40 protein-coding genes, 4 pseudogenes and 2 other annotated features are annotated in these 40485 nt (G+C 40.5%); of the genes and pseudogenes, 23 read left to right on the top strand and 21 right to left on the bottom strand.

Annotated features, from left to right (window positions below):
- Positions 1-239, bottom strand: a 239-nt coding sequence (locus H9564_RS06605; protein ID WP_191684728.1) for a helix-turn-helix domain-containing protein, incomplete at its 3' end; no start/stop codon positions are given.
- 357 nt (positions 240-596) lie between these two features.
- Here H9564_RS06605 and H9564_RS06610 point away from each other — a divergent pair.
- Entirely contained in the window at positions 597-1721 is a 1125-nt protein-coding gene (locus H9564_RS06610; RefSeq protein WP_225209587.1) for a GGDEF domain-containing protein, read from the top strand.
- A 40-nt stretch (positions 1722-1761) separates the two neighbouring features.
- Complete coding sequence (locus H9564_RS06615) at positions 1762-2463, top strand: EAL domain-containing protein (protein WP_191684729.1); 702 nt, start codon at positions 1762-1764, stop codon at positions 2461-2463.
- A gap of 67 nt (positions 2464-2530) precedes the next feature.
- On the opposite strand, the gene H9564_RS06620 is transcribed toward H9564_RS06615, so the two are convergent.
- The 11 genes and pseudogenes from H9564_RS06620 to H9564_RS06665 all read right to left on the bottom strand — a co-directional run bounded on the left by H9564_RS06620 (position 2531) and on the right by H9564_RS06665 (position 14448).
- Complete coding sequence (locus H9564_RS06620) at positions 2531-3325, bottom strand: Cof-type HAD-IIB family hydrolase (RefSeq protein ID WP_191684730.1); 795 nt, start codon at positions 3323-3325, stop codon at positions 2531-2533.
- Between the two features lie 106 nt (positions 3326-3431).
- On the bottom strand, positions 3432-4730 hold the full coding sequence (gene asnS, locus H9564_RS06625) for an asparagine--tRNA ligase (RefSeq protein ID WP_191684731.1): 1299 nt from the start codon (positions 4728-4730) through the stop codon (positions 3432-3434).
- 29 nt (positions 4731-4759) lie between these two features.
- Entirely contained in the window at positions 4760-5770 is a 1011-nt protein-coding gene (gene asnA, locus H9564_RS06630; RefSeq protein ID WP_191684732.1) for an aspartate--ammonia ligase, read from the bottom strand.
- Positions 5771-5834: 64 nt separating this feature from the next.
- Positions 5835-6090, bottom strand: a binding site (T-box leader).
- A gap of 40 nt (positions 6091-6130) precedes the next feature.
- Positions 6131-6643: a DUF1440 domain-containing protein gene (locus tag H9564_RS06635; protein WP_191684733.1), complete on the bottom strand. Its 513-nt coding sequence runs from the start codon at positions 6641-6643 to the stop codon at positions 6131-6133.
- A 6-nt stretch (positions 6644-6649) separates the two neighbouring features.
- Positions 6650-8086, bottom strand: a complete 1437-nt coding sequence (locus H9564_RS06640) for a PTS galactitol transporter subunit IIC (RefSeq protein ID WP_191684734.1) — start codon at positions 8084-8086, stop codon at positions 6650-6652.
- A 142-nt stretch (positions 8087-8228) separates the two neighbouring features.
- Positions 8229-9410: an acetyl-CoA C-acetyltransferase gene (locus H9564_RS06645; protein ID WP_191684735.1), complete on the bottom strand. Its 1182-nt coding sequence runs from the start codon at positions 9408-9410 to the stop codon at positions 8229-8231.
- A 97-nt stretch (positions 9411-9507) separates the two neighbouring features.
- A pseudogene (locus tag H9564_RS06650) lies at positions 9508-10062 on the bottom strand (sugar O-acetyltransferase).
- Between the two features lie 71 nt (positions 10063-10133).
- A pseudogene (locus tag H9564_RS06655) lies at positions 10134-11362 on the bottom strand (MFS transporter).
- Between the two features lie 116 nt (positions 11363-11478).
- A complete protein-coding gene (locus H9564_RS09165; protein WP_225209588.1) occupies positions 11479-11766 on the bottom strand; it encodes a hypothetical protein in 288 nt (95 codons plus the stop codon).
- Between the two features lie 212 nt (positions 11767-11978).
- Positions 11979-13232: a glycoside hydrolase family 2 protein gene (locus H9564_RS06660; protein WP_318241081.1), complete on the bottom strand. Its 1254-nt coding sequence runs from the start codon at positions 13230-13232 to the stop codon at positions 11979-11981.
- Positions 13233-13767: 535 nt separating this feature from the next.
- Positions 13768-14448 (bottom strand): NAD(P)H-binding protein, encoded by a 681-nt coding sequence (locus tag H9564_RS06665; RefSeq protein ID WP_191684736.1) that lies wholly within the window; start codon positions 14446-14448, stop codon positions 13768-13770.
- A 162-nt stretch (positions 14449-14610) separates the two neighbouring features.
- Here H9564_RS06665 and H9564_RS06670 point away from each other — a divergent pair, with 162 nt between their 5' ends.
- Positions 14611-15933: a C1 family peptidase gene (locus H9564_RS06670; RefSeq protein ID WP_191684737.1), complete on the top strand. Its 1323-nt coding sequence runs from the start codon at positions 14611-14613 to the stop codon at positions 15931-15933.
- 268 nt (positions 15934-16201) lie between these two features.
- Here H9564_RS06670 and H9564_RS06675 read toward each other — a convergent pair whose 3' ends face one another.
- Positions 16202-16633: a TetR/AcrR family transcriptional regulator gene (locus H9564_RS06675; protein WP_191684738.1), complete on the bottom strand. Its 432-nt coding sequence runs from the start codon at positions 16631-16633 to the stop codon at positions 16202-16204.
- Between the two features lie 114 nt (positions 16634-16747).
- On the opposite strand from H9564_RS06675, the gene H9564_RS09170 reads away from it, so the two are divergent.
- The 5 genes from H9564_RS09170 (at position 16748) to H9564_RS06695 (ending at position 20307) form a co-directional block, all read left to right on the top strand.
- Complete coding sequence (locus H9564_RS09170) at positions 16748-16981, top strand: MBL fold metallo-hydrolase (protein WP_225209589.1); 234 nt, start codon at positions 16748-16750, stop codon at positions 16979-16981.
- 112 nt (positions 16982-17093) lie between these two features.
- Positions 17094-17579 carry an MBL fold metallo-hydrolase gene (locus H9564_RS09175; protein ID WP_225209590.1) on the top strand — a complete coding sequence of 162 codons (486 nt, stop codon included), beginning with the start codon at positions 17094-17096 and terminating at the stop codon, positions 17577-17579.
- A 76-nt stretch (positions 17580-17655) separates the two neighbouring features.
- Positions 17656-18837, top strand: coding sequence for an MFS transporter (locus H9564_RS06685; protein WP_191684739.1), 1182 nt, complete (start codon positions 17656-17658; stop codon positions 18835-18837).
- Positions 18838-19069: 232 nt separating this feature from the next.
- Positions 19070-19558, top strand: coding sequence for a hypothetical protein (locus tag H9564_RS06690; protein ID WP_191684740.1), 489 nt, complete (start codon positions 19070-19072; stop codon positions 19556-19558).
- Between the two features lie 50 nt (positions 19559-19608).
- On the top strand, positions 19609-20307 hold the full coding sequence (locus H9564_RS06695; protein WP_191684741.1) for a dihydrofolate reductase family protein: 699 nt from the start codon (positions 19609-19611) through the stop codon (positions 20305-20307).
- Between the two features lie 76 nt (positions 20308-20383).
- Here the strand turns inward: H9564_RS06695 and H9564_RS06700 are convergent, their stop codons facing one another.
- Entirely contained in the window at positions 20384-21436 is a 1053-nt protein-coding gene (locus tag H9564_RS06700) for an LCP family protein (protein ID WP_191684742.1), read from the bottom strand.
- A 130-nt stretch (positions 21437-21566) separates the two neighbouring features.
- Here H9564_RS06700 and H9564_RS09180 point away from each other — a divergent pair, with 130 nt between their 5' ends.
- Together H9564_RS09180 and H9564_RS06705 are read left to right on the top strand one after the other, a co-directional pair.
- A complete protein-coding gene (locus tag H9564_RS09180) occupies positions 21567-21731 on the top strand; it encodes a helix-turn-helix domain-containing protein (RefSeq protein ID WP_225209591.1) in 165 nt (54 codons plus the stop codon).
- A gap of 101 nt (positions 21732-21832) precedes the next feature.
- A complete protein-coding gene (locus H9564_RS06705; RefSeq protein ID WP_225209592.1) occupies positions 21833-22417 on the top strand; it encodes a LysR family transcriptional regulator substrate-binding protein in 585 nt (194 codons plus the stop codon).
- Positions 22418-22425: 8 nt separating this feature from the next.
- Here the strand turns inward: H9564_RS06705 and H9564_RS06710 are convergent, their stop codons facing one another.
- Complete coding sequence (locus H9564_RS06710; protein ID WP_225209593.1) at positions 22426-22848, bottom strand: winged helix-turn-helix transcriptional regulator; 423 nt, start codon at positions 22846-22848, stop codon at positions 22426-22428.
- Between the two features lie 60 nt (positions 22849-22908).
- A complete protein-coding gene (locus H9564_RS06715; protein ID WP_191684744.1) occupies positions 22909-23511 on the bottom strand; it encodes a nitroreductase family protein in 603 nt (200 codons plus the stop codon).
- 121 nt (positions 23512-23632) lie between these two features.
- On the opposite strand from H9564_RS06715, the gene H9564_RS06720 reads away from it, so the two are divergent.
- Together H9564_RS06720 and H9564_RS06725 are read left to right on the top strand one after the other, a co-directional pair.
- Positions 23633-23938, top strand: coding sequence for a winged helix-turn-helix transcriptional regulator (locus H9564_RS06720; protein ID WP_191684745.1), 306 nt, complete (start codon positions 23633-23635; stop codon positions 23936-23938).
- 156 nt (positions 23939-24094) lie between these two features.
- A complete protein-coding gene (locus H9564_RS06725; RefSeq protein WP_191684746.1) occupies positions 24095-24751 on the top strand; it encodes an NAD(P)H-binding protein in 657 nt (218 codons plus the stop codon).
- Between the two features lie 129 nt (positions 24752-24880).
- Here H9564_RS06725 and H9564_RS06730 read toward each other — a convergent pair whose 3' ends face one another.
- The gene (locus H9564_RS06730) at positions 24881-25396 is read right to left on the bottom strand and encodes a hypothetical protein (protein ID WP_191684747.1); all 516 of its coding nucleotides are present in this window, start codon (positions 25394-25396) and stop codon (positions 24881-24883) included.
- Positions 25397-25553: 157 nt separating this feature from the next.
- Here H9564_RS06730 and H9564_RS06735 point away from each other — a divergent pair, with 157 nt between their 5' ends.
- Positions 25554-25790: a cytochrome b5 domain-containing protein gene (locus tag H9564_RS06735; RefSeq protein ID WP_191684748.1), complete on the top strand. Its 237-nt coding sequence runs from the start codon at positions 25554-25556 to the stop codon at positions 25788-25790.
- Positions 25791-25862: 72 nt separating this feature from the next.
- On the opposite strand, the gene H9564_RS06740 is transcribed toward H9564_RS06735, so the two are convergent.
- The gene (locus H9564_RS06740; protein WP_191684749.1) at positions 25863-26999 is read right to left on the bottom strand and encodes a 5-methyltetrahydropteroyltriglutamate--homocysteine S-methyltransferase; all 1137 of its coding nucleotides are present in this window, start codon (positions 26997-26999) and stop codon (positions 25863-25865) included.
- 545 nt (positions 27000-27544) lie between these two features.
- Positions 27545-27783, top strand: a binding site (T-box leader).
- Between the two features lie 89 nt (positions 27784-27872).
- Between H9564_RS06740 and H9564_RS06745 the strand changes: the two genes are divergently transcribed.
- Both H9564_RS06745 and H9564_RS06750 read left to right on the top strand, forming a co-directional pair.
- Positions 27873-28820, top strand: a complete 948-nt coding sequence (locus H9564_RS06745; RefSeq protein WP_191684750.1) for a ketopantoate reductase family protein — start codon at positions 27873-27875, stop codon at positions 28818-28820.
- A gap of 67 nt (positions 28821-28887) precedes the next feature.
- Positions 28888-29364 (top strand): pyridoxamine 5'-phosphate oxidase family protein, encoded by a 477-nt coding sequence (locus H9564_RS06750; RefSeq protein WP_191684751.1) that lies wholly within the window; start codon positions 28888-28890, stop codon positions 29362-29364.
- A gap of 53 nt (positions 29365-29417) precedes the next feature.
- Here H9564_RS06750 and H9564_RS06755 read toward each other — a convergent pair whose 3' ends face one another.
- Positions 29418-30848: a C69 family dipeptidase gene (locus H9564_RS06755; RefSeq protein ID WP_191684752.1), complete on the bottom strand. Its 1431-nt coding sequence runs from the start codon at positions 30846-30848 to the stop codon at positions 29418-29420.
- Positions 30849-30931: 83 nt separating this feature from the next.
- Positions 30932-31645 carry a winged helix-turn-helix transcriptional regulator gene (locus H9564_RS06760; RefSeq protein ID WP_191684753.1) on the bottom strand — a complete coding sequence of 238 codons (714 nt, stop codon included), beginning with the start codon at positions 31643-31645 and terminating at the stop codon, positions 30932-30934.
- A 114-nt stretch (positions 31646-31759) separates the two neighbouring features.
- On the opposite strand from H9564_RS06760, the gene H9564_RS06765 reads away from it, so the two are divergent.
- From H9564_RS06765 to phoU, 5 genes are read left to right on the top strand one after another with little or no spacing between them, the layout of a single operon-like run.
- Positions 31760-32632 carry a phosphate ABC transporter substrate-binding protein gene (locus tag H9564_RS06765; RefSeq protein ID WP_191684754.1) on the top strand — a complete coding sequence of 291 codons (873 nt, stop codon included), beginning with the start codon at positions 31760-31762 and terminating at the stop codon, positions 32630-32632.
- A 3-nt stretch (positions 32633-32635) separates the two neighbouring features.
- Positions 32636-33535, top strand: a complete 900-nt coding sequence (gene pstC, locus H9564_RS06770) for a phosphate ABC transporter permease subunit PstC (RefSeq protein ID WP_191684755.1) — start codon at positions 32636-32638, stop codon at positions 33533-33535.
- Entirely contained in the window at positions 33536-34417 is an 882-nt protein-coding gene (pstA, locus tag H9564_RS06775; RefSeq protein ID WP_191684756.1) for a phosphate ABC transporter permease PstA, read from the top strand. It abuts the gene before it with no gap.
- 10 nt (positions 34418-34427) lie between these two features.
- Positions 34428-35183: a phosphate ABC transporter ATP-binding protein PstB gene (gene pstB / locus H9564_RS06780; protein ID WP_191684757.1), complete on the top strand. Its 756-nt coding sequence runs from the start codon at positions 34428-34430 to the stop codon at positions 35181-35183.
- 12 nt (positions 35184-35195) lie between these two features.
- Complete coding sequence (gene phoU / locus H9564_RS06785; protein WP_191684758.1) at positions 35196-35894, top strand: phosphate signaling complex protein PhoU; 699 nt, start codon at positions 35196-35198, stop codon at positions 35892-35894.
- 38 nt (positions 35895-35932) lie between these two features.
- On the opposite strand, the gene H9564_RS06790 is transcribed toward phoU, so the two are convergent.
- Positions 35933-37294: an APC family permease gene (locus H9564_RS06790; protein WP_191684759.1), complete on the bottom strand. Its 1362-nt coding sequence runs from the start codon at positions 37292-37294 to the stop codon at positions 35933-35935.
- 212 nt (positions 37295-37506) lie between these two features.
- On the opposite strand from H9564_RS06790, the pseudogene H9564_RS06795 reads away from it, so the two are divergent.
- From H9564_RS06795 to H9564_RS06805, 3 genes and pseudogenes are all read left to right on the top strand, one after another.
- Positions 37507-38804 (top strand): annotated as a pseudogene (locus tag H9564_RS06795) (alkaline phosphatase family protein).
- A gap of 4 nt (positions 38805-38808) precedes the next feature.
- Positions 38809-40062: pseudogene (locus tag H9564_RS06800) on the top strand (MFS transporter).
- A gap of 1 nt (position 40063) precedes the next feature.
- A complete protein-coding gene (locus H9564_RS06805) occupies positions 40064-40378 on the top strand; it encodes an MGMT family protein (RefSeq protein ID WP_191684760.1) in 315 nt (104 codons plus the stop codon).
- Positions 40379-40485: the final 107 nt, after the last annotated feature.

Raw genomic sequence — 40485 nt, forward strand, 5'->3', positions numbered from 1 at the left:
TCGATCAAGTGTTTAAGGTTTTTAGTGAGCGAAGACTTCCGCCCCCGTTGACTAACCTTGCGTTCAAAGTCAGTTTGCGCTAATTCAGCTTGATACTCACCGTTGAGCCGGTGAAGTTCGTTAAAGACTGTGGTTTTACTAAAGCCTAAGTAATTAGCGATGTATCGTAAGGAACGTCCTTCATTATGAAGCGTTTCAATGACAACGCGGTTCTGGAATGATAAAATAGTGGTGCCCATTAAGGTCCTTCTTTCTAATGGAATGTTGTGGTAACACCATTAAAGACCTTGATGGGTTTTTCTGTCCACTTAAATGTTCAACTTAAATTTTACAATCTGCCTTTATTAATAATTAGGTAATTATGTTTAGACTATTACCACTATTCTCCTTTGAACGTTTAAAAATATATTAAAATTATATCACAAAAAAATTTGCATAAATTATTTAATGTTCACGAAAACTTAAAATAGGCATTAATTAAAAATTTGTTTAGCTTGAAATCCAGTCCTGTCTATAAAAAGAGCTGGATTATAGAAAATAATAGCAGTAAAATTTGAGAACCCTTACAATTTTTTGAAAAGGTGAAAACTTTGATTATGAAAATTTTGAGTGCGGTTATCTACCTGCCAATAATCGTTAATTGTATGATTATTGGTCAAATTTACTTTGAACACTATTGGGGTTCGAATAGGGATAACCGCTTAGCTAATATTGCCTTAACAATAGTAATAACGACTACCTATTTTTTTCAGGAATTTTGCTTACTCCAGCTATCGATTCTTAATATTAAAGAAGTAGCATTCATGCAAGTATTATCGATAACGATGGTATTTCAAAACGATAAAAACTGGTTATGGTGGTTTTTACTAGTACTGACGCCACCATTTGCTAATATGGTAGAAGTCATTATGGGACTGGAGTCGTGGAGTTCATGGGGGAGCTGGCTCGGCGAGTCATTAATTTTCTTCCTTCTTTGTGTCGTAATGGTTAATATGAAGAAGATTACATTACAATCTCGTTATAACTTGGCGATTATTGCTCTTGGATTGATTGAACTAGTTACTTTGATGGTTGAAAAGCAATTTACTCTTGTTAAGTTCCTTGCCCCAACTGCGGGTCTGCTAGTTATTTTACTAATTGAAGGCCAACTTTACCGAAGTGAGATCAGGAATAACCAGAAGATCAAGTTACTCCGGAAGAAAAGCGAACGGGATGATCTTACCGGCCTGCTTAACTATCGTGCATTGGGACGAAAAATTAAGTCTTTAACTGAAAATAAGGAAATCCATGATATTGTGATCGGTGGCCTTGATATTGATCACTTTAAAAACATTAATGATACATATGGTCATTTTGTTGGGAATGAAGTTCTTAATTATTTTTCGACTGTTTTACGTGAGAAAATCCATCGGGCATTTCCGAAGCATGGTTACGTCTATCGGTTCGGTGGAGAAGAATTTAGTATTGTTGTTTCCAACCATTCAATTGATGAAGTGTATAAGTTGTTACAATCGATTGAAGAATTTTTTGGTGATCATCCAATTGTCACTAAGGAAGGAATAAAGATTACCCTTAGTTTCTCCTGTAGTTTAACTAATAATTTGAAAGGTGAACTGCTAGATCTAACCTTGAAGCGCGCTGATAAAATGTTGTATAGTGTAAAAAACGATGGTCGAGGGTGGATTATAACCGATCAACAATATAAATCAATGAAAAAGTAATTTTTATTTATCAAAAGAGTAATGTTGGGGGAGCGAATAGGTGACACAGATAAAAATTAAAAGTGATAAGTTACATAATATTTTTCAGCCAATTTTACGGGTAGATAGTAAGCTGAATACCGAGATAAATGCATACGAAATGTTGATGCGGGATTCGTCGGGAGCATTTCCCGGAATGAGATTCTTGGAAGGATTAACGACCCAATTAGGAAACGAGCAGTGGATCGCGATCAGTAAAAAGTCGCTAGTAGCGGTTTTGGAAGATCATCCTCAGCGTAAGGTTTACATCAACCTTGAGCCGTGCCAGATGGAATTCGAATGTGTTTGGCAGTTTTTAACGGAGGTTCATCAACAGTACGGTTCCCAAGTTGCCATTGAAATTACGGAACGGCGGGAAACTATCCATAGCCTAGACTACTTAGACGGGGAAATTCACCGGTTGAAGCAGATTGGGTTTGAACTAGCGATTGACGATGTATGTGCGGGAAGTAATAGCTATGCCTTTATCGTCCGTCAATTAGGCGCCATTCAACGGATTAAGTTGTCATTACTTGTATTTAAAGATGAGGACAGTGAGACTAAGCGGGAATTCGTTAATGCCTGGTTAACTTTTGCGACTAAGCACCACCTTGACTTTGTGATTGAGGGAATTGCAGATAAGAAGTTGGCTAAAGAGTTTGCCGGAAACTCAACGATTCTCCAGCAGGGCTTTTATTGGGAAAAAGGTTCGGCTGAGATTTAGAAAATTAGAGAATATAAAGAGGCTCCAGGGATCAGTCATTGCTGAATCCTGGGACCTCTTTATATTTCTAAATAACTAATTTTGCAATTTGGTGGAGAACGGCTTGTTCCTCGTTTGTCCCAATGACCTTACTTGCGGCTTGCTTAACATTTTTAGGGGCATTTTCCATGGCATAACTTGTTTTGGCAAGGTTAAACATTTCGAGGTCGTTTTCACCATTCCCAAAGACTACTAATTGCTCTGGAGTAAGGTGCCAACGGTCTAACAACTTGTGCAATCCATAAGATTTATCGCGACCAGGAATAATGAGGTCAACGGCGCCGTAACCACTGGCCGTTGCGTGGATGATTCCCTCAAAGCGATAATTAATTGTTGCTTGGATCTCGCGCATTTTAACTGGAGGGACACTCATGGCAAATTTAAAAATTGGATCATCAGTTACCTGGTTAATATCCGCAACTTCCTTAATCTTAGTATAAAAATTTGGGATTAATTTTTTGAATTCTAGAGAGGCATCGTGACGTACATAAGCTGCTTTTTTCCCGCTTGCGCAGTAAGCAACACCTTCTAAAGAATCGAGAAAATGAGTAATTGCGGAAACATTTTCAGTGCTTAAGTGATCAAAAGCAATTTCCATATTGTGGTCAATTGTGAGGACACCATTTTCGGCGACATAGGCTAAGTGATCAGCTTCATCAGGGAAAAGGGAACGGAGGAAGTCATATTGGTCACCACTCGCAATGATGAAGCGGATCCCTTGCGCTTGCATTGTTGTGTAAACCTTTTTAAAAAGCTCCTGATCATAAGTCCTATCAGAACGCAGAAAGGTGCCGTCAATATCTGTAGCGATTGCCCGAATCATTTGATCAATCCTTTCAATTAATTCAAAAAGAGAGTGGGGTACGAACATAGGCCTTTAACGACTTCTGTTACGGACTTCACTCTCTCTTAATTTATTTTAGATAGTATTATGGGCGCAAACGGTTAAGCATCCGTGGGAATGGAATGTTTTGACGAATGTGATCTTGAAGGGTAATCCATGAAAGGAATCGTTCAAGTCCCATCCCGAATCCAGAGTGAGGAACAGAACCGTACTTCCGGAGATCGTCGTACCAACCGTAGTCCTTCTTGCTTAAACCATTCTCTTCCAATTTGTTGGTGATGTATTCGTAGTCGTATGAACGTTCAGAACCACCAATGATTTCACCATAACCTTCTGGAGCTAACAAGTCAGCACAGATAACTTGACGGTCATCTTCAGGATCAGTAGGCATGTAGAAGGCCTTGATTGCCCGTGGATAGTTCATGATGAAGACAGGCTTGTTAAATTGATCAGCCAAGTAGGTTTCTTCTGGAGAACCAAAGTCATCACCGTACTTGGAGTCGAAGCCACCTTCTTGCAACATTTCGATGGCCTTCTTGTAAGTGATCCGTGGGTATGGCAATTCAGTAAATGGCTTCAAACTTTCAACGGAACGACCAACCATTTCAAGTTCGGTTGCACAGTGGTCAATTAAGTCTTGCACAAGGTAAGCAACGTATTGTTCTTGAATCTTCAAACTTTCATCTTGGTGCATCCAAGCCATTTCTGGTTCGATCATCCAAAATTCAGTCATGTGACGACGAGTCTTTGACTTTTCAGCCCGGAAAGTTGGCCCCATTGTGTAAATCCGGTTTAATGCCATGGCACCAGCTTCACCATAAAGCTGACCTGATTGAGATAGGTAAGCATCTTCATCAAAGTACTTAACATCGAATAATTCGGTAGTACCTTCTGGGGCACTGGCAGTTAATTCTGGAGCATCAAATTGAACAAAACCATGCTTGTCAAAGAATTCCATTGTCGCTAACTTTACCCGACTCCGGATCCGCATTAATGCCCAAGGCTTACGGGAACGCAACCATAAATGACGGTGATCAAGTAAGAAGTCAATCCCGTGTTCCTTGTTACCGATTGGGTAATCTTCGCTTTCGCCAACGATTTCAAAGTCTTTAATATGGATTTCATAGCCAAACTTGGACCGCTTATCTTCAGCGATTTCACCAGTTACTACAAAACTAGTTTCTTGGTGCAAATCGTGCTTTGCCATATCAAACTTTTCTTCAGGAACATCATTTTTTCGGATAATTCCTTGGAAAAAGCCAGTTCCGTCACGTAATTGTAAGAAAGCGATCTTCCCACTAGACCGCTTATCGGTTAACCAAACGCCAATCTTAACGGTTTCCCCAACGTGTTGAGGAGCTTCACTAATCTTAATTGTTCCCACTGTGTTTAACTCTCCCTTAATCAGTTATTTTATAGAATTTGAATGTGTGCTGCTTGACACTTTTTCAACATCTCATCTGGCCAGATGCTTGCTTGGACTTCACCAACATGGGCCTTGCCAAGAAGGAGCATACATAGCCGAGATTGACCAATTCCTCCACCAATTGTATATGGTAATTCGCCATTGAGCAACATCTTATGGAATGGTAATTTCTCCCGATCAGTTGCACCGGCTTGTTCGAGTTGGTACTTCATTGATTCTGGACTAACCCGGATCCCCATGCTAGAGATTTCAAGCTTCTTTTGAAGGGGTTCATACCAGAAAATAATGTCACCGTTAAGGCTCCAGTCATCGTAGTCGGGTGCCCGACCATCGTGAGGTTTACCGGACCGCTTTAGCTTGTCACCAATCTTCATTACAAAGACTGCCCCCATTTCCTTAGCGATCTTATCTTCACGTTCCATTGGTGTAAGGTCTGGCCAACGATCTTCAAGCTCTTGGGTTGTAACGAAGTGAATATCGTCTGGTAAGTGGTAAACCGCTTGAGGATACTTGTACCAAACTTCATCTTCCATGTGCTTGATTACCTTAAAGATTTGACGAACGGTATCCTTAAGGGTTTCTTCAGTCCGTTCTTCTTTACTAATCACTTTTTCCCAATCCCATTGGTCGACGTAAATTGAGTGGAAGTTATCCAAATCTTCGTCTTTCCGAATGGCGTTCATGTTAGTGTAAAGACCTTCGTGAAGACCAAATCCGTACTTCTTTAGTGCCATCCGCTTCCACTTTGCAAGGGAATGGACAATTTCGATTGTTTCGCCAGGCATGTCCTTCATTTCAAATGAAACTGGCTTTTCAATCCCGTTCAGGTTATCGTTCAACCCGGTACTCTTTTCAACAAACATTGGTGCAGACATCCGTTGCAAGTTTAGTTGCTTACCAAATTCATCTTGGAAAGTTTCCCGAATGTAACGAATAGCAGCTTCGGTTTCGCGAATAGACAATTTTGGATCGTAGTCCTTTGGAATAATTAAGTTCATAATTAGCAACTCCTTAATATGTTTAGAATCGGAGATAAATAAAAAAGCCCTTCATCCCCAACATCTAAGGGACGAAAGGCTTTTGTTCCGCGGTACCACCCAAATTGTCTAAAATAATTTTAGACCATCTTATCGAGCACAAGAATACTCTCCCGGCGAGATAACGTACCGGTGACGACTAAGCCTACTTTAAACGAGGTTATTTGGGTTAGCAGCATGGAAAAAGGGTTTTTCAATAATCCAGGTGCTATCGGTCTCCCACTATCACCGACTCACTGTTAGACTGAAAATTATTTACTCGTCTTTCTCATCGCATTTGAAATTATAACTGTATTCTAACCGAATTTTTAAAAATTGCAACTACTTTTTAGAATTTTTTTGATTTTTTAATTGAGATAAAACTTCATCAGCAATTTCATGGTTAGTCCACATCCAAATTGCGTGACCAAAACTTTCAGAAAGGTGTTCTTCAAAAGGCTGATCTTTAGCATCGGGGACAGTCTTCATTGCGGGCATAATTACTAAGTGAAAGGCAATCCAAACAGCGATTCCAAATGGAATGCCTTCACCAAGGGTTAATAGTTTAACTTTCTTTTCTAGCAGAGCAGCATAGGCAGTAGCAAATGAAATCGAGAAGCCAAAGTGAACTAGGTACGATACCCAAGGAAGTTGCTGACCAGAGTATGTATAGGTAGCTTGAGTAAGTTTAGCGGGAACCCCGAGTTGTTGAAGCAGGGTTTGGGGTGGATTAACCTTATCCCGTTCTGAGGTTCTTGGGGGGAGAATGTTTTCCCAGCCAAGTTTAACCAGCCCGGAGATTACTCCAGCAGCAGTTCCAGCGATTAAAGCGGTTTTTAAATTTAATTTTGACATTTAAAATTACTCCTTTGATGGATTAATAGTGTTTTTATCTGCCATGCGGTTAAGGTAGCGCCAAATTTGGGAACGGTAACGACGAAGGCAGAATAACAACAGTAGGTAAACTAAAATACATAAACCGATCCAGAGCGGATTTTGTGAAATAAAGGCGGCAAAAACTAGTGTATTGAGGGGACGCGCCATTAGGTTAAAGCTTGTTACGAGAATAATTCCAGCAGGGATTGCGGCCCCGTAATGGGAAATAGCACCAGTATAGATCGGAGCTAACCAACTAGAACAGTACAGCCCGATACTGAACCAGACGATTCCGTTAGCAATTACTTTAAGAATATTTCCGTTGGTGATCGCAACAATTGATTCTACCATAAAGGGGAGAGCGATTAAATCGACTACCGGTAAGGTCCGGTTGCCCGGAAGAATAAAAGCAATTACTACCATAATTGGAATTAAGATAATCCCTGAAATAATTGTTGCGGATTCACCGTAACCAACACCATCATCAACAGCAAGGAACCAACGCTTACGATCGTTAACGGAATCATCCGTTTGCAATTGTTGGCTGCCTGCTTTTCGTTGTTGATCAATGCTTTTAGCGAGCGGTTTAAATGCTTTGGCAAAGACATCAGTAACCAACGGAAAAATAGTCATTACGGCAGCTAATTGCACGGCAAATTGGAATATCTGTCCCCAAGCATGGTAACTAGTGAGTCGATTAAGGTTGCCGAGAATGCTAATTAGCAGGCCAAGAATTGCCCCAAGAGTAGTTGGCTGACCAAAGACACCAAACTTACGTTGAAATGTTTTAGGGGTTAAGTGTACTTTATTGAAACCAAGCATGTTCCACAGCGGATCTAATAAAATCGCTGGAACAGTCTGGACGATATTTTGGACAGCACAGACTGTTGTATTTTCGATTTGATAGTATGATGACCAGCGATCTGCTTGGATTTCAGCTAACTCAAGAGTATAGAGAAGCATGAAAAATGATAATCCTATTGCCAGCCAAAAATTGTGAGTAGCATAATATGCAAGAGTTCCCCAAATCATAAAGCCAAAATTATTCCACAAATTGGAGGGCATAAACACCTTTGTAATGCCAACCGCGAAGAGAATAAATTCCGCAATAAGGCCGAAGACAAAAAAGGCTAAGCCAACAGAAGAGTTAAAACTCGCCAAGGACCCTGCTTGCCAGCCAATATCAACTACTGGAAGTTTGATACCGACATTGTTAACCATTTGGTGGATGATTTTAGTGACAACTGGAGTAAACTCACCAATAATCCAGGAAAATCCGGTTAATCCGACCCCAGCGTATAGGGCAGACATAATTGCTGTTTTTGGCTTGACCTTGAGGAAAAGGGCGATGATCAAGATCATGATTGGCACAACAACAGTGGCACCAAAAGCACTGAAAAAGTGACTTACAGATGAAAGCAAAACTTCATCCTCTTTCTATTTGTTATGAAAATAATAGTAGAAGTGAGTACTAGGTAAGCCTAATAATTATAAACTAATCTTACCTAGTGACTATTTATTTTATTGTACAACTAATGGCGGAAAAAGTTGAATTAGACGCATATTAATTAGGTAGCGTCAATAAAGCAGCGATTCCCATGCCACCACCAACACAGAGTGAAGCAACACCGGTTTGTTTATTTAGATCCTGCATTTCGTGGACAAGGGTAACAACGATCCGGGCTCCAGAACAGCCAACAGGGTGACCAAGAGCAATGGCACCGCCACGAGGGTTAACCTTATGATCATCAAGTTTTAATAGTTGCTCACAGGCAATTGACTGTCCGGCAAAGGCTTCGTTTAGTTCAAACAGCTCAACAGCATCTTTATCAAGACCAGTTTGATTGAATAACTTATTAATGGCGTAGTATGGGCCAAGTCCCATTACTGCAGGATCAAGACCGACAGTAGTGGAAGTTTGCCATTCCGCAAGTGGCGTAAGGTGGTACTTCTTAACTGCTGATTCACTAGCAAGGATGATTGCCGCAGCACCATCATTTAATCCAGAAGCATTACCGGCTGTAACTGAACCATCTTTTTTGAAAGCTGGTTTCAATACTTGAAGGGCAGCTAAGGAAGTATTGGCGCGAGGGGCTTCGTCAGTATCAATAGCAGTATCTTGATGATGGACAGTGATGTTAACAGGAGTAATCTCATCGTCAAAAGCGTGTTCTTGCTGTGCTTTGACAGCTTTTTGATGACTACGAAAAGCAAATTCGTCCTGTTGGTAACGAGCAATATGGTAGCGTTCATTAACGTTTTCAGCGGTAATCCCCATTGCATAACCACCCCAAGCATCTTGAAGAGCATCATTTTGCATGGTATCTACTAACTCACCATTTCCGAATTTATAACCATGGCGGGCGTTTAAAAGGACATATGGTGCGCGCGACATGCTTTCCATTCCTCCAGCAACAATTACTTGGGCTTGTCCAGATTGAATTAATGAGGTGCCAAGAATAATGCTAGAGAGTCCAGAGCCGCAGACATCATTGATTGTAATTGCTGGAATTGATTGATCTAATCCAGCAGCTATGGAAGCTTGACGAGCGGGATTTTGACCGGCACCAGCTTGGAGAACATTACCCATTAATACTTGATCGACTTGATTAGCGGGAATACCAGACTTGTGCACGGTATCTTTAATTACGGATGCTCCTAAGTCAATTGCAGACTTTGATGAAAGAGCACCACCAAATTTACCGATTGGTGTCCGTTGGGCTGCAATAATATAAACTTTTTCCATCAATTATTTCTCCCCACAAAATAAAATTACTGTACTAGTTTAGCGAGAAAAAAAGGCCCTCGCAAGCATTTAGCCCAGACTTTGTGAATTATTAATCTTATTTTAAAGGTTGGGGATTGATCTGGCGATCACGGTAATAAAATTTACGATCATGTTCAGAAATTTGCCGAGGAACCTTAGCCGGGATATCACGGGTGACGACAGCGCCAGCACTGATAACCGAATTGTCGCCAATGGTAACACCGGGAAGCACGATTACCCCAGCGTCAAGCCAGCAGTTATTACCAATTTTAATGGGGAGGTTATATTGGTAACCTTGTTTTCACAGTTCAGGAAGAATTGGGTGAGTGGCAGACGACATAGTGACATTCGGGCCAATCATTGTGTTATCACCAATGGTTACATAAGTATCATCGGCAATTGTAAGATTGAAATTAGCGTAGACATGGTTACCAAGTTTAATGTGGTGACCACCTCAATTTGCATGGAAAGGTGGTTCAATATAGTAATCCTTCCCAACTTCTGCAAACATCTTTTTAAGTAACGCCTGTCGTTTCTGCTCCTCAGTAGGTAAGGTTTGATTGTATTTATACATTGGTAGCATTGCTTGGGTTTGATCAGCAAGAATTGTGGGGTCTTCTGGTGAGTAAATGCTTCCTGAATGAGTTCACGGTTATTCATTTTGTCTTCAACTCCAATTAAGTGATTTACTTAATTCTAAATCTAGACTTCTTGCCGCTTTTCAAGAATCATCTGGCACTTATGGAATTCGGTTTCGGTGTAGTTATACTTGGCAAGAACTAGGAGCCGGAGCAGGGAAGCGATGGCTGGGATGATTGAAACGATTACGAAGATCCCAGTTAACGTTGTTTGTGTTTGAACAGCGTTAGCCTTATAACCGATGCAGGAAAGAACTAGTCCGGTAGTAGCACCGGCAACAGCGATCGCAACCTTACTAGCAAAGGTTTGGCCACCGAAGACAATCGCTTCACAGCGCTTACCTGTCTTAACCTCACTGTATTCTACCGTTTCGGCTAACATTGCAGAAATGATTGGACCAGTAGCTGAGTAAAGTGTTTGGGTAATTGCAAGGAAGATAAAGACGAGGACAACATGTTTGTAACCAGACATGAAGAAGATTCGGACAATGACGTCGGTGATTAACAGTACCCGTAAAATATATAGCTTTTTAAAGTGTTTAGTTAAGAGAGGAATAAAGAAGAATCCAAGGGCACTGAAAGTTCCAATTAGTCCGTAGATACTCATGAATTTGACGTTAAACATGTTGTAGGTGAAGAAGTAGATAATAATGTTGTTAACCTCTTGAGGAAGAAGAGGATCAGGATCATTAGCATGTATTTATTTGCCTTTACGGCTTCCCAAATATCACGAGCTGCAAGTTTTTTAGCCTTTTTGGCAACAACCCGTTCCTTTGTAAACTTGTATCCTAACTCCATGAGGACAAAGCCAAAAAGCATCAGGATACTAACGGAGATTAAGTAACTAGTTTTGGGTGAACCATGTTGCTTAAAGTAAGCAAGCATTAGTGGCAAAACTAAACTGACCATTCCAATTCCACCGAAGACACCCAGGTTAGCGGTGGTAATTAGGTTAGTTCGCGCTTGACCGCTCTTTGAAATTACGGTTGAAAGAGACCAGAAGGGAATATCCGAGAAGGCGTAGCAGGTTCCCCAGAGAATGTAGGTTACCGCAGCGTAGACGATTTTTCTTGCTAGGCTAATGTCTGGATTAACGAAACAGAGAATCGTAGAAGTAATCACGAAGATCGGGGCAAAGTGCATGTATTTACGAAACTTTCCCTTAGTTGACTTATGGGCATCAATCCAACCGGAAACGATTGGGTCAAAAATTGCGTCCCAAAGTCGGGCGATTAGAAAGATCGCACTAGCAATAACAGATGAGATACCGACAATATCGGTATAGTAGATCAAAATAAAGTACCGATGATTCCAAAACTAAAACATTGACCAAAGCCGTACGAGAAGTAGGCGAGGTATTCTGATATCGAAACATGTTGTGAATTAACTTGATTTTCCATTGTAATCTCCTAATTAAAATCAAAACCATTTTGGTGCGTAGCGGTCATTATTTGCTTAATGATTTCCGGATCGAACTTATATTGATGATTGTGGTCCAAGAGACCGTTAACTTCTTGCTCCACGTCAGTTAGTTGGGTGTAGCAGAAGCCAACGCAATCAGGGATGCTCATCACTGCATTGGTGAGTTGTCTGATCTTATCAATAACAGCCTTTTTGGATTCCATTCGTTTACTATAGCCCCATGATTCTTGCTGGGCATTTTCTTCATAGGCAATTCCACCGTATTCACTAATCATAAATGGCACATCTTGGTGCTCGTAGTGATCACAGAAAACACGCCGACCACTAGTGAGAGATGGACTACCAGTGAATACCTTAGTCCGGTCTTGATAACTAGCTGCCAGGGATTTGGGGTTACCATTATAGTCGTGGATTGTGCAGAGGTCAGTTTTAACCTGTTCCCAGCCATCATTAGCGATGACAAGGCGAGAACTATCAAAGCCTTTGGTCAGGTAATATAGGCCATCCGTAAATGCTTGTTCTTTGCGGTTATGGGCAATTTCGTTAACGCCCCATGATTCTTCATAAGGACATAGGCAATTACACTTGGGTGGTTAATATGTTTAGAAATGAAATCAGGAAGCTCAGCTAAGATGTGGTTCATCATGGTTGGTGAAAAGCTAAAGGAGCTCGGGAATTCTGTCCAAGCAAGAACCCCTAATTGGTCACAAAGGTAGAGCATCCGGTAACTTTCAACATGTTGGTGGATTCGGTTGCCGTTAAAGCCCATTGCCTTAAGCTTGGTAAGATCAGATTTGTAATCTTCTACCGAACCGGTTAAACCAGCGTTAGGATAGTAGCCCTGGTTTAAGATTAGTTTCTGATAAAGAACCTGATCGTTAAGGTAAACAGAATGATTTCGTGTTTCGATTTGTCGCATTCCAAAATACGAATAGACGGTGTCAGTAACTGAATGATCTTCAATAACCTTAAAAGTAACGTCATAAAGGTTCGGTTCATCTGGGGACCAATAATGGAGGCGGAAATTAGGATCGTCATTACTAATATCGACCGCAAAGTGTGCCCGTCCATTAATCGTTGTACAAGTAGCAGTAGTGATTGAGTGTTCCTGAAAACTAATCGCTGCCTGAAGAGTAGCAGTTGCGGGGACGTTTAACTTAGCATCAATTTCCAACTGGGCTTGGTGGATGTGAGGAATCATCCTAACTTGCCCTAAATACAAGTTTCCCGTTTCCTCTAGCCAGATATTTTGCCAGATACCAATTGTTCGGGTGTACCAACAGAGAAAATTTTGATCCTTCCATGCTTGCTTCCCGATTGGTTGATCGGTGGCGTTAAAATCTTCAACTCGAACTTCGAGTGTATTTGAAGTAGCCACCCATTCGCTAATATCGAGCGTGAAAGGAGTATGACCACCAATGTGACTTCCGATAAGGTGACCATTTAACCCAATCTGGCATTGATAATCGACTGCTTCAAAGTGGAGAAGGTAGTGATGAGCCTTATTAATCGCCATGTCAAAGTGTTTCTGGTACCAAACAACTGGATGGTAATCATTCTCGTCAACGTTAGCTTTCTTGAAAGTGTAACTGTATGGGACAGTTATTTTATCAGGAAACTCCTTTGAATGATTCTTGTAATCGTTTTCATTTTTAGCCATAAAAAAAGCCCAATCGCCATTTAGATCTAACCATTTGGTCCTGATCATTTGGGGATTTGGATACTCTATTTTATTTAACACAACTATCACTCCATTTTTTATTAAATAATTTATATCAGCTGATAATTGAACTGTACCAATTAAATATTATCCTGTCAAAAATAAAGATAAATCGGCATTTAATATATATAGACCAATATAAGAATAAAATGGAAAAATCGTTTTAAAATTGTTGACTACATGGTAGAAATAGATTAAGTAGTAATTATCAATTGATAATTTGAGAAGGAAAAATTATTTAAAATAAAATTTCACAGATGAATTGTTAATCATTTGATGGGATTAAAATTAAAGAGGCCAGGAAAAATGGTGTGTTTTCCTGGCCTCAATTTGTTACTAATATTCTCTAAACTTATAGAGTCTAATCGCGGGAATCCTAATAGGCTAATTTCGCTTCGTAACCAGAACCTTAGGGTCTACACAGCGGAGCAAGCCTATTTGGCTACGAACGACTCTGATGACTACATCATCATTCATCGTTCTAGGTTAGCCAACCAGGCTCTCGAGAAGGTTAATCCTCAGCTTCTTTTTTAGGAGTTAATAGTTTTAGTAATTTCTAGTCCGCCAAGCCAGCATTATTGTAGGCAACTGGATCGCCGACGTTGCTTAATGCGTCGTCAATTGGTGTCTTACCGGAACGCATCATAATGATGTGACCAATAGTGTCCTTGTACTTGAGGGTATCAGCAAGAACCTTCGCAACATCAGGAATTGGGTTGGTAGTATCCTTACCGTCACCAAGTGTAACCATTCCTGTTCCCGGTTCTTCAGTAAGGGATGCCGGTTGAACAATAGTGGAGGCTAACTTTGTGTTATGAATAAGGTAGTTATCCGCAAAGAACTTCGCAATATTGTAGTCGGTGATATCGGCGAGGGCCTTGTACTTTGACCACATTTGCGGCTGAAGAGCGTACATTGAGCTCAACATAATGTAACGTTCGATGTCATCACGTTCGGCAGCCATCATTGTCTTAACGGCACCAAACGCATCTGTTTGGAGGAGATCCTTGCCTCGTGAACCAGCAACGAAGTAAACCACATCGCAACCATCCATGATCTTGGCAATTTCTTCCATTTCAGCGTGAAGATCAAGCTTGACTGCTGTAACACCATCAAGTTTGATAATTTTTTCTGGGTTACGTGAGCCCGCAACCACTTTATTACCATTTTCAACGAGGTCCTTAATTAGGTCTGTTGCAACCCGGCCAGAGCCACCGACAACAAATACTTTACTCATTATAATTCCTCCTTTTCTATCACTTAGTACAATTTTAACCGTTAAATTAAATTCAAGAAAGCGATAACACTTCTTGGGGCAATTAATAGACGGCCAACGAAGAAGTGAGTTATGATTAAGGAGTAATAGTCACCGTAGAGATTAATAGAAGAAGGGATTATTGTGACAGAAGAAAAACATTTAACCACAGAAATGGTTAAAAAGTATCAAAAGATCTTTCATGACCGGAAAGATGCAGAAGTAATTGCACGGGCGGTTCAAAAGAACGGGATCAAGAATGCGAGTGAAGATCCAACGGCTAGCCAACGCCTCCACCGGGCATTTTCCTATGAAATTAAAACCGGGAAGCCAAGTAACCAACGGCACAGTGGTCGGTGCTGGTCATTTGCGACCCTGAACACGATGCGACATAAGTTTGCGAAGAAGTATAATTTTAAGGACTTCGAACTTTCCCAAAACTACCTATTCTTCTGGGACCGGATTGAACGGGCAAACATGTACTTCCAAAAGATCATTGAAACTGCTAAGAAGCCACTCCATGACCGGACAGTTGACTTTTATTTGAGCTTTGCTTTGAATGATGGTGGTCAATGGGCTAACGCAGCTTCAATCATTGAAAAGTATGGTGTTGTTCCGGAATATGTAATGCCAGACACCCATAACACTCGTGATACCAGTGACGTAGCTGAAGTCATGAACTACCTTATGCGCAAGGACGCATTGGAATTACGGCACATGGTTAACGATGGCGCGGACGAAAAAGAATTAGCCGAAGCCCAACAACGGATGATGGCTGATGTTTACAAGGTTGCGGCTTACTCATTTGGTGAGCCACCAACAAAGTTTGACCTTGAATTCCGTGACGACGATAAGAAGTTCCACCAGGTTCTCGGACTAACACCATTGAAGTTCTACCGGGAATACTTTGACACAAACCTGAATGATTATGCTGTCATTACGAACGCGCCAGATCATGAATACAACAAGGTTTACGCAATGCCAACTCAAGATAGCGTTGCTGGTGGAATTCCAATTAAGTTCGTTAACGTTCCATTCAAGTACCTCCAAAAAACCGCAATGAAGCAGTTAAAGGCCGGGGAAACTGTTTGGGTTGGTAACGATGTTCTTCAACAAATGGACCGGAAGCGTGGCTTAATGGACGCCAAGTTGTTCCAACGTGCCCAATTGTTAGACGTTGATTTCGTCATGGACAAGAAGGCCCGGCTTGAATCTAAGCAAGCCATGGTTTCTCACGCAATGACGCTCACTGGTTTTGATCTTCAAAATGGTGAACCTACCCGGTGGAAGATCGAAAACAGTTGGGGTAAGGACAACGGTGATAATGGGTACTTTGTTATGACCCAAGACTGGTTCGAACAATACACCTATGAAGCAGTGATCAATAAGAAGTACTTAAGTGACGACTTAAAGAAGCTTGTTGATAGTGAACCAGTAACATTACCAGCATGGGATTCATTACAATAAAAAATGAAAACCAGAAGATAATTATTAAATCGAAAAAACAGCTGAGCAAATTTTAGTTTTGCTCGGCTGCTTTTAGTAAAAAGACTAGTTGAATTTGAGTAATTCTAGTGGTGCAATCATCCGACTCTTAGTGAGGAGTGCTGCAAATTGAGGAATAGGTTCAGGATTTTTCTTTTGAATCCAGATAGTCATTAGGTCCATGAGACTCCCAACGAAAATTGCTTGAGCATAATCAGATGGGATTCCTGTATTAATTTCGGCGCCATAGTCAGATAAACGATAAACGGTGGCTAATTTCGTCTGTGATTAATTTGTAGATTTTGCTTTTAAATTGGTAGTCGCCATTTTTAGATAAAAGAACGGCAAGACTTTGACGGTGCTGATTAATCACGCTAAGGATTCGCTGAAAGGTTGCTTCCGTATTCTTAAATAATTGGGGATCTTTAAAGTTAGTTACGGGTTTGAGCTGTTGATGATCTTCTGCTAATGACGAATGGATTTCTTGAATAATCTGTTGTTCCATTTTTGTTAGTAAATCATATTTATCAGTGTAGTGAACATAGAAGCTCCGGCGACTAATTTTAGCGATTTTAATTAAATCAGTAACTGTAACTTTTTCAAATGGTTTATGAAGAAGCATTTTGATTAAAGCCATTTGAATTCGTCTTGTAGTCTTTACTACTCGAAAATCTTGTTTCATTAGTACCTCCCTGATAAATCGATCTTATTACACATAATGAGTAAAAATGATAATTGAATACTATTATATCAGTGGATAGAATGACAATAGAGATTAACAGGGGAAAGATAAATAATGAGTAATCAAATTAAGGTTCATATCATTCATACCGGAAAAGTAATTGTGGATAAGGCACTTCCTTTTCATCATTCAACGGATCGCTCATTAGCGTGGACGGGATTTCTTCGGCCAAAAAGCGACTTAATCAGTGTCCCTGTATCTGCTTACTTAATAGAGCATCCCAAGGGACTAATTCTTATTGATACGGGGTGGAATAAAATAAACCAAACAAAGTGGGGGTCAGATTAGAAATCTTTCATTTCAATATTCAGTTAATAAGGCCGATCTTCGAGCTGGTGAAACGATTGATTATCAATTAGCTAAGTTAGGATACCAGACTTCAGGTATTGATTATGTCTTGATGAGTCACCTTCATTGCGACCATGCTGATGGGTTGAGATTAGTAAAAGATGCTAAACAAATATTAGTAAGTGAGGAGGAATGGCACGCCGGTAGGACTGATCATTTTCATTACCTTCCGCATGAATGGAAGGGAGTGAAAATAGTAACATTTGCTTACCAGCAAACAGGTGAAGGTCCCCATCAACGATCATTTGATCTCTTCGGTGACGGTTCGATTAGAGAGGTATGGGTACCAGGACATAGTGCAGGTTTATCGGCAACCATTATTCAAAGTTATAATACCAATCAATACATGCTATTAGCTGCAGATGTTGGATATGCTGCTAAGTCGTGGAAGGAGGGCCTAACGCCAGGAGTAGTAATTAATTGCCAGGAAGCAGCTAACTCACTTAACTGGGTTAAACAAAAATCTCAAGAAAGCAATAATATTGCAACGCTTGCCAACCACGACTCGGAAGTGAAACCAGGAATTATTACCCTATAATGAACATACTTTGGCTTCAAATCTTTATGATTAGTCTATAATGAATACTAAATCATCAGAAAGAGGCTGAAGCTGAATGGCGAAAAAAGAATCAATCTTTACCAAAGATGTTGTCCTTGTAATGGCAGCGTCGTTCTTCTTTATTTTTAGCAATATGTACTGTAACCCGTTAATTAACGGCTATGCACAAGAATTAGGAGCTTCAAGTGCATTTGCCGGAATTATTGTTGGGATGATGAGTATCGTTGCAATGTTTCTTAGACCGATCGCGGGGAACTTGACTGACCACTTTTCTAAGTATTCACTGTCATTTATTGGTGGGATCTTATGTTTCCTTGGGGTAATGGGGTATGTAATTACACCCAATAGTGGCTTGCTGCTGGTCTTTCGGTTAATTAATGGTTTAGGTTATGTTTTGTGTACTGTGTGTATGACGACCTGGCTTTCATACCTGGTTCCATTTAACCATGTTGGTGAAGCAATGAGTTTTTATGGTCTGATGAATGCTTTGGCAATGGCCTTTGCTCCAGCAGTGTCAATTAACCTTTACCGGATAATTGGGTATCGGGATGCTATCGTTATTTCGGCCTTATCAGCGTTAATGGTAGTGATCACCGTTCAGTTTGTTGGCAATCGAGCCAAACCAAAATCGGTTCCGCAATCAGATAATAAGAAGAAACTTCATATCAAAATTATTCAACGTGATTCATTACCGGTTGCAGCCTTGACAGCATTGTTTGCGATCCCGTATTTTGCAACCCAGGCGGATATTGTTACTTACACTGAACAGCGTCATTTACCAATTGCGGTCGGCTCATACTTCTTAATTTATGCCGTTGTCCTATTGGCAATTCGGTTGTTCTTAAGGAATCAATTTGATACTGTTCGGTTTGGTCCTTGGCTAATTACTAGTACCGTTGCTACTGTTTTTTACCTGACTATGCTTACTATTATGAGGAAAAATATTGAAATGGCGCTCGCTGCTACCGGAATGGCATTCGGTTATGGTCTGATTTATTCGGTTTGTCAGTCTACCGCAATGATGTTGGCGCCGGAAAGTGAACGAGGATTAGCTAGTTCAACTTTCTTCTTGGGACTTGATATTGGGATGACTTTAGGGCCAATTCTTGGTGGAGTCATTGATAGTACGATGCCCGTAAAGTGGTTCTATCCCGTAATGTTGATAATCATCCCGCTAATTATCATAATTTACCTCTTCAATCGGCAAAAATTAAATAGTGCGGTTGGTAATCATTAAAGGGAGCGTGACAGAAGTCATTTATGACTTCGTCTTCACGCCCCGTGGACTTTGAATTCCCTATAAAATCTTCTATTATCCCTGGTTTGGAGTTGTGGAGTTAAGACAGAAATCTCCTTGACACTAAAAAAATATATTTGTTATGATACCAAAGTAAAGTTTTAGCGTATAACGGTTCAGCAAAACTCATTCAAGAGTCTTGCTGAACTTTTTTATTTAAGGAGAGAAATTTATGAAAGAATTCTATATGCGATTACCCCGTGATGGTTATGAGACTATTCTTTTTATGGGTATCGTTTCTATTATTTCTGTTAATATTATTGCGCCTCTAATTTCAATGTTAGAAACTGGTTTCAGCGTTCATAACTATTTAATGACTCTTACTATTATTCCTTTAATGTGGGTAGCCGTAGTCATTATCGTTTTTCTTGCACAAAAGCCTGCTACAGTTTTAAAAGATCGTTTAGTTAATCAAAATGACAGTTTTAGAGCCCAAATTACTGTTGATATTTTATGCCATGTGGTTATTGTTTCAGCATTAATGACGATTGTTGGAACTTGGATCGGTCAACGTCAAGTATCGCTAGCACCTTTTTATACCTATTTTAACAATTGGCCTCGTAATTTTGGTATTGCTTTAGCAGTTGAAGGTTTACTTGCTCAACCAATTGCTCGCCAGGTATTATTTATTAAACACTTGCATACCAAAAAGTGGCGTTAAAATAATTTTTCCACCAAAAGGGGTAGACTGGTGGTAAAGGAGTGATTGAAGTGGAACGGGCAAAAGTAATTATTCATATGTATACGTCAATCGACGGCAAAATTGATGGTGAGTGGGATGGTCGTCCGGGAGACAAGATTTCGGGTGATTACTATGATGACCAATTATTTAAGCTGGGGAGTGCGAACGCGAACGGCAGTAATACCATTGTGATGTATGCAGCCAAGGGTCACCCAGATTTGAGTAAATACAATGGACAGCAAATCGAGTATCAAGATTGGGTGCCAGACGGGATTCAGTCAGAAACCTGGGATGTTAGTTACGACCGGCGTGGACGAGCTGGTTGGGAAAGAAATTATTTCCCGTATGCCGGAAGAAAGAATCGAGCGATTGAAGTTGTTACAAAACAGGCACCAAAGAGTTACCTTGCTTTTCTCCAATCAATGGAAATCCCGTACTTAGTGTGTGGTGAGCAAGAAATTGATTTTGCAGAATCGCTTGTCAAATTACGAAAGTACTTTGGCATCAAAACGATGGTTCTCGGTGGTGGGGCGCTGATTAATGGTGCCTTCCTTAAAGCGGGACTGGTAGACCAAATTTCACTAGTTGTGGCTCCATATATTTCTGGCGATCGAGAAAAGAAGGGGACATTTGATACACTTGGGTCCTTCGTTGATCAACGATTCCACATTACTCAAATGAAAAAATTAGGTGACGGGGGAATGCACCTGATGTTCGATCGGGATTAAAGAGTATCCAAAATGAAAAACAGAAAGAGGCTGGAAAAGTAATTTTCCAGCCTCTTTCTATCTATATCTTTTACTTCTATTCAAAAACGTTATACCGAGCATTATTTGGAAGTCTAAATGCAAGCTTATTATAACCATTCCAGTGTGTTTGCTGGTGGTACATTGCGGTTTCATTATTATCAACCGTGGTGGAATCGAGATCAAGGGATGAGCGAATAACTTTAGAAGTTTTGTTCATTTCCTTTGGGGTTGCAATCTGGAAACTGGTCCCTTCGATGATTGCATCCTTTCCTTGAAGATGGAGCCGTTCAGTATTATCCATTGCCTTGTGGTAGTTAAGGTACAAAGGAACAATGTTATTAATTGGCATGTCAGTCCTAACCCCATCCTTAGTCGCAAGGATAATTTTGTTGGCAGCGGAAATTGAACCGTGTTGCTTAAACGAATCAATCGCTGAACTAAGGATTTGTTGACCCCGCTTTTGCCGACCGTAATCATTATTTGGATCATCATAGCGCATCCGGGAATACTTTAATGCTTCATTTCCGTTAAGGTGTTGCTTTCCCTTCTTGAAGTGGTGACCTTCATAAGTAAAGGCAAATGGGTTATCAACGTTAACCCCACCAACGGCATTAACAACCTTCTTTAAGGTTCCCATATTTAACAAAGCGTAGTAGTCAACCGGGACGTCGAGTAATTCTGATACTTGCTTTTTGGCTAACTTTGCTCCACCAATTGCATAAGCGGCATTGATCTTAGCGTATTTGGTACCCTGCTTAGCATTAATCTTAACCAAGATATCCCGTGGAATGGCGACCATTAGAATCTTTTTCTGTTGGGGGTTAATGGTGATTAACTCTATCGTATCAGTATTCCCGGCATAGGAAGTTCCCCGGCCAAGCGAATCAACGTCGGTCCCCATTACCAGGATACTGAATGGTTGTTTATCTTTTAGTTTTTGAGGAAGGGCCTTTTTATTACCGACAACAACTTGATCCGTTGATGTTTTCCAGATTCGAAACTCGTGAAAAGCTGTCACGATAATTCCTAAGCAAACAACAACCGCGAGCCACCGAAGTAAATGGCTTTTGGTTTTCGGTGCTCCATGCTTCGGCCCATACTCTTTCATAATTAGTTTTATCCCTCTCTATTAATTTTTAGAATATCTAGTTTAAAATTTTAATGGGGATCTTGTGACAAATAAAATACTAATTTAAAATATGGAATATATAAAAATTGTATATGGGAGAAGACTAATTATGAATATTAAGCAGCTTCGTAGTTTCCTCGTAGTCGCCCAAGAACATCAAATTACAGCCGCAGCTAAGCTATTGTATACAACCCAGCCACCATTGTCGTACCAAATTAAGCAGCTGGAAAAGAAGTTAGCGTTAACCTTTTCACGCGTAAACCGCATGGCTTAGAGTTAACTAACGCAGGAAAAAGTTTTTATCGCTATGCCCAACAGATCGTTAACTTAGCGACAAACGCTGAAGAGGAACTGAAACGTGAAAGCAAGGGAACGATGGGAAGCATTCGCCTAGGAATTATTTCATCAGCGGGAAATATTATTCCCAATCCTAAAATTCGTCAGTTTACCAAGTACTATCCAGAGGTCAATATTCAAATTACGGATGCAAACACGTTCTCCTTAATCAATAAGCTTAATAACAACCTGCTTGATCTAGCAATTGTCCGGCCACCGTTTAATATGCAGGGATTAGCTACTAAACAGATCTGCAAAGACAGGATGGTTGCGGTCGCTAACCCGCAGTACTTTGCCTTACCAAAAGGCAAATTAAGTTTAAAGGAAATTAGCCAGCAGCCATTGATCCTTTATCGACGTTTTGAATCAATGTTTAACGAGAGCTTTGCCCAAAATGGGTTACGACCGTTTTATGCGGTCAAGTGTGATGATGCTCGGACAGCAATTCACTGGGCAGATCAGGGGATGGGAGTTGCTCTTGTTCCACAATCGATCGGCCAAGTCTTTTCGGATCAACAGTTGCGGTTAGTTGATTATTCGCGCTGGGATACCCAAACTATGGTTGTGTGGCGAAAGGACCAGCCAGTAAAGCCAATCGTTGATAAGTTTATCCAGGCATTGTGATCTAGAGACTATTTTCTGACAATCTCTTGTTTCCAGTGGTGGAGGTGCTGCTTAGTAACAACACAGAGGCCCTCCTCACCGAGTTCTTTCATCTTATCGGTACACATAATTTTAATATTCGGATCGGACGCAACCTGTTGCTCACCCCAATAGTTAAGGTAACGGAGGGCAGCGTAGAGGTTCTCTCCTTCGGGGGTTAATCGGTACTCAACGTGTGGTGGAATGGTGTTAAAGCTTTTCCTGGCTACAATTCCCGCATCACTAAGTTCGCGAAGTTGATCGCTAAGAACCTTGTGCGATGTTCCAAGCTGCTTGACTAGTTCTCCGGTTCGTCGGGGGTGGTTAGCTAGCAGGTAAAGGATCACCGGCTTCCATTTACCGCCAATGATGGAAAGCGCGTAATCGGCGTCAGTATTAAATATTTTGGTCAAAAAAAGACCTCCCTTCAGTACTTTCATTATATTATGAAAGAGAGAAGAGGGGTTGGTGAACTATTTAATTAATTTGAAGACAGCTTCGTCATCAAGGTAGTCCTTTTCACCAGCAGGGGTCTCGATTGAACCAAATGGCATTTCAGCACGAAGTTTCCATGTTTTGGGAAGATCGAATGCTTGGTGAATAGCTTCGTCAATCAGTGGATTATAGTGTTGCAGACTAGCACCAATATTATGTTCTGCAAGGGCGGTCCAAACGGCTTGTTGGGCACCACCAAGGGCCTGTTCTGACCAATCCTTAAAGTTATCAGCATAACTTGGGAATTGTTCCTCTAATTGGTGAACAATTTTGGTGTCAGTAAGAAAAAGAATCGTTCCGTAACCAGCGCGGAATGTTGCGATCTTGTCCTTGGTCTTCTGAAAAGCAGCGGGATCCTTAACAATATTCTGGAGAGTCTCTTCAACGATGTCCCAGACCTTATCGGAATTCTTACCGAAGAGGACGACTGCACGAACAGTTTGACTATTAAAGGCACTTGGTGAATTGCGAACCGTAGTTTTAACTAGGTCGAAAATTTCGTCTGGGGATATAGTAATGTTGTCACCAAGGGCATAGATTGAACGACGCTTAGCACTAATTTCATTGAATTTTGATTGCATGATAATTCCTCCTTATGATAATTTATTTACTGAAATTTCACTTACTAATAGTAACTAAATGCTGATTGGGATACAAGAAGGGAAAATTTTTTCACCTACTAGAGCGAAGGGAATGGTGTTAATGACAAACCAAACTAGCCAATGCTCAATTGAAAAGACGTTGAAGCAAATATCGGGAAAGTGGAAGAGCGTTATTATTTATATGCTCTTAAAACATCCCGTTTGTCGATTCAGTGAATTACAAAGGCTTATCCCTGACTGTTCGCGACGAATGCTTGCTTTACAATTAAAAGAATTGGAACAAGATGGTCTGATTACAAAAAAGGTTTATCCGGTTACCCCGCCGAAAACAGAATACTCACTAACTGAACGCGGAAAAGATTTGCGGACGGTAGTTGAGGGGATGCAGGAGTGGGGGAAACACTAATTCGGCCAATTTGCTAAAAATTTGTTAGGTTATCTTCTGCTTGATAATAAAGTGAATGTTACTTTAGGGTAACTATCTTGCGAGAAAGTGCTTACTTTTAATAAGCTGATTGCTAATTATAATTAAAGGTGAATTAGCGATTAGGAGGAAGATAAAATGACAAAACAAGTATTAATTTTAGGCGCCACTGGTCAAATTGCTGGACATGCAATTGATGCCTTACTGGCAAATAGTGATGATCATCTCTTACTTTATACTCGCCATCCTCAAAACTTGAAGAATATTGATGAAAACCGCGAAACAGTTATTAAGGGTGATATTTTAAAACAAGCTGAACTTGATGCAGCAGTTGCTAAAGCAGATGTCATTTACGCCAATTTGCGGAACCCTGAAATTAAACAGCAAGCCGAAAACATCGTTAATGCGATGGATAAGCACGGGGTAAAGCAACTCGTTTGGATTTCATCAATCGGGATCTACGATGAAGTTCCCGGAAAATTTGGCGAGTGGAATAATGCCGAACTTGGTGGTGGCCAAAAGGATAGCTACCTTGGAACTTACCGGAGCGCGGCTGATGTCGTTTCTGCTTCTGATATTGACTATACTATTATTCGTCCCGCTTGGTTAACGAATAAGGATGAAGTTGATTATGAAACAACGGAACGTGGTGAAACATTCAAGGGGACAGAAGTTTCACGGAAGTTGATAGGTAATTTTGTTGCAAAGATCATTGATGATCCCGCCCCATACGCCCGCAAAGACTTCGGTGTTAATAAGCCAAATACTGATGGTGACAAGCCAAGCTGGTATTAATGAAATAAGGGAGTGAGACAGAACTAGCTTGCTAGTTCGTTTTCGAGCCCTCTTTGTGTACTGCGCTGTAGTATTTCTAACTGTATAGATAACTTATGTCACAGTTCCTTTAACTTTGTTTGGAATTCATTATCGGTATTGGTAATCCCGCTGGGCCATCTGGAAAAGGACCCGATCATACTTTTGGGTACCGTCTGGGAAGTTAACGGTAAACTTTTCAACTTTACCGTCCTTTTCAATCTTTCCGGTAGATTTTTTGGTAATTAAGCCATTATCGATCGTAACTTTATTTCCCTTAATCTTATAGTGTTTTTTGCTAGCGGCTTTATTAAGGAGTTTACGATCAACAAGGTAACGATTAATTGTTCTCGGAGCTGCCTTCTCCTCCTTGGTGGAATCCTTATTAATTACTGGCTTACCCGATTGATCGGTATCAGTAACGTTGACGTAGGCTGACTTGCCATTAGTTGTGAAGAAGACATACTGGTGGGTGGTTGTGTAGCCATTTGAATTGATAAAGGTAACGAGGTAGACATGATTATTTAGTGACTTCTGTGTCATTGCTTGAGCAGGTTTATTCGTGATCGTTAAAGTAATGAAAAACGTCATGACAGCGATGATGATTGACAATAAATACTTCTTCATAGTGAACCTCCTTTCAAAATGTTATCCTCATTATAACAGCTTAAAATTCTTTAAAGGTGTTATAGAATTGCCCAATATAAGGCAAAATACTGGTTTTTGGGGAATGGATAATGTAAAATTTGGTATAAAATAACCTAAGTTAAGGAGGCTAATTAAAATGGCAGAAAAAACATTTACTCATGAAGAATTAGCAAAGTTTAATGGTGAAAATGGTCAACCAGCATATGTTGCTGTTTCGGGAACGGTTTATGATGTTTCCGGTAAGGATGCCTGGAAGGGTGGCAAGCACCATGGCAATGTTGCTGGAAGAGATTTAACAGATATCCTTTATAATAAGTCTCCCCACGGTGATAAGGTTTTGAAAGGATTGCCGGTTGTTGGCAAGTTGGTATAGAAAAAAAGCTGGGAAAAACATTCCGTTTTCCCAGCTTTTTATATGGAGATATTCATTTGGCGTTTGATAAAGTTAGCCCCAAACTTGCTTGGCAATATCCTTAACAAGTTTAATCTTTGCCCACTGTTGTTCCTCGGTGAGGATATTTCCTTCTTCGGTTGACGCAAAACCACATTGAGGACTTAAGCAAAGGTGGTCAAGTGGATGGAATTTTGCGGCCTCATTAATACGGTTAATAATTACTTCTGGATCCTCAAGGTCACCGGTCTTGGAGGTAACGAGGCCAAGGACAACATATTTATTGTCGGGAACCTTTACTAATGGTTCAAAGCCACCTGCACGTTCGGAATCGTATTCAAGGTAAAAGGCATTAACGTTTTCTTGAGCGAATAAGGTGTCGGCAACGGGACCATACCCACCAGCAGCAGCCCAAGTGGAATGGTAGTTACCACGGCAAATGTGGGTATTGATGGTTAAATCATCAGGCAGGTCTGCAATTGCTTCGTTATTGACTTGGAGGAAGCGTTCTTGCAATTCTTTAAGTTGTGAGGTATCTGCGTTGGGATCCTTCTTTTTCAAATTAGCAAAGTTATTAACAGAAATTCCCCAAGTACAATCGTCTAGTTGTAAAGTTCGGCAGCCAGCAGCATAAAGGTCTTCGATTACTTGGTGATAAGCCTTTGCCACATCGTGATCAAGGTCGGCAAGGTTAGGATAAACTTTTTTAACACTTTCCTGGTTTTCCGGACGAATTAATTCTTCAAGAAATTGTGCAGGAGCCGGAATTGTTTGTTTAATTTGTGTTCCATGTGAAACATGATCACGGACAAATTTGAAGTAGGTTACAAATGGGTGATCTTCACCACTAATTTTTCCAGTAACTTGAGCGGAATCATTCCGGGTTTCTTCATCGTGGAAGAAGTAACCATGTTTAAGGTTAACGTGCTTAACACCTTGAAGGCCCCAGAAGAAGTCAAGGTGCCAATAACTTCGACGAAATTCACCATCAGTAATAGCTTTTAATCCGGCCGTTTCTTCCTTATGGATTAAGTCGATAATGCATTGGTCTTCTACTTCAGTAAGTTCAGCTTGACTAATCTTGCCTTGAGAAAACTTTGCACGGGCATCCTTCAGTTCTTGTGGGCGGAGAAAACTACCAACGATATCATAGCGGAATGGTGAAGTAGTACGAGTTGTAAATTGAGTCATGTTAAATTCATCCTTTCTTGATTTAGATAAGTTCAGGAGATTAGAGCAAATAAAAAAGTCCCTAGGAAAAGTAGTTGAACCTTTCCTAGGGACGTCAATTTCATTATTCAGAATTAACGTGTTACCACCCTAATTTAACCAGGTCTCACAACCTGATCCTTAATAGGTACACACGAAAGTAAACCTAGACGTTTTATCGGTCGTCAATCGTGAACGACTAACTAAGAAGTAGCTCATCGTTCTTTAGAGCTCCAAGACCATCTTCGTCAAAGTCCATCAGGTCGCTTCTCATCTAACGCAACTCTCTGTGCTGATTTTCTAAGACTACTCATCTTTTCAAAGCAATTTGTAAATTTGATTGTTGTTATATTAGAATATTCTCATTTTAATGTCAATGGAATATTTATTTTATTTGAAAAAATAAGTTTAATAGCGTTGCTAATACTAAATAATCCATGGATTGATGTAATAAATAAGAAATTCTAAAAGATGGTTGACAATTTCTAATCACTGAATTAAATTAAAATACAATTAAAAATAAATTATAGAACACGTTGATAAGAAGAGTAATTAAAGTTCGTATTTGCAGAGAGTTCCTGGTTGGTGAGAAGGAGTAACACAACTTTAATGAAAATCACTTTGAGTGCCAGGATGAAGTTAGTAATCTGTGGTGGGAGTAGCCCATTATCGCTACCGTGTTTAACAGTTAATGTTGAACATTTGAGGTTAGTGGTGTGAACTGCTAACGAATGAAAAGGTGGTAACACGTGAAAACGTCCTTAGATTAGTCAAATAATCTAAGGGCGTTTTTTAGTTAATAAGTGAAACCTTATCAACCCAACTTGCGTATTTGAGAAAAGGAGTTGCATGATTATGAAGTTTACAGTTGTTGGTGCCGGAGCAATGGGTCTCCGCTTTGGTGTATTACTACAAGAAGCAGGAAACGAAGTCGATTTTGTGGAAGGTTGGCAACCACACTATGAACAAATGAAAAAGCAAGGTGGCGTTTACGTTACTCGTGAGCGACAAAACAAACACCTTGTTCCAGTCAAAGTTTATACACCGGAAGAATACACAGCTACTGATGCAGACTTTGTGTTCTTTGAATTAAAGCAAATGCAGTTGGATGAAATGCTGAAACGGTGTCAACACTTCTTTAAGGATCAATATGTTTTAACGGCGATGAATGGGATGGGACATGTTGAAAAACTATTGAAGTACTTTCCTAAAGAAAAGTTAGTTGCCGGAACAGCACTGGTTGCAACGATCTTAACGGGTCCAGGAGAAGTTGAATTTGTTGGTAAACCAGGAGTGGGGACGACTAATTGGGCAAATTATACTGAGAAACCGGATGAAAAGACTAAGCAATTAATGGAACAATTGGAGAAAGCTAACTTTAATCCATCATTAAAAGAAAACTTTATGGGAACGTTAATGGCAAAAGTAGTTTTTAATTCTGTTGTGAATACGCTATGTACAATGTTTGAAATCACAATGGGTGAGTATGCTTCTTTTGATAAAGCAGATGAATTATCTCGGCAATTAATTGATGAAGCATATGATGTTTGTGAACGTGCAGGTGTGCAATTAGTTAATAGCCGGGAAGAAGAACTAGAAAGTGTCAATTATGTTTCAAAGGTTGGTAATCCTCATCATTACCCATCAATGTACCAGGATATGAGTCATAATCGACCAGTAGAAGTTGACTATATCAACGGCTATTTTGTTAAACTTGGTCGAAAATATCACTACGAGGCCAAGACACATAATTTTGTAACTAACTTAGTTCACCTTGCCGAGCATACACGGAATCACCGGTAGGAGGAATTGAAAAAAATAGCAAATGTGTTATATTTGTTGTAAATGCAACAATAAGAGGGCGATACTAGTGAGTAAAAAGGATGCGGTTACTGATATTCAAACGATCAATCAGGTGCTCGATCACTGTGATACCATTCATTTAGGGTTACGTGATGGTGAGCGAGTTTACGTTGTTCCTGTCCATTTTGCCTATGAGGAAAATAACGGCCAGTATACGTTTTATTTTCATGGTGGACCTCATGGGCGTCGTTATGAATTGATTCAAAAGACACATTATGCGGACTTTGAATTAAATAGTGGTCAGCAACTGCATCGAGGAGGTAACGTTGCCTCTAATTGGTCAGCGGCTTATCAAAGCGTTCTCGGGGAAGGAAAAGTATCCTTTCTTGAAACGAATGATGAGAAAAAAGATGCATTAAAATTAATGATGAATCATTATGCAGGAATAACTGACTTTGTTTTGTCAGAAGATCATTTAACGTACGTCCAAGTTTATAAGTTACAAGCTACTGACTTATCTTGCCGGATCCATACACCACATTAGCAGAAGAATAGGAAAAGTCCCAAGTTCGACAAAATCGAACTTGGGACTTTATTTTACAAATTAGGATCCATTTTAAAAGTTAGGTTAGAAAGTTCCGTACCCTGAGTGATTAAGTCGAAAAGTAGTTCTTTAGCCTTGGCGTTACAGTGACTGGCGATTTCATGGTTTTGACCAGTGAGGTAGGTTGTCAGTTGCTTCCCTTCAAGGTTCTTTGCATGTTCGTCAACTTCTTCGATCTTCCGGTAACACCATTCACCGAGATTTTTTTGGAAGTCGAGATCAGCTTGGTTAAAGTCGCTATAATGCGATTCAACCACCATTGCTAAGGCTTCATTAAGCCAAAAGGCACTCTTTAAGTCCATCTTTTCTGGCAATTCACGATATGAAGCGTCGGTGTCATCTGCATTGGCAAAGAATGGAACATAGGCATTGAAACTAGGAATCCCCATTTCAATCCATTGAACAGCAGCGTGTTTTGGATCAACACTATTCCGCATTTGGAGAATATGTGATTGGGCAGTTCTGGAAAGGGAAATTGCTCGGTAGACTTTTCGATCATGTTCAGTTCCATCGCCTAGGGGATCATACTTTGTTTCGTTGTAGTGTGACCTCAATAGGTACTGGATATCTTCAACCGCGATCTTGCGTTCTGGCTTCCGAATAAAAGGCATATCTGCTGATTCAGGAGTTTGATCTGCAGCGTTAACTGGGTTGAAGTAACGTTGGGCGAACCAAACTCGTGGTGTGTTGTAATGGTGATCAAATTGGGTGTTAGTACCAAAGATGTGGCGGAAATTCCACTGGTCATTATCTGGATTTAGGCCGTGGAGGTTAACAAATTCTTCAATTCCGTCAGACCACATATAGTTGTCCGAATCTTCAAAGTTAATTTTTTCAATAGCAATCTGGTTTGCAGCTACTGCATAGCAATCATCTGGGATTCGAACGGCAACCCAGTGGTGTCCAGTAGCAATTTCCATATACCAGACTTCATTTTGATCGTTGAATTGGACACCGTTACCTTCTGCAGAACCGTATTTAGCGATTAGCTTACCAAGGTATTCAACCCCTTCTCGAGCACTGTGGATATATGGCAAGACAAGGTTAGTCATTGAATCTTCAGCGAGACCATTTTTGACGTAGGGATCATAAGCTAAGACCCGATCGTTGGCATAAACACTTTCGGTTGCACTTTCTCCAACATTGGCTTCGTTGAAACCATCTTCTTCGTTTGGCCCCTTACTTTGGTCACCACTTGGAGTTGCGGTATAGCGCATTCCATTTTCGGGCAATTTTACGGTGAGCTTATTGTATAGTGAGACGTAGGTTTCATCACGGTTAGAAACGGCAGGTTGAACGATAAACCGCTTTGGTTCGATTGCCAAAACTCGGTCTTCGTTTCGGGCGATAAAAGTTGAACCATCCATTGAAGCCTTTTTCCCAACCATTATCGAAGTACATGCAGATTGTTTAAAACGAGTCATTAAATCAGATCCCCTTTATAAATATTTCAAAAACTCCATCTTCTTTTATTTTACACTTTTTGGGGAACTGAAAATAAAAATTATTATTTTATTAGCTTGTAACCAAAGCCACGGACCGTTAATAGGTGCTGAGGTTGGTGGGGATCATCTTCAAGTTTATCGCGGAGGTGACTGATATGAATATCGACGATTCGTGAAGTGTTGAGAAGATCGTATCCCCAGACACCATTTACCAACTGCTCTCGGCTAAGGACCTGATCGTGGTGGTCAACTAGGTAAGTGAGGAGTTGAAACTCTTTAGGTGTTAGATCAACTGGACTGCCATTTTTAGTGACAGTGTAATTGTGTGAATTAATTTGCCAATTACCGATTGTAACAGTTTGATGGGGACTAACTTTTTGAGGAGGTGTAGTAGTTTTCGGTTTTAAGTGACGGTATAGCCAGAGACGTTGCTCAATAAGCGGGAGAAAAAGATGGTTGTTAAACGGTAAAACGATAATATCATCAACTAGTGCTTTATAAAGTTTTAGTTGGAGCCTTTCCGTCAGTTTTGGCACAAAAATGGTAATTGGACCGTGGACCTGTTCCCGAATTAAAGTCATGGTTGCAATTGTGGTATCTAATGTTGTGTCAGCTAGATCCCACCAAATCCCAGTAGCTGTTTGCTTTTCAAGTTCCACTACTAGTCCAGTAGGGGTGGTAGTTTGTGTGAACCGCCACTGGACCTTTTTGCAGAGGTGAGTTAGTTGTTGGACTAAGGCGGTGTTTTGACTCATTAGTAAAAAATTATTGGTCATATTTTTTCTCCAAAATTTACACAACTTTTACAATGCGAAGATAAAAAATTTACATCGGCTTGATATTCTCTATTTGTACCATATGGAATTAACGAAAACAACTAGGGAGACAAGATGAAAAGATTAGTTACAGGAGTTATTGTAGCGACAATTATTGTTGGCTTGGGTGTTGGTTGGGTAAGTGCTCAAAAACAACCGCCTCAAGAGAAAGTCACAATTGTTGGTTCGACGGCCCTCCAACCATTAACGGAAGCAGTGGTTGAAAGTTATCGAGAAGTAAAACCGCGAACAAGCATTACTGTGCAGGGTGGTGGTTCCGGAACTGGTTTAAGCCAGGTACAGGCCGGCGCAGTCAATATTGGGGCAGCAGATATCTTTGCCGATCAGCAGGATGGGATCGATGAAAGAAAATTAACTGATCATATTGTTGCTGTTTCGGGGATCGTCCCAATAGTTAATCCCCAATTAGGAATTGACGATCTTTCGCTTAAACAATTACGACAAATTTATACGGGGAAGGTAACTAACTGGTCCCAAGTTGGTGGTCCTAATTTGCCAATTACAGTGATTAATCGTGCTGCAGGGAGTGGTACTCGAGTAGCTTTCGAGCAGGTTATATTGAAAAAAGGCGAACGATCAATTAATGCTCAGGAGCAGGACTCGAATGGAACCGTAAAGGAAATTGTAAAAAATACACCAGGATCAATTAGTTATATCTCGTTTGCCTATCTTAACAAGCATGTTCAACCGTTAAAAATCGACGGGGTAAAGCCAACTGCAAGGAACGTGACAACGAATCGGTGGCAGTTGTGGTCCTATGAACATATGTATACTCAAAGGAAAACGACGAAGGCTACTCGGGAATTTATCAACTATATGCGGACAAAGAAAGTTCAACAAACATTAGTTGAGGATGCAAATTACATTAATATTCATGATATGAAAGTTCAGCGAACTGCAAATGGGGAAACAAGGGTGAAAGAGTAAGCGATGGATGATTTAAAAAAGCGATTGAACCAGCCATCAGTTGAGAGTAGGCAGGAATGGGTTGGTAAATTAATCAGTTACCTGGCGATTATTCTGATTGGTGGCTTGGTAGGGACGATTTTAGTATTTCTGACCTTTAAAGGAGTCGCCCTCTTTAAGAATAATGGGGTTTCCGTTTGGCACTTTTTATCAAGTACCGATTGGCAGCCGAGTCACCACCATTATGGTGCATTGCCAATGATTATCACGTCATTCAGTGTGACAGTTTTATCAGGAATTGTTGCCTTACCACTAGCGCTAGTGGTTTCAATTGCGATCACGGAGATGTTACCAAAGAAAATCTATCAATTTTTTCAACCACTAATTGAATTATTGGTTGGGATCCCGTCAGTGGTGTATGGGTATCTTGGATTAACAGTGATCGTTCCATACCTCCGGCAGCTATTTGGCGGAACCGGTTTTGGGATCCTAGCCGCCTCGTGTGTTCTTTTTTTGATGATTTTACCAACGATGACATCAATGACAATTGATAGCTTACAAGCAGTACCGCAAAAGTACCGGCAAGCATCAGCAGGACTTGGCGCAACCCGGTGGCAAACTATTTCCCGGGTAATAATTCCCAGTGCTAAGAGTGGAATATTAACGGCGATGGTTTTTGGAATGGCCCGCGCCTTTGGTGAAGCGTTAGCGGTACAGATGGTGATTGGCAATACAACGGTTATTCCTAAGAACTTAATGGAATCTTCCGCAACATTGACGAGTGTTTTAACGACAGGAATTGGAAATACCGTAATGGGTACTGCTTCAAATAACGCTCTGTGGTCTTTAGCACTGATTCTTCTTGTAATGTCCTTGGCATTCAACCTATTAATGCGCTTAGCAAGTAAGAAGGGGGCAAAGTAAATGCGACCAGAGCGAGTTGATAAGATCGCAACAGGAGTGATTCTGGGCTTGGCAGGGTTAGTTGGTCTAATAATTCTCAGCCTACTAATTTATATTTTAGCAATGGGAATTCCTCATATTTCCTGGCACTTTCTAACTACTAATGCAGAATCATTTACTGCGGGTGGGGGAATCCGTGATCAGCTTTTTAACTCCCTCTACCTAGTAGTTCTTACACTAATTGTTTCAGTTCCCTTGGCGCTTTGTGCAGCAATTTACCTGAGTGAATATGCACCCCAAAACAGGTGGACACGGATGCTTCGGTTAGCGATTGAAGTCTTGAGTTCACTTCCATCTGTAGTGGTTGGGCTCTTTGGTTACTTAGTTTTTGTTTTACAATTTGGCCTTGATTTCTCGTTATTAGCTGGTGCTTTGGCTTTAACGATTTTGAACCTACCAATTTTAACGCGGAGCTGTGAAGATGCATTGCGGCAGGTTCCGTATTTACAGCGTCAAGCAGGTCTTGGTTTGGGAATGTCAAAGTGGCGGGTAACGACTAAAATCGTTCTTCCAGCAGCGTTACCAGGAATTATTACCGGGGCGATTTTAAGTGCTGGACGAATCTTTGGTGAAGCTGCCGCTTTAATATATACTGCTGGGCAAAGCTCCTCAGCCATTAGCTATACTGATTGGAATCCCTTTAGTCCAACAAGTTTCTTAAATCCAATGCGACCAGCAGAAACGCTAGCTGTCCACATCTGGAAGGTTAATAGTGAGGGATTAGTCCCGGATGCCCGAGCCGTTTCCAATGGTTCTGCTGCAGTATTAATCATTACGATACTATTATTTAACCTTGTTGCCCGATATGTCGGTCACCGAATTAAACAACGACTAACAAAGTAAGGAGAAGAGTATGCAAACAAGTACTGCCTTAGAAACAAAGAATCTTCAAGTCTTGTATGGCGAAAAACACGTGGCCCATGATATTAACTTGAAGTTTCCTAAAAATAAGATTATTGCTTTAATTGGTGCTTCTGGTTCAGGAAAATCAACTGTTTTACGGAGCCTTAACCGAATGAATGATGATTTTGCGACGGTAAAGGGAGAGATTAACTTCCATGGAGTAAATATTAACCAACCGAAAGTGAATGTTTACCGGGTTCGTCAACAAATCGGGATGGTTTTTCAACAGCCAACCCCGTTTCCAATGTCAATTTATGAAAATGTGATTTATGGTCTTAGGTTGGCAGGTGAAAAGGATCGAAAAGTGCTTGACCAACGCGTCGAAGAAAGTTTACGTCAAGCAGCACTGTGGGACGAAGTTAAGGACCAATTAAAAGCGAGTGCCCTTGCACTTTCTGGAGGACAGCAACAGCGACTTTGCATTGCCCGAACACTAGCAGTTCGACCAGAAATTATCTTAATGGATGAACCAACAAGTGCTCTTGATCCGGTCTCAACTTCGCAAATTGAAGATACCCTAGTACAATTAAAAGAGCAGTTTACAATTATTATGGTAACTCATAATATGCAACAGGCGTCCCGCTCGGCCGATTGGACTGCTTTTATGCACCAGGGACACTTAATTGAATTTGATGAAACGGCGACGATCTTTATGAACCCACGCGAGAAGAAAACTGCTGATTACTTGAGCGGGAAGTTTGGTTAGGAGGACAAAAGAATGGGTGCAATTTTTAATGATGAATTGAAGCGTCTTCGAAGCCACTTTATGGAGATGGGGATTGATGCAAGTGAACAGATTTATCAGGCTACCAAGGCCTTTACGGAGAGCGACAAGGAGTTAGCTAGTAAAGTTTTGAAAGCTGATCCGAAAATTAATAATGAAGAAATTAACCTCGAAAAAGAGGCTCTTAAACTTATGGCTCTCCAGCAGCCGGTTGCTAGTGATTTTCGGAAGATTATTAGTATCTTAAAGGCAAGTAGTGACATTGAACGACTCGGTGATTACGCATCTCATATTTCGCGTGCCGCCATTAACCTAAGTAAACGGCAACACAATGAAGAAATTGAAGAACAGATCGAAAAGATGATGATGATTGTTCGCGAGATGTTAGAACGAGTCCTTGATGCATATGTTTATACGGATGAACAAAAGGCTTATGAGGTTGCTAATGAAGATTTAAAGGTCGATTTAATCTATGTCCAGCAGCAACATGCGATTATGGATGCGTTAGTTAAAGCTGGACAAAACGTTAAGGCTTATGGTGACTACCTTTCAGTTATTCGTTATCTTGAGCGTGCTGGTGATCATATTGTTAACCTTGCAGAGTGGATTATTTATAGCGGTTCAGGTAAGTTGGTAGAATTAAATCCTGGAAAAGCTGATCCAACAATGGTTAAACGAAAATTAAAGGAATAATAAAAATGGTCAGGAAAAATTTTCCCTGACCATTTTTATTATTCTTTTTTTGTGAAGTTAAATTCATCCGCATGACGAAGCGAGTAGCAGAAGTAGACGATTAGTCCAATGGCAATCCAGATAAGGTATGTCAACCAGGCAGTAAGTGAAATGCTGACAAGGAGGACGATACAAATGATGATTGAAAGTACTGGAATTGTCTTGCCAAATGGTACCTTGAAAGGTCGTTTAAGTTCTGGGTAACGTAACCGGAGAATAATAACGATTAAAGAAATTAAGGCAAAGACCATTAGTGAACCAATATTAGCAATTAATGCTAAGTAGTGGAGGTCAAATTCTCCAGCTAAAATGGCAGAGAAGATCCCAACTAACCAAATTGCACGATTAGGACTTTGTGTTTTAGCGTTTACCTTAGCAAGTCCCTTAGGAAGAAAGGCACTCCGACTCATTGATTTAAGAATATTAGAGCCAGCGTAAATAAAGGCAAACACGACGGCCATAATCCCTAAGACTGCTCCAAGTGAAACCACTTCAGCAACAAAGCTGTGTCCCTTAACGATTAAGACATAGGACATGGCTTCTGAAACATTTAATTTAGTGTAGGAAACAACCCCAGTCATTACAAGACTAACGAGGATGTAGAGCGTGGTTGAGATTACTAAACATAAAATTATTGCCCGGGGAATATTTTTATCGACGTCTTTTGCATCTTCAGCCGAGGTTGCTAATGCATCAAAGCCGAGGAAGGAGAAGAAGACGGCGGAGGCACCAGTGAAGATTCCCTTATAACCATATGGAAGGAAGGGATGCCAATTACTTGTGTTAACGTGAGGAACGCTAACAATAATGAATAAGAGGATAATAAAAATTTTGACCCCAACAAGGAAGTTGTTAATCAACTTACTCTCACTCGTTCCCCGGGTTAGGATAATTGTCATTAAAAAGATCATCAGAACAGCAGGAAGGTTAACATAGCCACCTGCAGCTGGGGTAACTAAGAAGCGGTGAGGAAGGTTGATCCCAATAACTTCCAGAAATGATTGAACATAACCAGTCCAACCATTAGCAACCGTTGCCGTAGTGGTAACGTAAACTCCAATTAGAGTCCAGCCAGCCAAAAATGCGACAAACTTACCAATGGATACCCATGCATAGAAAAACGCACTTCCAGAATTAGGTAAACTGGTTGTTAGTTCAGAATAACAGAGGCCAATTAATCCACTAGCTAACGCGGCAATTAAAAAGGAGAAGACGATCGCGGGACCAGAATCTTCCGCGGCGACAATTCCAGTTAACACTAGAATTCCCGTACCAATAATTGCGCCGATACCTAAAATGCAAAGGTCAAAGAGACCGAGAGTTTTCTCATGCTCTTTACCCTTTGGTAACTGATTTTGCATAATGATGATTCCTTTCAAAAAAATACAGAAAACTGAATCTTAATTTTACATTAAAAAACACTGTGAATCAAATCGCTGTTCTTTGTAACCGCTTGCTTTAGATGTACTTTACAAATAATTACTTTTATCATTTTACAGTTAGAGTTACGTATTTAGCCTTTTTTATCTTAAAATAGAAAGGAAGACTTAAAAAAAGAAAGTGGATGGGATTAATGGCATTGCATAAGTTAGTAGTAATTTCTCTTGATTCGATGGGCTTTCGGGATCTTAATGAGCTACGTGAATTTGTTCCCCACCTGGATCAATTAATCAAAAGAGGGACCTGGGTCAAACGAGTTAAGGGAATCTTCCCAACATTAACTTACCCATCACATACTTCAATTATCACTGGTCAATATCCAGCAATTCACGGGATTGTAAATAACACTAAACTCCAACCACGGCGAGAATCACCTGACTGGTATTGGTACCGGAAAGATATTAAAGCAATGCCACTTTACGATGTTGCTCGCCAATCTGGATTGACAACGCAGCTTTTTTATGGCCAGTTACTGCCGGAAGTAAGATTGATTATAACTTAGCGGAAATCTTTCCTAACCGGATTTGGACAAACCAAGTTTTAGTTTCACTTAAAGCTAGTTCGCCGCTGTTTCTTTATAAGATGAATCATCGCTATGGAAAGTTGCGGCGGGGAATTAAGCAACCGTGGCTTGATGACTTTGTAACTGCATGTGCGGTAAATACAATCAAAAATAAGCGTCCAGATTTAACGCTGATTCACTTAGTTGATATGGATAGTATGCGCCACCGCAATGGTGTTCGTTCTCCACAAGCTAAAGCTGCTCTTCAACGCCTGGACAGTCGTGTAGCAAAAATTATCCAGGCAAGCCGAGACGCTGGAACGTACAGTGATACGGATTTTGTAATTCTTGGAGACCACTACCAGATTAATGTTGAGAAAATGATCCATCTTAACATGGTATTTGCAGAACATGGGTTATTAACTCCAATTAAAGGAAAAACAACTTACAAGAATAATTGGCAAGTCACTGCTAAGACCTGTGATGGTGAGATCTATGTCTATGCTAAGGACTATGTTAATCTCAGCAAGTTAAAGCAGCTAATCGCTGGTGTTGAAGGAGTAGAACGAATTTATGATGGAGCGGAAGCAGTAAAACTAGGTGCTGATCCTCGATGTGCGTTTCTTGTTGAAGCTAAACCTGGTTACTACTTCACAGATGAAGTTAATCGACCGACAGTTGTTGAAAAAGTTGATCCTAACTCATTGGGAACTCATGATCGCTATCGTGCTGTTCATGGTTATGGTCCTAACCAACCAAATTACTTCACGACAGCCATCTTTGCGGGACCAAGTATTAATCAAGGGAAAACGGTGGAGACGGCCCACTTGGTTGATGAAGGGCCGACATTTGCAAAAATATTAGGACTCCATTATCCAGCCCCTACAGCAGGGCAGGTAATTCCAGGAGTGATTAAGAGGTGGGGTTAATTGTTTGAAATTTACTAAGCAACAATGGCAATGGATCTTTTATGACTGGGCTAATTCGGGTTACGGAATTTTAGTGGTAACCGCAGTTCTTCCAGTTTATTTCAAGGCAGTTGCAGGTGAAAGTGGTATTAATGCAGCCAATTCGACGGCACTTTGGGGATATGCAAATAGTTTTGGGACGCTGGTTGTTTCTTTGATGGCGCCATTACTCGGGGCATTAGCGGATTACCCAAACTCAAAACGACGCTGGTTGAATTTTTTTACCTGGATCGGAATTATAATGACGTTTGCCCTAGCAGTAATTCCACCAAAGCAGTGGGGAGTATTGCTTCTTATTTATGTTTTTTCAATTATTGGTTACTCTGGTGGAAACCTGTTTTACGACGGCTTTCTTACGGATGTTGCTGATGATCAGCAGATGGATGCAGTTTCGACTACTGGTTACGGAATGGGCTACCTTGGTGGTGTGATTGTATTTATTATTTTCCTCATTGCACAAGTGTCTGGTGGCTTTAATGGCCTTCTCAGCAGTTACGGGATTGCTAAATTTAGTTTTATCCTGGCGGCAATTTGGTGGGTCGTTTTTGCATAGCCATTGTTAAGGTACGGCCACCAAAACCACAATGTTCAGGCAGTTACTGATCCAGTACGGGATAGTTTTCATCGTTTAGGGAGGACCCTTCACCACATAAAACGGTATCGAAAGATTTCCTGGTTGCTTGTGGCCTACTTCTTTTATATTGATGGCGTTGATACTATTTTTACAATGGCAACCGCGATTGGAAAAGATTTAGGAACCGAAACGACCATATTAATGCTGGTATTGCTTATGGTCCAATTAATTGCGTTTCCCTTTTCAATCTTGTACGGGTTCCTAGCGCAAAAGACATCTAACCGGTTAGCGATTTTATTAGGAATCATCGTTTACTTGTTTATTTGTTTAGATGCACTACATTTAAAATCACTAGCTGATTTTTGGGTTCTTGCAGTGTTAGTAGGGACAAGGCAAGGAGGACTTCAAGTATTAAGTCGCTCTTATTTTGGTCAGCTAATTCCTAAAGACTCAAGTAGCGAATTTTTTGGCTTTTATAATATTCTGGGTAAATTTTTCGCGATTCTTGGACCGGTAATTGTTGGCTTTGTGACCCAATTAATGGGGGAGTCAACCGTAGGAGCAGCATCATTGAGTATTCTCTTTTTGATTGGTTTGATTATTTTTGTGCTCCTTCCACGGTTAACCAGAGAAAGTGGTAATTAGAATGGTAAAGATTGATGAGCAATTTATGCGTTCTGTATTAAACATTGTTGATATTATCCCATTTGGGCGGGTAGCAACATATGGTCAAATTGCTAAGATAATTGGGCGACCACGAAACGCTCGCTTAGTTGGTAAAGCACTTGGAAAGTCCTTTAGCTATGGTAAGCATCCTTGTCACCGAGTAGTAACAGCAACTGGCAGACTAGTACCCGGATGGATTGATCAACGTCCGATGTTAATGGCTGAGGGAGTACCATTTAAAGACGAAAATCATGTTGATATTAAGCAGTGCCAGTGGCAGTGGCAGGGAATTTAAAGCATAAAAGAAGAGGCCGGGAAATAACCCGGTTCTACAATTTTAAGTACTGATGAACTTAACATCAGTGCTTATTTTAGTTAAATTTAAAATAAAAAACGAAAGAT

This window comes from Limosilactobacillus avistercoris (assembly GCF_014836425.1).
Taxonomy (GTDB): Bacteria; Bacillota; Bacilli; order Lactobacillales; family Lactobacillaceae; genus Limosilactobacillus; species Limosilactobacillus agrestimuris.

What these genes read in the sequence shown, in the direction of transcription:
- H9564_RS06610 (WP_225209587.1), top strand. Translation starts at nt 597, where the DNA reads ATGAAAATTTTGAGTGCGGTTATCTACCTGCCAATAATCGTTAATTGT.
- H9564_RS06620 (WP_191684730.1), bottom strand. Translation starts at nt 3,325, where the DNA reads ATGATTCGGGCAATCGCTACAGATATTGACGGCACCTTTCTGCGTTCT.
- asnA (WP_191684732.1), bottom strand. Translation starts at nt 5,770, where the DNA reads ATGAACTTAATTATTCCAAAGGACTACGATCCAAAATTGTCTATTCGC.
- H9564_RS06635 (WP_191684733.1), bottom strand. Translation starts at nt 6,643, where the DNA reads ATGTCAAAATTAAATTTAAAAACCGCTTTAATCGCTGGAACTGCTGCT.
- H9564_RS06645 (WP_191684735.1), bottom strand. Translation starts at nt 9,410, where the DNA reads ATGGAAAAAGTTTATATTATTGCAGCCCAACGGACACCAATCGGTAAA.
- H9564_RS09165 (WP_225209588.1), bottom strand. Translation starts at nt 11,766, where the DNA reads ATGATTAGTGAATACGGTGGAATTGCCTATGAAGAAAATGCCCAGCAA.
- H9564_RS06665 (WP_191684736.1), bottom strand. Translation starts at nt 14,448, where the DNA reads ATGAGTAAAGTATTTGTTGTCGGTGGCTCTGGCCGGGTTGCAACAGAC.
- H9564_RS06675 (WP_191684738.1), bottom strand. Translation starts at nt 16,633, where the DNA reads ATGAAACAAGATTTTCGAGTAGTAAAGACTACAAGACGAATTCAAATG.
- H9564_RS09170 (WP_225209589.1), top strand. Translation starts at nt 16,748, where the DNA reads ATGAGTAATCAAATTAAGGTTCATATCATTCATACCGGAAAAGTAATT.
- H9564_RS09175 (WP_225209590.1), top strand. Translation starts at nt 17,094, where the DNA reads ATGAGTCACCTTCATTGCGACCATGCTGATGGGTTGAGATTAGTAAAA.
- H9564_RS06685 (WP_191684739.1), top strand. Translation starts at nt 17,656, where the DNA reads ATGGCGAAAAAAGAATCAATCTTTACCAAAGATGTTGTCCTTGTAATG.
- H9564_RS06690 (WP_191684740.1), top strand. Translation starts at nt 19,070, where the DNA reads ATGAAAGAATTCTATATGCGATTACCCCGTGATGGTTATGAGACTATT.
- H9564_RS06700 (WP_191684742.1), bottom strand. Translation starts at nt 21,436, where the DNA reads ATGAAAGAGTATGGGCCGAAGCATGGAGCACCGAAAACCAAAAGCCAT.
- H9564_RS09180 (WP_225209591.1), top strand. Translation starts at nt 21,567, where the DNA reads ATGAATATTAAGCAGCTTCGTAGTTTCCTCGTAGTCGCCCAAGAACAT.
- H9564_RS06705 (WP_225209592.1), top strand. Translation starts at nt 21,833, where the DNA reads ATGGGAAGCATTCGCCTAGGAATTATTTCATCAGCGGGAAATATTATT.
- H9564_RS06715 (WP_191684744.1), bottom strand. Translation starts at nt 23,511, where the DNA reads ATGCAATCAAAATTCAATGAAATTAGTGCTAAGCGTCGTTCAATCTAT.
- H9564_RS06720 (WP_191684745.1), top strand. Translation starts at nt 23,633, where the DNA reads ATGACAAACCAAACTAGCCAATGCTCAATTGAAAAGACGTTGAAGCAA.
- H9564_RS06725 (WP_191684746.1), top strand. Translation starts at nt 24,095, where the DNA reads ATGACAAAACAAGTATTAATTTTAGGCGCCACTGGTCAAATTGCTGGA.
- H9564_RS06730 (WP_191684747.1), bottom strand. Translation starts at nt 25,396, where the DNA reads ATGAAGAAGTATTTATTGTCAATCATCATCGCTGTCATGACGTTTTTC.
- H9564_RS06735 (WP_191684748.1), top strand. Translation starts at nt 25,554, where the DNA reads ATGGCAGAAAAAACATTTACTCATGAAGAATTAGCAAAGTTTAATGGT.
- H9564_RS06740 (WP_191684749.1), bottom strand. Translation starts at nt 26,999, where the DNA reads ATGACTCAATTTACAACTCGTACTACTTCACCATTCCGCTATGATATC.
- H9564_RS06745 (WP_191684750.1), top strand. Translation starts at nt 27,873, where the DNA reads ATGAAGTTTACAGTTGTTGGTGCCGGAGCAATGGGTCTCCGCTTTGGT.
- H9564_RS06755 (WP_191684752.1), bottom strand. Translation starts at nt 30,848, where the DNA reads ATGACTCGTTTTAAACAATCTGCATGTACTTCGATAATGGTTGGGAAA.
- H9564_RS06760 (WP_191684753.1), bottom strand. Translation starts at nt 31,645, where the DNA reads ATGACCAATAATTTTTTACTAATGAGTCAAAACACCGCCTTAGTCCAA.
- H9564_RS06765 (WP_191684754.1), top strand. Translation starts at nt 31,760, where the DNA reads ATGAAAAGATTAGTTACAGGAGTTATTGTAGCGACAATTATTGTTGGC.
- pstC (WP_191684755.1), top strand. Translation starts at nt 32,636, where the DNA reads ATGGATGATTTAAAAAAGCGATTGAACCAGCCATCAGTTGAGAGTAGG.
- pstA (WP_191684756.1), top strand. Translation starts at nt 33,536, where the DNA reads ATGCGACCAGAGCGAGTTGATAAGATCGCAACAGGAGTGATTCTGGGC.
- pstB (WP_191684757.1), top strand. Translation starts at nt 34,428, where the DNA reads ATGCAAACAAGTACTGCCTTAGAAACAAAGAATCTTCAAGTCTTGTAT.
- phoU (WP_191684758.1), top strand. Translation starts at nt 35,196, where the DNA reads ATGGGTGCAATTTTTAATGATGAATTGAAGCGTCTTCGAAGCCACTTT.
- H9564_RS06790 (WP_191684759.1), bottom strand. Translation starts at nt 37,294, where the DNA reads ATGCAAAATCAGTTACCAAAGGGTAAAGAGCATGAGAAAACTCTCGGT.
- H9564_RS06805 (WP_191684760.1), top strand. Translation starts at nt 40,064, where the DNA reads ATGGTAAAGATTGATGAGCAATTTATGCGTTCTGTATTAAACATTGTT.